Origin of the sequence: Curtobacterium sp. Leaf261, assembly GCF_001422205.1 — a bacterium.
Lineage (GTDB): Bacteria > Actinomycetota > Actinomycetes > Actinomycetales > Microbacteriaceae > Curtobacterium.
Genome location: NZ_LMMJ01000005.1, coordinates 1 through 41,019 on the forward strand (window position 1 = coordinate 1; position 41,019 = coordinate 41,019).

The following is a 41,019-nucleotide window of genomic DNA, read 5'->3' on the forward strand; positions in this document are numbered from 1 at the left end:
TGACCGCATCGTCGAGACCGTGGGGCCAGCAATACAATCCGTCCTCACTCCGCCCAGCCCCGTTGTCTGATGGTTCGTTGCCTGTCTCGATAGCCGATCGGTCAACGGTTCATTGCTGCCACATGATCGTTGACGTCGTCGGCGGTACTAGATGAGTCCGGACTCGTAGGCCGTGATGACGATCTGCACTCGGTCGCGCAGGTCTAGTTTGGCCAGCACCCGGCCCACATGGGTCTTCACCGTCGACTCACTGAGGGCCAACTTCTCGGCGATCTCGGGGTTGCTGAGCCCACGCGCCACGGCGATGAAGACCTCGCGTTCTCGGTCCGTGAGGGCGTCGAACGTCGGGGGCGTGCCCGCCCCGCCCCGCGGGAGGTGCGCGATGGCGAGCTCGAGCACGGCCCGCGTCGCGCGTGGCGACACCACGGCGTCCCCGGCGGCGACGGCCCGGATGGCACCCAGGAGCTCAGCCCGGGGCGCGGTCTTCACCAGGAACCCGCTCGCCCCGGCGCGCAGCCCTCCGAAGGCGTACTCGTCGAGGTCGAAAGTCGTGAGGATCAGTACCCGGCTCGGCGGATGCTGCCGCACGATCCGCCGCGTCGCCTCGATGCCGTCCGTCCCGGGCATGCGGACATCCATCACCACGACGTCCGGCGCGAGCTCCCCGGTGAGGTGGATCGCCTCATCGCCCGATGACGCTTCACCGGCGACGACGAGATCGTCGGTCGAGTCGATCATCATCGCGAGCCCGCGGCGAACGAGCTCCTGATCGTCGACCAGCAGCACCGAGATCGCGGTCACAGTCGTTCCTCCTCGACATCTGGCAGCACGGCGGCCACCCGCCACCCGCCGCCGAGTTGCGGACCTGCCTCGACCGAGCCGCCGTAGAGCCGAGCGCGCTCGCGCATGCCGACGAGGCCGCGGCACGAGCCTGACGGCGTCCCTCCCTCGGCCACTCCACGACCGTCGTCGGTGACCACGACCGAAACCGGCGGCCCGTACGCGATGGCGACCCGCGCCTCCTCCGGTCGGTCCGCGTAGCGGAGCGCGTTCGTGAGGGCTTCCTGCACGATGCGGTAGACAGCGGTCTGCACTCCCTCGGACCGCGGCGCGGTGCCGGACGCCTCGAGCGTGACCGGCAGCCCGGCCGAGCGGTACGACTCCACGAGGGCGGGGAGGCCGGCGACGGTGGGGGCGGGGCCGAGGTCGGTCGTCGACTCGTCGTCGAGGGCCCCGAGCAGCCGCCGCATGTCGGTCAGTGAGCGGCGGCCGACGTCGACGATGTCGCCGAGGGCGGCCCGTGACCGCGCCGGGTCCTTCTCGGCCAGCGCGTCCGCGCCGTCCGCCAGCGAGACCATCACCGAGATGCCGTGGGCGACGATGTCGTGCATCTCCCGGGTGATGCGGGCGCGCTCGGCGGCGGTCGCGAGACGCTCTCGCTGGTCCCGTTCGCGCTCGAGTCGCTCGGCCCGGTCGATCAGAGCCGCGACCCAGCGACGGCGACCGCCGACGGCGACGCCGATCAGCACAGCGACGAGGGTCACGAGGACGAAGACGGGACTCACGAGCCTCACGTCGCCGGCGCCGGCGCCGGAACGAGCGAGCGCGGCAGCTGGGACGACGGCGGCGCCCACGAGGACCGTGACGCCGAACCCGAGCCAGGCGCCGCGCGACGAGCGGTGCACGGCCAGGGCATAGAGGGCCAGCGAGACGCCGCCGGGGTCGAGCCCGCCGTCGGCGAACGCCGTGACGATCGTCGTGGCCAGGACCACGCCCCAGGTCAGGGCAGGGCGCCGCCGACGGGCGAGGAGCGCGACGGTCGCGACGACGAGGGCGATCGTCACCGCGACGTCGGCCGCGAGGGGGCGCCCGACGCCGGTCGCCAGGTACTCGCTGGCCAGGCCGAAGCCGGCGACGATGAAGTAGGCCGCGGCGACGGCGGCGTCCACGGCGCGCGGGTGGCGAGCCATCGACGCGCGGACGCGGCCGGGAGGTCGAGGGGGCGCCGAGTCGGCCGGCACGTCGGCGGGCACCTCGGCGGGGCGTCGGTCGGGCATTCTCCGACCCTACGCAGACGTGTCGGCCGTCGTGCGCCGACGCCGGACGGGCGCTCCTGCTCCGGCCCATCGTCCCGCCTCGAACGCCGAGGTCGCGCCGAAGACCATGAGCCACGAGATCGCGATCGACGTCGCGATCAGCTCGAGCCAGCCGCCGACATCCGTCGCCACGCCCGCGACGGACAGGAGACCACCGGTCGCGGCGATCCCTGCGACCGCAACGCCGCAGACGGACGAGAGGAGGCGCAGCGCACGGCGTCCCGACGCGCACGCCGCCTGCAGCATCGCCACGCACGCCGCACCGAACCCGACCACGGCCGCGGACGTGTGCACGGCGTCCTGCACGGTCGCCGCAGAACCCACCGGCAGGGGGCACCCTGCGGTGCACGGCACCTGCGAGGCCACGAGGAACAGAACAGACGCTGCCCCGATCGAGGTGGAGACCGACCAGGCCCGGAGCGCGGGAAGTGATGACCGGATGCCCCGCCCGGCCCACGCCACGCACGCGCCAGCGGCGACGACGAGCAGCAGGGCCACCTCGAACAGAGCCGCTGTGGGCTCGCCGTCGGCACCGAGCTCGCTGACGTAGACGGGCCGGTCGACGCGACTGCGGGCGAACCAGATGAGAGCGATGCCGAGCGCCGCAGCCCAGCAGCCGGTCAGAGCGAGAGAACGACGCAGCGGGTCGGTGCTTCGGGGGCTCGGGGTCATGTTCCGACGCTAGGAAGGCACCTCATGCGCCCGCGTCGGATCGTCGTACCGACATGCGAGCCGAGTGGTACCGCGGTACGACAGGCATGCCGTGGCACCCATCGGTCATCACGGCGCTCACGGCTGTGGGGTCTGTCTAGAAGATGTCAGGCGGGCATTGTTCCGGTGGTGCGGAGCGCGATGAGGGGGTTGTCGGTGCGCCAGTAGTCGTCGATGAGGCGGTCCTTGATGAGTGCTTCACGCTTCCGGGCGATCTCGCCGAGGAACTCGGCGTCCTGGAAGAACACGCGCTTGCGGATGACCTTGCCGTCCTCGAGGTCGACGAGTTCGATGACGGTCATCGACCACGGGGTGCCCTCGGTGTCTTCGCCGTGGTTGACGCCGATGCAGATGACGCGTCCGGGGCCATCGGCGATGTTCTCGTCCTGGGTGTGGTCACGGTGGGTGAAGCCACACAGTTCGTGCATGCGGTGTCGGCCGATGGCGATGTCGTCGGGACCGCGGAAGGTCCCGCCGACCGGGGCGGGGAGGTTGATCTCGACCTCTCGTTCGTTTTCGAAGAAGTCTTGGACGCGGGCGAGGTCGTCGGGGCTGAAGCCGCCGTTCTGCTCGGCGCGGGTCATCGCGCCGTAGAAGCCGGCGACGACGTCGCGGTCGCGGGCTGCGAGTTCGGTGTTCGTGGTCATGTTCATGTTCATGTTCATGTTCATGTTCATGATGAGTTTTCCTTCGTCGTGTCGTGTCGTGTCGTGTCGCGGATGGGTGCGGTTCAGAGGAGCATTTGCTGCAGTGCGCTGATCGCGGTGCGGCCGAGCTGGGCCTGGCCGGCGTCGCTGGGGTGGAGGTGGTCGCCGCTGTCGTACCGGTTCTCGAGCTCCAACGGGGAGGCGGGGTTGCGGAGAGACGCGTCGAAGTCGATGCAGTTCGCACCGAGGCCGCGGATCCAGTCGTTGACGGCGGTCCGGATCTGTTCCCGCTCGTCGTCGTAGTTGTCGGAACCATTCCGGGGTCCGATGGTTGCGACGCTCGCGCCGATGCCTGCAGCGACGGCGCCGTTGAGGATCGCGTCATATCCGGCGATCAGCTCTGCCGCTGTGGGGAGTTCGTCGAGGGGTTCGAACTCGCCAGGCAGGCCGAGGTCGTTGGTGCCGAGGGCGACGATCACGTAGGCGATGCCGGAGGTGCCGAGGACGTCGACCGGGAACCGGTTCAGCCCGGCCCGGCCGTTGGAGAGGTTCGTGGTGCCGGCGTCGAGCCGGAGCCGGTTGCCGGGGATGCCCCGATTGACGATCGAGATGCTGGAATCGGCTGGGAGGAGGCTCGCAGCTGCCTCGGGCCAGCCCATCGCGGTGATGGAGTCACCCAGGCACACGACGACGGCGCGCGGTGTGGCGGATGCGACGTCGACGCTGCGGAGGAACGGGCCACTCTCGTGCACGGAGATCTGCGCGTCATCCGGCATCGGGAACGGTGGCGCGGTGACGGCTGGGAAGTCAGTCGCGCCGACGTGATCGCCGCGCTCGGACATATCGCAGGTGAACTCGCTGCAGCTGCCGTAGAGCGGCGGAAACGCCGTCCTTTCCGGGAGATGGAAGTCGACGTTCACAACCGCGTGGTCCGGGACGTCCAGGTCGATCGCGTCTGTGAACGCCGCTTCGCCGACCGGGATGGTCACACCGTCCGCGCCGTCGAACCGGGCGAACGCCGTCCGGCCGTTCGTGGTGACCGCCGCGTGACCGATCACCAGGGGCTGATCGCCGTACTCGTTGCTGAACTCGAGGCGCACCTGCTCGCCACCGATGCCGACGCGCAGCGTCGAGCGCAGGCTGACGTCGGTGAATGTCTCACTGTCGGAGCGGACGTCGGGCAGCGCCTGCCCCCAGGTGGCTGCCCAGGCCGTCGTGTCGGAACCGAACGTGGTGCTCGTTGTCATGTCGTTCTCCTTCTTCATGGGTGCGCGGCGTCTCGGGACACGGAAAGTCCGTGTCGAGGGCGCGACGAGGAGCGCCGAGCCGGATAGCTGGCGTGAGATGCGCGAGGCGTGGTCAGGGCTGGTAGGCCGGGAGTGCCGCGTTGACCTTGTCGAGCAACGCCTCGAGCGTGTGCTGCTCGGCCGGGGTCAACGGAGCGAAGATGCCTTCGTCGACTTCAGCCACGGCCTCATTCAAACCGGCGATGAGTGCGATGCCGGTCGCAGTGGCGTAGACGCGCTTGCTCCGTTCGTCGCCGTTCTCCGTGCGCCGTTCGACCAGGCTGCGACCTTCGAGCACCTTGAGCATCAGCGAGATGTTCGCCGGCGTCGTCTTGCTCATGTCCGCGATGTCCCGCTGCTTCGCACCCGGGACCTGCTCGAGGTACCCGATCACGACCGCCTGCTCGAAGGTCAACCCGCGGGCACGGACCCACTCCTCTGCAGCCTTCCGCTGTGCTTGCATGATCGACCGGAACAGGTCGAAGCTGCGGATGCGGGGACTGCTCGTGTCGGCCATGACCTCACACTAAGACGTGAGTACTAAACAGTCAAGTGCAAAATGAATTCGTGAGTTGTCGGTTGGAACGGTGGCCCTGACGCTGTTCCGACAGCCGGTCGCTCCCCGGACACACCTGCGGCGTTGGGAGAGCGGATCAAGAACGCAGGCAACGCTTAGGTTCGTCAAGTCTCAACAGACTGTCCCGCGAAATTGCCCGGAGAGGGTAGGGCTGACAGTACAGTTGCCATCATGCTGATCGGATACGCCCGCGTCTCGACCTCCGGACAAGATCTCGCGGCGCAGCGCGATGGTCTGCATGCCCTCGGCGTTGAGGATCTGAACGTGCACGTCGACCACGGCATGTCGGGAACGTCGCGTGAACGTCCTGGCCTCCGCACCGCCCTCGCAGCGGTCCGCGCAGGTGACACTCTCGTGGTTACGAAACTCGACCGGCTTGCTCGTTCTCTCCGAGATGCAACCGACATCGCGGACGAGCTCACGAAGAAGGGCGTGGCGCTGAATCTCGGGGGAGCGGTCTACGACCCGACGGACCCCGTGGGCCGGCTCCTGTTCAACGTGCTTGGTATGGTCGCCGAGTTCGAGGCGGACCTCATCCGGGCACGAACCCGCGAGGGGATGGCGATCGCGAAGGCTGCCGGGAAGCTGCGCGGAGGCAAGCCCAAGCTCAACAAGGCGCAGGAAAAGCACCTGGTCCAGCTACACCGCGCTGGCAGTCACACCACCAGTGACCTCGCTGAGCTATTTGGAGTGGGCCGAGCGACGGTCTATCGGGCTGTCCACCGTGCGGAACCAAAATGAAAGAGGAATCCGTCTGTCGGCTGGCACAGGACGAACCGCTGCGCATGATGGCCGCTCACTGGCTGTACCCGGTCACTGGGACGGCTTTTGGGACTCCATCGCGAACGATGGAGACCGGTACGCCGCGGACGCTATGTCCGGGCAATGGGAGAATTATGGTGCACCCCCCACCTCGTCTCCCACCGTGGCAGACGCGTCGTACTTCTGCGCCTACCCAAACTGAGAGTCGCTGGTCCTCTCGGCGTTCAGCTGCTGAACGTCGAGAGGGCCACCCCGATAGGGAATGAGGCTGCGAGCAGTACGCCGATGAGCACAGCTGCCGAACGCGTGCGACTCCACCTGACACCAGTCCAGATCAGGATTGCAATCGCTGATGGAGTGCCCACAGCGACTAACGCAGCGCAAGGCAACGCCTGTGAGCAGCCTCACTCTGAGTCGTCGTTTTCGCTGCGATCGGTGTCCGGTCAGGTGGTGCCGATGACGAGGGTGCTGCGGGCGGCCTCGACGACGTCGTTGGTGATGACGTCGAGCTCGTTGATCTTCAGGACGCGTTGGATCTGAGGGAGGAGGCGCTCAAGGAGCCGGAAGTTGCCGCGGGTGATGCGTTCGACGGCGGCGATGGCTTGCGCGTCGGTGAAGTCGTCGGGGTCGAGCGTCTTGCCGAGCTTGCGCCATTGACGTTCGAGGACGAAGAGCAGCTCGTCGTGGCCGAGCGGACGGTACTGGTGGGCGAAACCGAGGCGGCTGTAGAGCTGCGGGTAATGGCTGAACTGCTTCTCGATGCCGGGCATGCCGATGAGGATCATCGCGATGCCGGTGCGGTCGTATTGGTCGCGGAGCCACTCGATCGCGTTGCCGGTGAGGCGTTCGGACTCGTCGATGATGATCAGCTCGAGCAGGGACGGGTTGGGGCCGTGTGCGTGGTCGAAGTGGCGACCCTGGTGCAGGAGGTGTTCCTCGATGCAGCGTTCGGTGCGGAGCATGTCGTGCCGGAGGTCGTCCTGCAGGGCGCGCATCGTGGCGGAGACCTCGGGCGTGTAGAAGACGGTGCGGGCTCGGTGGGCGGCGGCGTAGATCTTCGTGTCGTCTTCGCTGCGTGCGGCCCATCTGGCGATGAACGGGCCGATGCTGTCCCAGTGGGCGTAGCGGCGTGCGGAGAGGGTTTTGCCGACGCCAGCGGGGCCGAAGCAGACGCCGATGGTGTTCTGCTTCCGGACGGCGTCGGCGAACTCCGCGAAGCGACGGTGTTCCTTCGTGATTATGAACTGGCTCGTCATGACCGGTCCTCCTCGTAGGTCTTTAGTCGCGGTTGATCCGGTGCGGGTGCTGGTGGGGTGTGATCATCGGGTGTCGGGCGGACGATCGCGATGCGTTCGCGGATCTGCCCGCGCAGGGCTCTTCGTTGCGCGTTCCGGGCGGCCTGGATCTGCTTGAGACTGATGGTCTCGGTCTGATGCGCGGTACTGATCGCGGTGCACAGGAACGCGTCGCGGTGAAAGACACGGATCTCGGTGACGTCGCGGGGGTCGTACCGGACGCTGACGGTGCTGCCCACGAAGGGTGCGAGAGTGGTTGCGGTATAGCGGAGCCCTTCAAAGTGGATGCCGTCTCGTTGCACGACGCGCGTGGTCGGGACGGTGAGCAGGAACCCGTCGAGCTGCTCGAGGGAGTCCGGCATTCGTGGCAGCCACCCGTCTGCGATCCACGCTTCCAGTGGGCTCTTCCGGAGCTCGCGGTGGATGCGGGCGTTGTAGCGGCGGATGAACGTGTTGATGGCACTGTCGACACCGGCGAGATCCAGCGCCGGCGTCGGCGCCGAGGATCCGGGTGCGAGGTGGCCGGGGAGCGTTGGGAGCAGCTCGGTGTTGATGGTGCCGAAGAACCGCTCGATCTTCCCGCGGCCCTGGGGGCGAGCGACCTGCGAGTGGATGATGCGGAGGTGCAGCACGGCGGCGGTGTCGCCGATTCGGTGGCTGGTGAAGTCGGACCCGTGGTCTGTGTAGAGCACGTCTGGGATCCCGCAGACAGGCCAGTCCGGTTCCGGCTTGTGCCAGATCGCTTGCCGGAGCGCGAGCGCGGTGTTCGCGGCGGATGGGGCGCCGAGGAACACCATGTACCCGCAGACCGCGCGGGAGTAGTCGTCGAGGATCACCGTCAACCACGGCCGTTCGGGCTTGCCGTCGGGTCCGACGATGAGCAGGTCGAGCATCGTATGGTCCGCCTGCCAGATCGCGTTGGGGCGATCCGCACGACGTCGGAGCAGCAGTTCGTGCTTGTCCCGATATGACGCGGGCCCCTCAAGCGCGAGCGTCACCATCCCGGGATCAAGCCCGTTCACGATCGACCGCACAACGGAGTATGACGGCGCCGAGAGACCTCGTTTGGTGCAGTAATTGTCGACCTGGCGGTGAATCGTGGCGATCGAGGGTCGTGGCTTGGTGAGTGCGAGCCCCTCAATCAGGCGCACCAGTTCCGGTGCCGTCCGTCGGGCGCCGTGATCGGTGCGGGTGCCGTCGGCGAGAGCCGGGTATCCGCCGGTTCGGTAGCGGGCCAGCCAGCGTTGCAGGGTGCGCTCAGCGACGCCCGTGGTGCGGGCCAGGGTGGCGAGCGGGATGGCGTCCTCGACGTGCAGTCGAAGGATGCCCCACCGCTCGCTCGCGTCCATGGCCAGCTACATCGTTGGGGAAGGCTTGGTTCGTCGCGCCGCGACGGGCTCGGCGTGCTTCGCGAGTGCACGGTAGATGGTGGTGCGGCTAACGCCGAGCACGTCGCCGATCTGCGCGACGGTCATGTCCTGCTGTTCGTAGAGCCGGCGTGCGGTGCGCACCTGGTCCGCGGAGAGCCGAGATGGTCGGCCGCCGGTGCGGCCGCGGGCTCGAGCGGCGGCGAGGCCGGCGTTGGTGCGTTCCTTGATGAGGTCCCGTTCGAACTCCGCCAACGCGGCGAAGACGTGGAACACGAGCCGGCCGCCGGGCGAGGTGGTGTCGATGGTCTCCTGCAGGGACCGGAACCCGATGCTGCGCTCGGCGAGAGCGTGCAGCTGATCGATGAGGTGCCGGATGGACCGGCCGAGCCGGTCGAGTCGCCAGACGACAAGAGTGTCGCCGGGGCGGAGCTGGTCGAGGAGCTTGTCGAGCTCGGGCCGGTGTTGGAGCGACCCGGACATGGTGTCGACGAACACGCGGTAGCAGCCAGCGGCGTTGAGCGCGTCGATCTGCAGCGACGCGTCCTGGTCTGTGGTGGACACGCGCGCGTACCCGAGAAGGTGACCCATGAAGAGAACGTAGCGAAACTCGACCAGGAGGGGTAGTGGCGGCACGTAGATTCTGGGACTGGGTTCCGCTACAAGACACGGCGCCTCGCACCCTGACTGACCGCCGGTACGGATAGTTGTAGCGGAATCGTTCGTATTTGCTACGTCTGTTGCGCTCGCGCGGCGAGCCGGAGTGCTTGCACGGAACGGAAGTGTTGTTCCGAGCGGTGGCGGCCGTTGGCGGGAGACGGATGTGGTGCTGCGATGACCGGGAGGAGTCGGGGGTGCTCGTCCAGGGTGAGGTGTCGCATGACGCCGTCGAGGGCGACGGCCCCGTACGTGACGATCGCAGTGAGCGCGGGGAGGGCCGCGAGCAGTGTGGCAAGGGCATGCCGCCCCTCGTCGATGTCCGCGAGTCGCACGCGGTCGGGCAGTTCCCATGGGATGAGGTTCCAGCGGACGTACTCGCCGCGTGCGAGTCCGGACTCGATACGGGCTGCTCGGAACGCGGCCGCGGTCGGGCCCGGGTTGTCCTCGCTGCAGATAGCTGCGTGCGCTGCGGCGATGGTCTGGGGGCCGGGCGACTGCATCAGGACCAGGACGCGGCTGGACCTGCCGCCGGATCGTGGGTCGAAGCTCGGGACGAACCGTCGGCTGCCGTCGGGCGCGGTCCGCCACGTCTCCGCGAGACCGTTCAGCGATCGAACGTCAGCGAGTTCCTCGGGGGTACTCATGCCGGCTGTGGCGGTGCCAGCAGGGTGCCACGGATGACGGATCCGTGAAAGGTGCGAAGGGCAACGGTGATCCATGCGGCGACGAGGCCGGCGTAGTAGATGACGGCGAGGACGGCAACGACGGTCAGGCCTGAGTGCAGGGCGAGCCCGTTGAGTCCGGTGACGCAGGTGCCGACGGGGAACGTGAACGACCACCAGGTCAGGCTGAACGGCAGGTGTTCGCGGGCGGTCCGGACAGTCACGGCGAGGGCGATGACGGTCCACAGCAGCGCGAAGCCGAGCATCGCGAACCCGTACACCAGCGCCACGATCAGGAGCGCGTGGGCGGTGGATTCGTCGACGACGGTGGGGGCGTTCGAGGCGAGGAGGTTCACCGCCGTGATCGACTGTCCGACCGGTCCGAGGACGATCCACAGGGTCGGCACCATTCCGGCGGCACCGACCTTGTGGAGCGCGAGCCGGTTCCAGATCAACGTGATCACGACCAGCGACGTCACGAGACTGAGGCCGAAGAAGCCGTAGCAGGACCACAGCAGTGTCTCGCGCCACTGTCCGGCGGGGGCGTAGGGCAGGAGGAGCGCGCCGGTGGACGCGGACACCATCGGCGGGACGATCGGCATCAGCCAACCGCCGAACGCGGAGTCGGGCTTGTTCTCGTGGCGGGTGAACGCCAGGTACGGCACCAGGACTGCCGTGAGCAGTCCTCCGATGGTGCCGATGGTCCACAGGACCCAGTCGATGGTCACGGCGGCGGGCAGGCCGATCCAGTCCTTGCCGAGCAGGAGTGTCCCGGCGCCGACGGTGAGGAACGCCATCGGTGGTGCGCCGTAGAAGTGGGAGATGACCGGGTTGAGGTGGTGCCCGGCTGCGGTGCTCCGGTAGCGGATCCAGTGCAGCACCGTCGCGATCGTGAGGGCGACGAGGAGCACCGCGGCGATCGCCCACACGACCGTCGCCGCGAACCGGAGTCCCGGGAACTGCAGTGGGAGTGACGCAGCTGCGACGGCGACGATGCCCGTGCCCATGATCGACGCGAACCAGTTCGGTGTGAGATTCGACACGATCAGGCCCGGCCGCTCCAGATCGCGGAACAACGCCGTCTGCGGCCGTTGGGGCAGCTGGCTACCGTTCGCGGGTGCAGGGTCGGTGCGGAGCGTTGTCATGGGCCAAGCCTGCGCGAATCCTGCCTCTGGCGGTACCGGGAACCTCTTGGCGGGGCACAATCGTTGATTGTGACACTACGGCGACTCACGGACCGAACGCTCGACCTCGACACACTCGACGTGCTCGCACGCGTCGCCGAGACCGGCTCGCTCTCCGCTGCCGCTGGAGCGCTCGGCGTCACGCAACAGGCAGTGTCTGCTCGGATCCGGGTCGCCGAGCGCATGGTCGGTCACTTGTTGGTGCACCGCTCGACCACGGGGTCGGTGCTGACCGAGACCGGCCGGCTCGTCGTCGGGCTGGCCGGACCGGTCCTCGACGCGTCTCGCCACCTCGAGGCAGGAGTGGCTGTGCTGCGGGCTCCGACGGGTTCGCTCGTCGTCGCGGCGTCACAGACCATCGCGGAGCTGCTGCTGCCGGGCTGGCTGCTCGAATTCCGCCGCCGTGAACCCGACGTGCGGGTGCGTCTGATCGCGGGCAACTCCGCCGCGGTGGCGGATCTCGTGCAGTCGGGTGGCGCGGACCTCGGGTTCACGGAGACCCCGGTGGTGGCGGCAGGTGTGTCCGCGCAGGTGATCGCGGACGATGAGCTCGCGGTCGTCGTTGCGCCGGACCATCCCTGGGCTCGGTCGACCGGGATCACTGCGGAGGTCCTGGCGGCGACGGCTCTGCTCCTGCGGGAAGAAGGTTCCGGGACTCGCGCGACCCTCGCCGCATGGCTCAGGGAGGCCGGTTTGAGCATGTCGGTTCCGGCCGCGGTGCTGGAGACCACGAGCATCATCCGGGCGAACGCACAGGCCGGAATCGCACCGGCGGTGATGAGCCTTCGCACGGTCGCCGCCGACATCAACGACGGGTCGCTGGTGCGGGTCCCGCTCGCCGGGCCGCCACTTGCCCGGCCGTTGCGGGCGATCTGGTCGGGAGAGCCCCAGCCAGCTGGTTCTGCTTTCCTGCGCGTCGCCCACGAGGTGGCCGGTCGGGGTCAGCGCAGCCCGTAGGGCAGCTCCGGATTGTTCTCCGCGATCTCGGTGAGCCGGTTGTACTTCGCGACGCGTTCTCCGCGGGCGGGGGCGCCGGACTTGATCTGTCCGGTTCCGCTGCCGACGACGAGGTCCGCGATGAACGTGTCGGTGGTTTCCCCGGACCGGTGCGACACCATGCTCCGCATCCCGAGCGAGCGTGCGACGCCGATCGCGTCGAGGGTCTGGGAGACGGTGCCGATCTGGTTCGGCTTGATGAGCGCTGCATTCGAGAGCCCGTCCTTCCCGCCGTCGCGGATGCGCTGCGGATCGGTGACGTAGAGATCATCGCCGACGATCTGGAGCATGCCGCCGAGCGCGGACGACATCGCCTTCCAGCCGCCGTGGTCATCTTCGGAGAAGCCGTCTTCGATGCTCCGGATCGGATACCGGCTGATGAGGTCGCGGTAGTAGTCGACCATGCCTGCGCGGTCGAGCCGGCGGTCCACGACCCGGTAGCTACCGTCACCGAGCGCGAACTCGTTCGCCGCCGGGTCGAGTGCGATCGCGACGGTGTCGACGCCGGGCTCGTAGCCAGCGGCACTGATCGCGGCGACGAGGAGGTCGAGGGCCTCCTCGGGCGCGGCGATCGATGGCGCGAAGCCACCTTCGTCGCCGAGACCGAGACTGCCGAACCGTTCCCGGACCAGTGCCGCCAGTGCGTGGTAGACGTCTGACCCGATCCGAACCGCGTCGGTCATGGTGTCGGCGTTCACCGGGGCGATCATGAACTCCTGGAAGTCGAGCGCGTTCGCTGCGTGCGCTCCGCCGTTGAGGACGTTGAAGTGCGGGACGGGCAAGCGAGGCGTGCTGCCGGTGACGTCTGCGATCCAACGCCAGAGCGGCAGCTCCGCTGCGGCGGCGAGAGCGCGTGCCATCGCGATCGAGGTCGCGACGACACTGTTCGCGCCGAGCCGGCGGTAATTCGGGGTGCTGTCGAGGGCAGCGAGGGCGGCGTCGACCTGCCCGATTGAGGTCCACGACTGGCCGGTGATCATCGGTGCGACGTCCGCCGTGATGAGGTGCAGTGCCTGGCTCACGTCGCGGCCGCCGTAGCTGCTGCCGCCGTCGCGAAGCTCGACAGCCTCATGCGCGCCAGTGGATGCGCCTGCGGGGGCGTCGCCGGTGACGACGGTGCCGTCCTCGAGCTCGAGATGCACCTGGATCGTTGGGTAGCCGCGGGAGTCGAGGATCCGGGAGCCGTGCAGGCTGCTGATGGTGACGGGGCGGCTGGTGTGGGTCACGTACTCGCCCTGATGGTGGGTGGTGTGGTGGACGTTGCTGATGTAGTCGTTCATGGCGGTTGTCGCCTTTCGGGTTCGTCGTGCGGGTGTGGGCCGCGGGGAGGCGGAGGGACGACCTCCTGGCGATCACTGGGCGCCAGTTGCCTCCCCGCGGCGGTTCAGGGCGCGCACTGGATGGTGCGCGGGTGCGCGGGTGCGCGGGTGCCGGTCAGGGGTGCGGGGTGAACCGTTCCTGTGCGGCGCGGATGATGGCTTCGGCGTCGACACGGTTCGCCCACCCGTTGGTGGTGACGTGCTTGCCGTGCTCGATCTCCTTGTAGTGGGCGAAGAAGTGCTCGATTTCCACCAGGACCGGCTCGGCGACGTCGGTGATGTCCTGGACGTGGTCGAAGCGGACGTCTCCGGCGGGGACGGTGAGGATCTTGTCATCGCCGCCGTTCTCGTCGACCATGCGGAGCATCCCGACCGGGCGGACGTCGATGACGACGCCGGGGAACGTGGGCCGGGGCAGCAGCACGAGCGCGTCGAGGGGGTCGCCGTCATCGCCGAGAGTGTCGTCGATCGAGCCGTAGTCCTGCGGGAACACCATGCTGGTGAACACCGCCCGGTCCAGGCGGATCCGTCCGGTGGTGTGGTCGACCTCGTACTTGTTGCCGCTGCCGCGGGGGATCTCGATCGTGATGTCGAAGTGCATGAGCTGTTCTTCTCCGAGTCGGATGGTCAAGTGAGGGTGCCGAGGGTGACGCCCCCGGCGGCTGCGGCGACGGAGACGACGAGCATCCCAAGCCCGTTCACGGCAGCCGCGGTGGTGCGGCCGGTGCGTGCGAGGCGGACGGTCTCGAAGCTGGCGGTGCTGAACGTGGTGTAGCCACCCATGAGCCCTGTTCCGAGCACCGCGACGGGGGTAGCGCCGAGGTGACCGGCGGCGCCGGTGATCAAGCCCAGCAGGAACGAGCCGGTGATGTTGATCGTCAGCGTCCCGACCGGGAGCCGGAACTGCCGACCCCGGTTGATCGCACCATCCAGGAAGAACCGTGCGGCCGCGCCGACACCGCCAGCGACAGCGACGCTGAGGAAGGCCAGGGCGCTCATGATGTGGCTCCGTTCGGTCGGACCAAGCCCGCGATCGCGAGGCCGCCACCGGTGGCGATCGCGCCGGCGAGGACCGTCAGGAGCCCGTACCCGGTGCCGGCCAACCCTCGGCCGTCGAGGAATAACACCGCGGTGCTGGTCGCGAGGGTGCTGTAGGTGGTGAACCCGCCGAGGACACCAGTCCCCAGAAGCAGGCGCAGTGTCCGGCGGCGACCCTCGTCAGGTCCGCGATGCGCGAGGTGTTCCAGCAGCACACCGAGTAGGAGCGCGCCGGCGATGTTGATCCAGAAGATCGCCCAGGACACTCCGTGCTGAGCGGGGAACGCGGTGCTGAGTCCGTCGCGTGCGGCGGTACCGATGGCGCCGCCGAGTGCGACGACACCGAGGTACCGCCACCGCAGATGCACTGGCCGGGCGATACGTTCCGGGTCGTTGGCGTCGATGTCCGGGTCGGGCGGGAGCTGCCCATCGGGCAGGTCCGTGTCCGTTCGGGAGGTCATGTTCCACCTTCCGCAGCGACCGCTGCCGCTGCTGCTCGTGCTGCCGGGTGCAGGTACTTCCCACCCCGCGGACAGAACCCGCCGTCGCCGTCGAACCGGTAGATCAGGGGTTCGCCCGTGGGGAGGTTCAGGTCCGCGAGCTCACCGTCAGTCAGGCCGTCCATGCAGGCACACAGTGCCCGCAGTGAGTTGCCGTGCGCGACGACGAGCACTGTCTGCCCGTCGCGGAGTGCCGGGGTGATGCGGTCCGACAGGACGGGTTGGACCCGGCGGATGACGTCGGAGAGTGTCTCGGTTCGACGAACTGCCGCCCACGGCAGTCCACGAAGCGCCGTCGTCCGCCGGAGCGCCAGCCACGCGCGGATCGACATGCGTGGCGGCCGACCCGTGCGGGTCCGGCGAACAGCGAAGAACTGCTCCGCCCCCAACGCCGCTTGCGCATTCTGCTTGGACATGCCGGTGAGGGCGCCGTAGTTCCGCTCGTTCAACCGCCACGTCGACTCGATCGGCGCATCACGTCCGAGGACGTCGGTGACGAGCTCCGCCGTATGGAGCGCCCGCTCGAGCGTCGACGTGAGCACGAGGTCCGGTCGGATGCCCGCATGCAGAAGTAGCAACCCAGCCCGATTCGCTTCGGCGGTGCCCTGTTCGGTCAGCGCGACGTCTCGCAAGCCGGTGAAGGTGCCGGCAGCGTTCGCAGTGCTCTGTCCGTGGCGGAGCAGAACAAGCTGGCCGGTCACGGGGTGTCCCATGGCAATGGGGCATCGAACCCGACCGGATCAACGGGCACTACGAGCACTGAACGGTGCTGCTGATGGGTCAGCCGTGCCGCGACCGACCCCGTGAAGAACTCCGCGATTCGACCCGCTCCCGTCCTGGCCCCGACGACCAGCATCGCCGCGTCGCGGTCTTCGGCCACCTGCGACAGTGCCCGGCTCGGATCCCCGACACCCGGGACGAACGTGACGTCGACGCCGTAGGTCGTTGCGGCAGCACGTACTGCCGCCTCGTCACTGTCCGACAAGCCCTGCGGTGTCGCGTCAGCGGTGTCAGGGTCGATCGGTTCCACCATCACCGACCCGTCCGAGCGCGTACCGGCATCGATGAGCGATGCATCCACGCTGACGCACACCAGCGTCGTACCGAAGCGGCGCGCGATGGACGACGCAACCTCGATGACCCCCGGAGCGAGGCCGGGCAGGACGCCGACGACGACCGGTCCGGTACCGATTGGTGCTGTCATGACACTCCCTACCTCAGGCGCGCAGAAGCGCGACCAGCTGAGATAGGGACTGTTGTCGACAACTGTCGAGGTTGGGTCCGGCAAGCCCCACTACCGGGTCCGAAGACACCACCAGTATGCACCCGAACCCCAAGTCACGCGGGCCGTCTCGCGCACCCGCGACGTCCCGACACCGAAGGAAGCGATTCCGACGACACGGAGCGAAGCTGCCCACAATGGAAACGGCAGGGAAGTGAGACGATTCTCGTTTGGGGTACCCCTATCGATATGCCGGAGGGCAGAGCTCTCCTTCCCGAATGAGGGTTGGCGTTTTTTCGGCGGCTACTTCTTTCCGAGACGGGCTCGTCGCAGTTCTGCGACGATGTGTGCCCGCTCGGGGTCCTTGGCCAGCGTGCGGTCGTCGACGACGTCCACGATGTGCTTGACCAGCTCCACGACCTGCTTGCGCAGAAGGAAGCCGAGCACGGAGAGGACGACCGTGATGACGCCGGTCAGGATGGTGCCGCCGAAGGCCGTCAGCATGTCCACCGTGGTGTCGGTGATGGGCATGTTGCCTCCTTCGGGTTTGGCCGTATGGCCAGCCCGCCCGTCGTGGGCGGGGGTCTAGAGCGCCGGGAGCCGACGCGAGCGCCCGGTGGGCGCGTAGTACCCCTATGCGCGGAGCGAGTGGCCTGCTGCGTGCTCCGGCGTTGAGGGCATGGAAAAGGCCGGCCCTAACGGGACCGGCCTGTTTGTGGTGCTCGGGTGCTGCGCTGAAGGCAGAGTCGTCTCGAGCGGTTCCAGCCTACGGTTCGGGCTGGACATGAAGAAAGCCAGTCCGATGGACTGGCTTTTTGCGCGCACTAATGACGTGTGCCACAGCATAGCTCGTTTCGGGACATACCTGCAAGCATGCGGATTAGAGCCAGTTGGCCTTGTTCAGCCGCCGACGAGTGGGCTCCGCTGGGGCGGCTTCGTTCGGTGTCGTCGTTATTGGTGCGTTCGATGTCGGGTTGCGACCCGCGGATCTCGGTGGGTGGTTGTTCCGAGGAGCAGCGCACCGCCGCCGATCGCTGCCACCGCTGCGCAGAGCAGCGCGGTGGTCGTGGCGTCGGTCGCGTGGAGGAGGGCGGCGCCGACTGCTGGTGCGATCGCGGTGGCGATGGTCACGGGGGCGGCGAAGATCCCGGTGAGGTGTCCGGTGTTCGCTGTGCCCCACCGGTCGACCACGACTGATGCCTGGATCAACGTGAGGGAGCCGCGGGCTGCGCCGGCGAGGACGGCTAAGCCGATGGCCGCGGGGAGAGCGCCGGCCCCTGTGGCGAAGCCGGCCAGCGCGATCACCGCGACCGCCGCAACCGCGGTGACAGCTGGGACGGTCGTGGTGCCGCGTCCGAACGCGAAGAACGCGCGGCCGGCGACCTGTCCGACGCCGACGAGGCCGAAGGCGGTCGCAGCGGCCGCGGCGGCAAGTCCTGCGCTGGTCAGGAGGGGCACGAGATTGATGGTGAGGGCGTACAGCGCGAGCGCGAGGCCGGTGACGCCGACCTGCAGGAGCAGGAACGGTCTCGATCGTGCGATCCGGCGGACTCTGAACGGATCAGCGCGCGCGCCTGCCTCAGGTACGCCGTCGATGTGTGGCCACCGACGTGGGAGGAGGGTGGCGCGGATCGGGGCCACGGTGACGAGCAGGATGCCGGCGAGGATTAGGAAGCTTCCACGCCATCCGAGGGCGTGCGTGAGGGCGACGGCGATGGGCGCGAAGATCGTCGAGGCGAGCCCGGCGGCGAGAGTCACAACGGTCAGAGCAGTACCACGGCGGGCGCCGAACGTGGTGTTGATGACCGTGAACGCGGCCTGGTACAGGGTCGCGGACTGGCCGAGACCGACGACGCACCATGCGGAGATGAACAGCGGGAACGAGGGTGCGACGGCGACCGCCACGAGGCCGACTGCGCCGGCGACTGTCCCGACCGTCATCGCCAGGCGCGGTCCCGCCCGGTCCAGGAGCCGCCCGACCGGGATCCCCGCGGCGGCGGAGAGGATCAACCCGGCGGAGAACGCCGTGGTGATGAGGACCACGGACCATCCGGTGTCCCGCGCGATCGCGGTACTGGTGGCGGGGAGGGCGTAGTACAGGGTTCCCCAGGAGATCACCTGCGACACGGACAAGCCGATCAGCAGAAACGGGTGCCGGGGCTGGTCAGCCACGGAGTGCGCTGGGTGGTTCAGCTCCGACCTGTGCCGTCGTCACTGCTTGAGGAGCTCGTGCTGGATGCGGTCCGCGACGGCGTCGCGCAGAGGGCGGACGTCCTCGGGCGACCAGGAGGACGGGTCGGGGAAGGACCATTCTAGGACCGTGCCTCGCGGCGTGGCTGGCAGTTCCAGGCCGGGCTTCATTAGCACGACGATGTCGGCTGCCTTGATGAGTTCCGCGGTGACCTTCCGGGGTGTCCGGTCGGTGATGTCGAGGCCGAGTTCCCCGACGGTCGCGGCGATCGAGGGGTTCACTGCCTCGGCCGGCGTGACGCCGGCGGAGGTGGCTGTATACCGCTCGGGTGCGGCGAGTTCGAGGAGTGCTGCGCCGAGTTGGGAGCGGCCGGCGTTGTGCTTGCAGATGAACAGGACGGTCGGCTTGGTCGTCATGTGGGCGTTCCCGTCAGTTGGCGCAGCATGAGCTGCTGTCAGTGGTTGGGGTGGACTCGGGGGCTGCGCAGCACGACGCCACTTCCGGAGCTGTCATGTCCAGGCTCGGGGCAGCGGTGGTCGGGCTCTCGGCGCTGCTTGGGGTGGTGCAGCAGGAGGATCCACCGAGATCCGTGGAGCAGACACCGGTCTCGGGGAGGACGAGCTCGACCAGGCGCGCGGCGGCGTGGTCGCCAGCGAGCTCAGCGGCGATGGAGCGGACTTGCTCGTACCCGGTGAGGAGCAGGAAGGTGGGGGCTCGGCCGTAGGACTTCATGCCGGCGATGAAGAAGTTCGGTTCCGGGTGCGCGAGCTCGGCGACTCCGTGTGGGGGTACGGAGCCGCAGGAGTGCAGGTTCGGGTCGATCAGCGGTGCGAGGGCTCGGGGTGCTTCGACGATGTCGTCGAGGCCGAGGCGGATCTCGCGGAGCATGTCGAGGTCGGGTCGGAACCCGGTCGCGTTCACGATCACGTCGACCGTCACCGCGAACGGCGCTCCGGCGCGGCGGCCGGTGACGGTGACCTGGTCGCCGTCGGGTCGGACGTCGTCGATCTCGAGCGACGCGATCTGCTGCACGCGACCGGACTCGACGAGCCCGTGGACGGTGGACCCGAGCTGACCCCGGGCCGCGAGCCCGTCAGCTGCGTCGGCGCCGAGCCGGGCGGTGCCGGCGTTTCGGACAGCCCACAGCACGTCGGTACCCGGGGCCGTCTTGGCGAGGCTGGCGAGTTTGATGAGGGTGTTCGCCGCGGAGTGTCCGGCACCGACGACGAGGACCCGCTTCCCCGCCAACTTGGCACGGTCGGCGCCGAGGACGTCAGGCAGCGCGTGGACCACCCGGTCGCCGAGGTCCGCGGCGGGTGCGAGCCCAGCGGCAGTGAGCGGGTTCGGGGACGTGTAGGTGCCCGAGGTGTCGACGACCGCACGCGCAGTGACATCGTGCGCACCGTCGTCGGTGTGGAGGCGGAGCAGGAACGGGGTGTCGGCGCGGCCGGTAGAGCGGGTGCGGTCCATGCCCTGCCGTGACACCGCCTCCACGCGGGTGCCGTACTGGATCACCGGTGCGAGCTGCGGGGTCGCTGCCAGGGGGGCCAGGTACGTGTCGACGAGGTCGTGGCCGGTGGGCAGGGATGATGCCCGGGGTGATTCCCAGCCGGTGGGTTCGAGGAGCCGCTGGGCGGCGGGGTCGATGACGTACTGCCACGGGGAGAACAGGCGGGTGTGTCCCCACGCGCGGACGCTGGTCCCAACCGCCGTTCCCGCTTCGTAAATTACGACGGGGAGGCCGCGCTCGAGGAGGTGCGCGGCGGCGGCGAGGCCGACGGGGCCGGCACCGATGATCGCGACGGGGAGTCCGGTGAGGCGGTCCGCGTCGGCCCGGGGTGGGACGGTGAGGGTGAGCGTCATGATCCTGGTCCTGTCGGTTAGGCGGTTGCTTCGGCGGGCAGCAGCTCGGCGAGGAGCGTCTGGACGCGGTGCTTGATGTCGTCCCGGATGGGGCGAACGTCCTCGATGCCGCGGCCGGCGGGGTCGGTGAGGTCCCAGTCCTCGTACCGCTTCCCGGGGAAGATCGGGCACGCGTCACCGCAGCCCATGGTGATGACGGCGTCGGAGTCGCGGACGGCGTCGGTGGTGAGGATCTTCGGCTGGTTGCCGGCGATGTCGATGCCGTCTTCGGCCATCGCCTGGATGGCGATGGGGTTGATCTGGTCCTTCGGCTCGGAGCCGGCGGAGAGGACCTCGACGCGGTCGCCGCCGAGGGCCTGGGCGTAGCCGGCGGCCATCTGGGAGCGTCCGGCGTTGTGGACGCAGACGAACAGGATCGTGGGCTTGTCGCTCATGGGTGTGTGTCTTTTCGGGTTCAGTGGATGAGGGTGAGCCAGCCGGCGAGGGCGGCGAGGGTGATGGCGAGGACGGGGATGGTGAGGACGATGCCGGTGCGGAAGTACTGACCCCACCCGATGTGGATGCCCTTCTTCTCCAGCACGTGCAACCACAGCAGCGTTGCGAGGGAGCCGATGGGGGTGATCTTCGGGCCGAGGTCGGAGCCGATGACGTTGGCGTAGACCATCACCTCGTGCGTGAGCCCGGTCGCGCCGGCGCCGCCGATGGCGAGGGCGGCGATGAGGACGGTGGGCATGTTGTTCATCAGGGACGCGAGGATCGCGATGGTGAACCCGACGCCGAGCGCGGTGACGAGGACCCCGTGGTCGCCGAACACGTCGAACAGCGTCGCGAGGTGGTCGGTGAGGCCCTGGTTCTGGAGGCCGTAGACGACGAGGTACATGCCGATGGAGAACAGCACGATCTGCCACGGCGCCTCCCGGATCGTCTTCCACACCGGAATCACCCGCCCCGACGGCGTGCTCGGTCCGGCACCGCTACCGCCGACGCTGACGGTGGCAGTACCGCCGGTGGTGACGAGGACCGGCGCAGCCGCAGTGCGGGCGAAGAGGAACGCGGGCTGCCGGGCGGCGACGAGGACGATGATGACGGCTCCGACGCCGGCGACGGCCGCGAGGGGGACGCCGAGTGGGTCGGCGGCGAAGTAGCCGACCAGCAGCAGCGCGAGGACGACCCAGCCAGCGCGGAACGTCGCACGGTCCGTGATCGCGGCGGCGGGGCTGGTGAGGGCGAGGACGTCGTACCGCTTCGGGATGCTCCTGCCGAAGTACAGCAGCAGCATGCCGAGGGAGGCCAGGACGGAGACGATGCCGACGGGGATCATGACGGCGGCGTACTCGGCGAAGCCGAGGTGGAAGTAGTCGGCGGAGACGATGTTGACCAGGTTCGACACCACCAGCGGCAGACTGCCGGTGTCGGCGATGAACCCGGTGGCGAGGATGAACCCGAGCGCCGCTTTCTGCGGCATGTTCAACGCTCGGAGCATCCCGACGACGATCGGGGTGAGGATCAGCGCGGCCCCGTCGTTGGCGAACACCGCCGCGATGACCGCGCCGAGGCCCACGATCAGGACGAACAGCAGCCGTCCGTTGCCGCGGCCCCAGCGGGCGACGTGGAGGGCTGCCCACTCGAAGAACCCGGCCTCGTCGAGGATCAACGAGATCAGCACCACCGCGACGAAGGTCAGCGTCGCGTTCCACACGATCCCGACCACGGTCGGGACGTCGGAGAGGCCGACGACGGTGGTGGCGAGGGCGATGACAGCGCCGATGAGCGCGGTGTAGCCGATCGGGAACCCCTTGGGTTGCCAGATCACCACCACGAGCGTCGCGACGAAGATCGCCGCAGCGACCACAGCCATCACCATCAGGCGGTCGCCCCGGCCTGGTTCACTGTGGCCTGGTTCGCTGCGGCGGCGGCGCGTTCCCAGCCCTGCGCGGCGACCTGCACGGCGTCCCACGGGGACCCGAGCGGCGGCGTGTAGCTGAGGTCAAGATCGATGACGTCGTCCACGGTGAGTTCCGCGTGGAGGGCGGTGGCGAACGTGTCGATGCGCTTGCTGATCTCCGCGGTGCGCTGACCGACGATCTGCGCACCGAGAAGCCGACCGGTGGCCTGGTCGCCGGTGACGCTGATCGTCAGCGGGACGGCGCCCGGGTAGTACCGCTTGTGGTCATCCGCGACCGTCACCCGCGTCAGCGGCGACACGTCCAGATGGCCGGTCTCGTGCTGGCGGAGGCCGGTGCGGGCGGCGACGAGGTCGAACACCTTCACCACCTGCGTCCCCACCGAACCGGCGAACGTCTTCGAGCCGCCGAGCATGTTTTCCACAGCGACGCGACCCTGCTTGTGCGCTGTCGTCCCGAGCGGCAACCACGTGGTGCCGAGGAGGCGGTGGTGCGTCACGACGCAGTCGCCGGCCGCCCACACGTGCGGCACCCCGGTCCGCATGCTGGCGTCGACGACAATCGCTCCGCCCTGCCCCAGCCGCGCACCCGCGGCGACCGCGAGGTCCGTGACGGGACGGACCCCGACACAGACCACGACGAGCGCGAACGTGCCCTCCGCGTCACCGGAGGTGGAGCTGGTGGCGACACGCCACTGCCCATTGCCGCCCGGGGTGATGCCCGTGACGGTGGCACCGGTGAGGACCGTCGCGCCGTGGCGGCGCACCTCGGCGGTCACGAGAGACCCGAGCTCCGAGTCGAGGGTGGAGAGCACTTCCGCGCTGCGCTGGATGAGCGTCGTGTCGAACCCGCGCGCGACGAGGCCCTCGGTCATCTCCAGGCCGATGTAGCCGGCGCCGACGACCGCGACGCGGCTGCCCGCGGGCAAGAGCTCGAGGGCGTCGACGACCTGCTCGGCGTCGGTCATCGAGTGCAGCAGATGGATGCGCTGCTCCCCGAACGGCACCCCCGCGGGGCGCACCGGCTCAGCACCGGTCGCGATCAGCAGCTCGTCGTATGAGATCTCCTCCTCGCCGGCGGGACCGGTGACGGTCAGAAAGCGGCGGTCGACGTCGACGGCCGAGGCCCAGGTCGAGGAGCGGACCGCCATGCCAGCGGCTTCAAGGTCAGCACGGGTGCGGTGCGCGAGGGACGCTTCCGTGGCGACGTCACCGGACACCCAGTACGGGATGCCGCAGATGGAGAAGTTCGGGAACTCGTCCGCGAGCACCACCGTCACATCGGTGGTCGGGTCGAGTTCACGGGCACGGAGCGCCGCGGCAATGCCGGCGTCGCTGCCACCGACGGCGAGGAGATGAGTCATCAGGCTGGTCCTTCACGGATCGAGCGGGAGCCGAAACCCGGCGCGTACATCGAAGCACGTCAATATCGATGAATGCAAATATAGACGCGTGTCGAAGTGCGTGGGAGGATGAGCCCATGACGATCGAGCTGCTTCCCATCCAGGACGTCACCGCGTGCTGCTCGCCCGTGACGACGGAGGCGATGGATCAGGCGTCCGCAGAGGTCCTCGCGAAGTCGCTCAAGGCGATCGCGGACCCGGCGCGGCTCCGGCTGATCTCGATGGTCGCCGCGCACGACGGCGCCGAGGCGTGCGTGTGCGACCTGCAGGAACCGCTTGGCCTGTCGCAGCCGACCGTCTCGCACCACCTCAAGGTGCTCGTCGACGCCGGAATCCTGCACCGCGAGAAGCGTGGCACGTGGGCGTACTTCTCCCTCGTCCCCGGCGCCCTCGACACCCTCGCCGGCCTCATCGCCGTGCCGGCAAAGTAGGCCGAACCCGCGTAGCCGCGGATCTCCTCAGTGGTGGCCGTGAACGACGGCGTGACCGCGCCCGCGGCTGATCATCCATCGATTGACGGGGGTGGTGACGATGAATGCAACCAGGAGCGAGAACGCGAGGGAGCTCCAGAACAGCCAGTCGCTTAGCTGCGCGTCCATGGCGCCGGGGACAGCGACGATGACTGTGTTGTCGATGATCTCCATGATGGCGATCGACACGGTGTCGGCGGCGAGAGCGACTTTGAACGCGGCGGAGAACGTCAGTCCGGATCGGATGACGCCGCGCATCGTGAGGGCGTAGCCGAAGATGAACGCGAGCACGATCGACAGGATGATCGTCCCGGTGTTGTGCAGGCCGGTGGCGGTGCCGATGACCATGCCGAGCACTTCGCCGATCGCGCACCCGGTGAGGCAGTGCAGCGTCGCTTGCGCAGCCATCGACCAGGTCGTCGCCCCGTGACTGCCCTTTTGTTCGGCCATCTTGTGGTCCTCGTGCGCGTTCATGGTGCTCCTCGTCGGTCGCTGTCAACGTCTCGTTCTGGTACCCCCAGGGGGTACCCTAGACGTCTAACGCCGATTCCCGTGATGTGTTCCCAAGCTGATCCGTGTGGCCGTGAATCCGCTCCGCCGGTTGCTTCCGCTTGAGCTGCTGCCGCACCATGGATTCCGCACCCCTGACCCGTCGGACTCACGAAAGCCGCATGTTCCTCACCGCCAATGCTCCGCGTCGTCGCCTGCTGCTGCAGGTCATGGCGACGTTGGCGTTGCTGCTGTTGATCGGATTCACGGTGCTGATGCACAGCATGCTCGGCCACACCACCGGCTCCGAGCACGCGATGACCACGGCGTCGAGCGCCATGAGTGCGGAGCACGGCCACAGCGCTCCCACCGGCCACGCTGAGCACGCCGCTGTACCGGCAGGCACCGTGATGACGGGGTTGAGCGACGCCGGGTGTGACGGCGGGCTGTGTTCGCTGATGTGTTCGCTGATGGGGATGGCGTGCGCGCTGACAATCGCCCTGTTCGCGTGGGCGCTGCTGCGCGCCCGGAACGGCGGGGTCCTCTACGTCCTGGCGCGGCTACTCGCGCTGGTTGACCGGGTGGCGCGCCGCGTCGCGACAGCGAAACCGCCGTCATTGACGGCGTTGCAGGTCATTCGCATCTGATTCCTTCCCGCGGGATACACCCACCTCGGGAGGCTCCCGCATGCCCGGAAACCCCGGGTAGGCACACGCCTGCCCGGATCACCTGACGCATCCACGGGAACGGAAACTTCTCATGCACACCACCACGCGTGCCCTCGTGGTCGCCTCCGCATTCACCATCGGCCTCACCCTCGCCGGCTGCTCGACCAACAGCACCGGATCTTCCGACAACTCGTCCTCGTCGTCGACATCGGCGGCGTCGAAGCGCAACGACCAGGACGTGATGTTCACGCAGGAGATGCGCGCGCACCACCAGCAGGCGATCGAGATGAGCGACATGCTCCTGGAGAAGGGCTCCGACGTTGACGCCGACGTCGTCACCCTCGCCAAGCATATTAAGGCCGAGCAGACGCCGGAGATCAAGACCATGACCGGCTGGCTGAAGACCTGGGGTGAACCCACCGATACCTCGACCATGTCCGGGATGGATCACTCCGCGACGTCGGGCGGCATGATGTCCGACCCCGACATGGAGGCCCTCGACAAGGCGTCCGCTGCGGACGCGGGAAAGCTCTACCTCGAGCAGATGGTCGAGCACCACACCAGCGCCGTCGACATGGCGGGAGCCGAAATCGACAAGGGCAAAAACACCGGCGCGGTCGCCCTGGCGAAGTCGATCGTGTCGAGCCAGACCGAGCAGATCACCCAGATGAAGGACATACTCGCGTCGATGTGAGACCGGCGCGGGTCGCGGCGGTGCCTCCCTCACTGCCGCGGCCCGCGACCGATCCCACCTTCTTCTCTCACTCGACTGCGATCGAGTCCCTTTGTGGAGAATGTGCATGCCCCGCACCGACCCTAGACGCTCACCCCGTCCGGGCGGACCTTCGCCGTCAACCCAGTCGGCTTCGGCCGAGCACTCCTGCACCGCCAAGTCATGCCCGGCGGCAGCAACCCCGTCGATCCATCAGACGCCGGGTTTCCCCCTGACCGCCTGTCAGTCCTTGAGCCACGCGGCGACTACGAAAACAGAGCAAATCACCAATGAGAATGGAATCGAACGTGACCGACTCAATGACACGCCGCCCCGAGGCTGACGAGCGGACGGCCAGCTGATGGCATCCAAGAGCGAGCGCCGCGAGAGCGCGCGGCAGAAGGCAGCGGATCGCGCCGCAAACCAGCGAAGCGATCAGCGCCGTCGGCGGGTGCTGCTCGGCGCGGCCATCACTGTGACGCTTGCCGTCGGCGCAACGATCGGCGGGTTCGCCATCGCCGGGCAGAATCACGCTGATGCGTCGCGCGCAAACCAGGTGACAGGGAAGGAGGTCACGACCGCACCACCGTGGGCTGCGCCAACAGATCCGTCTGCTCGAGCACGTGCCGCCGGGTTGGAGGTGGCCGGCATGGAAGGCACAGCACTCCACACGCACCAGCATCTTTCCATCACCATCGACGGTGTGCCCGTGACCGTGCCAGCAAACATCGGCGTTGACACGCAAAGCGGAGGGATGTCTGCGCTCCACACGCATGACACTGCGGGCATCATCCACGTGGAATCAGCAAAGGCTGAGTCCTTCGTCCTCGGGCAGCTCTTCACCGAATGGGGCGTTGCGCTCGAGGACCGTCAGGTGGGTGGCTACGTCAACGGACGGGACGGCACCGTGGTTAGAGTGTTCGTGAATAATGAGCAGACGTCGACCCCGCTTCCGAAGCTCCGACTCGAGGACCGGGACGACATTGCGATCGTCATAACCACTGACGGAGCGACTCCAACTGCGCCGGCCCCCTTCGACTGGGCTGCTGCAGAGTAAGGCCCCTCTCGTCTTGGTAGGCGGTCGGCTACCAAGACGGGAGAACTTCGCCGCAAACGTCCGTCAGTGTGAGCGCAGTTGTTCGGCTCCTTGCCGTCGAAGCGGAGGTCAGTCACGAAGTTCGTCGCGGACGAGCGCAGAGAGCGTTCCAACACCGTCGATGGCTCCGAGTATTCGGGCGGCGACGCGGCCCTTCGTGTCGAGGACGATGGTGGTGGGAACGGCGTTGGGTGCCACCTGCCCGGAGAGCGCGAGCTGCATCCGGCCCTCGTTCGCATCAATGATGGACGGATAGCTGACCTTGAAGCGCCGTTCGAAAGCTTCCGCGGTGGAGCGCTGGTCGCGGACGTTGACGCCAATGAACTGCACGTCTTGGTTTTGGAAACGTTCGTTGACGGCGTTGAGGTGCTTCGCTTCGGCGCGGCATGGTGGGCAGCTGGCGTACCAGAAGTTGATGACGACGACGGTGCCGGCAAGAGCGTCGGAGTTGAAGCGGGTGCCGTCGCTGGCGGTCGCATCGAAGCTGATGGGGTCGGTCCGGCCGGCGGGCGGTACCTGGGTGACAGCGCCGTCGCCGGAGACGTAGTTCTGGGTTGTGCCGGACTTGTACTGTCCAGAAAGGCCGTCGTTGCTGCTGTCCGAACAGCCCGTGACGGCCAGCGCGACCAGGAGAGCGGCTGCGCTGGCCAGCGTGCCCCGGTAGCGGTTCGAGCGGGGACGGTGCGCCTGTCCGATGCGATTCGCCATCAGCCATCCTGCCGCTCGAGCGCAGTGGTGAGGGCTTGTTCGAGGTCGTCGTAGGTGCTGAGTTGCACGAGCTCGCCGTCAACAAAGAACGAAGGGGTGCTCTGCAGCCCGCGGGCGGCACCGTCAGTGACATCTCGTTGAATGCGGTCGCGGACGCTCTTGCTGGCGACGTCGCGGTCGTACTGGTCCAGGTCGAGGCGGAGGTCTTCGGCGTACCCGCGGAACCGGTCGGCTTGGGAGTCGGTTCCACGTTCACCCCACTCGGCTTGTGTGGTGAACATGCGCTGATACATGGGTTCGAGCCGGTCTTGCCGGGCAGCGGCTTCGACCGCGTTGGCGGCGTTGCGGGCGTTGCCATGGCCCGGGAGAGGGAAGTAGCGGAACGCGAAGGTCACTTCGCCGGCGTAGTCCTTCCGGAGCTGTTCGACGTAGGGGTAGAACGCGCCGCACGCTTCGCATTCGAAGTCCAGGAACTCGACGACGGTGACGCCGCTGGTGCCGGGCGTTCCGAGGATGTGAGTGTCGTCACGGACGAGCGGCGCGGCAGGCGCCGTGGTCGTGTCCCCGGCGGTCGGGGTGGCGGCGTTGGGTGTGCTGACGCGGATGATGACGGCGATCACGACGATGAGGACGACGAGGCCGGCGATGATGCCGGAGGTGATACCGATACGGGCACTACGTGTCATGGCGGGCTCCTAGGGTTTAGACGCCGCGGGCGTTGAGGAACGGTGTGGGCGAGATGGCGGCACCGTTTTGGCGGATCTCGAAGTGGAGGTGGCAGCCGGTGGAGAGGCCGGCGTTGCCGACGGCGGCGATGTTCTGCCCGGCGCTGATGCGTTGGCCGGCGCGGACGAGGATCCCTCCGGCGAACATGTGGGCGTAGTTGCTGGTGACGCCGTTGCCGTGGTCGATGGTGATGAGGTTCCCGTATCCGCCGTAGGGGCCGGCGTAGGTGACGGTGCCGGCGGATGCGGCGTAGAGGCCGGTGCCACACGGGGCGCCGAAGTCGTCGCCGGCGTGCATGCGGTAGTAGCCGAGCACGGGGTGCAGGCGGTTCCCGTACGACTGGTACGACCCGTATGAGGTGATCGGCATCGTCCACCCGGACGTCGACACTGCCCCCGGATTCGCGGCCGGCTGCGGGCGTGCTTGCGCGGCACGGGCGGCGGTGGCCGCTGCCGCGGCACGGGCCGCCGCAGCGCGTCGACGTTCCGCTTCCGTGTACGCCGCCTCGGTGCTGAGGGTCCGGTTACGGAGGACAGCGAGCTGATCGGTGAGTTCACGCTTCCGGGTGCGCTGCGTCGCTTCCGCGGCCGCCGCCTGGTCCGCAGCGGTGGTCGCCGTTTGGAAGGTCGCTGCAGCGTCGTCGCGGAGCCGGTCGCGGGTCATTCGTGCGGCGGCGGCTTGCCGTCCGAGCGCGGTCGCAGTGCCGGCACGGGTGGCAGCGTCCTCGAGGGCGGCGTTCATCGTGTCGGTGACTTTCGCTGCGGTGCCGAGCCGTTCGAGGAGGTTTCCGGTGTCGGTCCCGACACTGACGGACAGGTCACGTCCGGCGGAACGGGATAGGTAGCCCGACCAGGACGCGATCTGCTCTTCTGCGCCGGCGGCGTCTTCGCGGGCGCGGGCGGCCTGCTCGGTGAGCTTGTCGTAGCGGCCGGCAGCCTCATCGGCAGCGTCTTGGGCTTCCTGCAGCTCCTTGCCGCGCGCTTTGGCCGCTGCAGCCGCGGTAGCGGTCTCATCCTCGAGCGTGGCGATGAGTGCGGTCAGTTCGGCAGCTTTAGCCGTCGCGGCTGCTTCGTCGCCGCGGGCTGCGAGCACGTCGGCCCAGGTCGGTGCCGGTGCTGCGGCGGCAGTGGGTGCGGGAAGAACAGCGCCCACGATGGCGGCGGCGGTCACCGCGGCAATGATGCTGCGGCGGATCATTCGGTGCTCTTCGGTCGGCGTCGGGTGATGAGCAGCACGGCGATGATCGCGAGGATCAGCACCGCGGTCAGGCCTGCGAGTACCCACACCGCGGGCCCGGTGTCGCGCGCACTGTCTGCAGCGGCCGCAGGCGTGGCGGACGGTTCCGTGGCGGATGACGGCTCCGGGGCAGCTGATGCCGTCGGCGTGCTGGTGGGGGTGCTGGTTGGAACGGTGGATGTTCCGATGGAAGTGAACTGGTAGGTGCCGGAAATGGGGTGACCGTCGACGGAGACGCTGCGCCAGCCGAGGTTGTACGTGCCGGGCTTGGTGAGGTCGACGGGTTTCGTCAGGGTGCTGCCATCCACACGGACCGTGCCGGTGGAGGTTTCAGCACCATCGGGCCCGGTGACTTGAATGATCAGGCCCGATTCCAGACCGGCGAGTGGGGCTTCGGAGAACGTCAGGGTGACCTGGTCGAGATCGCCGGAAACGGTGCCGTTCACGGCCGGTGTCGCCGAGGCGAGCGCGTCGTGCGCAGCAGCCGGGGCGGCAGGTACGAGCAGCGCCGTGGCAAGAGCGATCGGGAGGAGGGTGAGGGCGCGCAGACGCACGGGAAAGCCTTTCGTCATGACATCGCGGCGGCGTTGGCGCGCAGCCAGGCAGCGGGGTCGATTGGGGTGGTGCCGTTGGCGTGGACCTCGAAGTGCAGATGGGCGCCCGTGCTGCGGCCGGAGGAACCGACCAGGCCCACCAGATCCCCGGCGGTGACTGGCTGACCGGCGGACAGCGGTGAGGAACCGATGACCATGTGTGCGTACAGGGTCGAGACCAGTCGGCCGTTGACGCGGTGGTCGATGACGGCGTACTGGCCGAACTCCGAGTGCCGGCCGGCGATCCGGACGACGCCATCGGCGACGACCTGGATCGGAGTGCCGGCGCCGGGCACGAGGTCGAGCCCCTGGTGGTTCGTTGAGCAGGTGGCGCACGGCGCCAGCCGGTAGCCGAAGCCCGAGCTCAACGGCGCGCCACCGGGGAACGGCCACTGCACCGCCCCTGGCTTCGACGCCCCCGGAGCCGGCGCCGAGCCTTGCTGCGCCACCGCCGCCGCGGCGCGGGTGGTGACCGTGAAGCCGTCTCGCTGCAGGGTCGGGTCGAGCGCCGATGCTGCGACGGTGAGGCTCTGGCCGTTCAGGGCCGGTGCGACCACAGCCTCCGGCGTAGCTGCTGCAGCGGTGTGCGCCGGGAGCGCCGCGGATGCGAAGAGCACCATCACAGCGGCAGCGCCGGTCGATGCCACCACGGAAGGCGCCGCCCGTCGGCGACGGATTCGGTCTGCGCGGTTCGGTGAGGTGCTGCGCGCGGGTCGACGTAGGCCGCGGGCTGCGGCGCGTTCGGCGTCGAGGGCGGCGCGGCGAGTGAGGTGAGTGGGCAGGAAAGGGGTGCGGATGGTGGTGGTCACGGTTCCGATCAAGCGATTCCGGGGCGAGTGCGGGCAGGGCACGGCTGACGACCCCGATGATCGGGGTCGCCCGGAAGACTGATCAGATGCGGGCGATGGCGAGCCCGGTCAGCGATACCGCAGACCACCGCTCAAACGTCCGCGGCGGTCGCACACGGGCGAGGACCCGGGACAGGGCGAACAACGGCCTCTGGCGCTGCCCGATGCGGCTTGCGAGGGCGAGGGTGATCGCCGTCGTGATGACGAGAGCGACGAGCCCAAGTAGGGCGCAGAAGATGCCGCCGACACCGTCGTGGGCATCGATGTGCACCGTCGGCGGTTCCACGTGCCCGACGTTCGCGGTGCTGGCCGTTGCTGCGGTGAGGGTCGTGACGGCGGTGTCAGTGTGAGCTGCGTTGTTCTGCAGGGTGACGGCGCCGAGTAGCAGCAGGACGGCAGCGACGACCGCGGTGACTGCGCGCAGCAGCCGGAGCGAGAGGTCACGAAGTGTCGTCATGGGAGTGGTGGCCATACCAATAGGCCGCATCCATTGTCACTAATGCTGTCAAGCTGCACAGTTCAGGTGTGCGGGGTGTGTTCGTGGTCCCGGTGGGTGGCGGGTTCGAGTTGGAAGGTGGAGTGCTCGACGCTGACGTCGAAGTGCTCCGCGACACACGCCTGCAGCTGGTCGAGGATCTCCGGGGCGTGGCCGTCGCGGAAGCAGTCACGGGTGATGGTGACGTGGGCGGTGAGGATGGGCAGCCCAGATGCGATCTGGGAAGCGTGCAGATCGTGTACCGCTTCGACGTGTTCGAGCGCCTCGAGGTGGGCGCGGACGTCGTCGAGGTCAAGACCGGCAGGGGTGGTTTCCAGCAGCACGTTGACTGCGTCCCGCAGCAGCACGAACGCGCGCGGCAGGATTAGCACGCCGATGAGGATCGCGGCGATCGCGTCGGCGCCGCCCCAGCCGGTGATGGCGATGACGATCGCGGCGATGATGACCCCGACCGAGCCGAGAGCGTCGTTGACGACCTCGAGGAACGCGGCCCGCAGGTTCAGGTTCGCTCCGCGCCCGGAGGCGAGGACGAGGATCGACACGAGGTTCCCGGCGAGGCCGATCACGCCGAAGATCAGCAGTCCCGCGGACGGGATCTCCGGCGGTGTGACCAGACGCTGGATGCCCTCGACGAGGACGAATAGGCCCACCGCGAGCAGGACCGCGGCCTGCGCGGTCGCGGCGAGGACTTCCGCTCGCGCGTATCCCCAGGTGCGGCGTGAGGTGGCGGGCCGCATCGCGAGGGTCGTGGCGAGGAGCGCGACACCGAGCCCGCCGGCGTCGGTGAGCATGTGGCCGGCGTCGACCAGCAGTGCCAGGGACCCCGTCCAGATCGCTCCGATCACTTCGGCGACGAGGACGGTGCTGGTGATTGCGAACGCGATCGCAAGCCGTTTCCGGTTGATGGTGCTGCCGTGAGCGTGAGCGTGAGCGTGAGCGTGGTCGTGTGTCATCCGATTCTCCGTCGGTTAGGCGGTGTCAGCAGCAGTGGTCGTGGTCGTCGTGGTTTTCGCGTTCCCCGGTGAGCACTGAGGCAGGAACGGCGCAGGCTTCACCGCGCCACGCTTCGAGGCCCTCGCGGACCGCGAAGACGACGATCACAAGTCCGGCGACTGCGTCTGCCCACGCCCACCCGAAGAGGGTGTTGAGCAGCAGTCCGATCAGGACTGCGGCGGAGAGGTAGGAGCAGATCAGCGTCTGCTTCGAGTCCGCGACGGCGGACGCGGACCCGATCTCCTTGCCGGTGCGGCGCTCGAACAGGCTCAGCCCGGGCATCACCGGTAGCGAGACTGCGGTCAGGATGATGCCGACGGTGGAGTGCTCTGGGGAGCGGACACCGGTCAAACTCAGGATCGCGTCGATGCTGACGTAGAGCGCGAGTCCGAAGAAGGACACCGCGATCACCTTCAGTGCGACCCGTTCTCGTGCCTCCGGATCTGGGCCGGCGAACTGCCACGCGACGGCTGCGGCGGAGAGCACCTCGACGATCGAATCGAGACCGAAGCCGATCAGCGCGGTCGACGAGGAAACTGTGCCGGCGGCGATCGCGATGATCGCTTCGATGACGTTGTAGGTGATCGTCGCAGCGACGATCCACCGGATGCGCCGCTGCAGGATCCGCTTCCGGTCCGGCTGCAGCGTCCCGACGGCGTTCGTGGCGGTCATGCGGAGACCTCGCAGCTCATCTCGACTTCGCAGTCGTCTTCAACACAGTCGGCACCGTCATCGACGGCGAGGACGACGTCGAGCAGGGCGTGCAAGGCTGCCCCGATGTTCGGGTCAGCGATCTCGTAGCGGGTCGAGCGCCCCTCCGGGACCGCGACGACGATTCCGCACCCACGCAGACACGTCAGATGATTCGACACGTTCGACCGCGTCAGGCCGAGCGTTTCTGCGAGGCGTCCCGGGTATCCGGGGCCACTGAGGAGTTCGAGCAGGATGCGGGATCGAGTTCGATCGGTCATCGCCCGGCCGAGGCGGTTCATGACGTCGACGCGCGAAGCACTGGTCAGCATGCAATGACAATACAGCAGGCACTGACCTGTTGAGGGGGTTGTTTAGAGGAGGGTGACGTACTGCCCGATCTGCGCTCCGATGGTGTACATCAGCGAGGACCAGAGGCCCGTGACCATGAGGACGCCGATCAGGATCAGTACCCCGCCACCGATCAGGTTCACCGTGCGCATGTGTCGCTTGATCCGGGTGACTGCGGTTGTGGCCCAGCTTGCGCCGAGGGCGAGGAACAGGAACGGGATCCCGAGTCCGAGGCAGTAGGCGATGCCGAGGAGGACGCCGTTCCACGTGCTCGCCGCCTGCAGGCTCAGCAGATTGATTGCGGTGAGTGTGGGGCCAAGGCATGGAGTCCACCCGAGCCCGAACACGATGCCGAGAAGGGGTGCGCCGGCGATGCCGGTGGCGGGTTTCCAGCGTGGTTTCAGGGTGCGCTGCAGGACGCCGAAACGGCCGATGAATACGAGCCCCATGATGATCACGAAGCCGCCGAGAATCTGGGTTAGGAGGTCGCGCCAGCGGATCAGCCAGAAGCCGAGCGCGCCGAACGCTGCGGCATAGGCGACGAAGATGACGGTGAAGCCAAGGATGAACAGGAGCACCCCGAGGATGAGTGTGCTGCGGCGGCGTTGCTCGGCGACACCGCCGATGAAGCCGAGGTATCCAGGGACGAGTGGGAGTACGCACGGCGACAGGAAGGACGCCAGGCCGGCGAGGAGCGCCACCGGGACGGCGACGAGCAGCTGCCCGCTGAGGATCGCTTCCGCGAAAGGGTTCCCGCTCACGCCGCCCCGTCCCTAGATGTGGGCTCATCGAAGTGTGGGTTCGGCAGGAGGAACCGAAGGGCGAATCCGGCGATGCCGAGGGTGGCGAAGATGTCGGCGACGTTGAAGATCGCGAACCAGTCGACATTGATGAAGTCGACGACTTCACCGGTGAGCGGACCGTTCTCGGCGCGGGTGACTCGGTCCCAGAGGTTGCCAGCTGCCCCGCCGACGGCGACGCTCATCAGCCCTGTTGCGATCATGTCGGCTCCGCGAACCGCGCGGACGACTGCCCATGTCGTCAGGCACAGCGTAAGCACGATGATGCCGACCGCGAGCGGCGGACCCATGTTCCGTCCGAGGCTGAAAGCGACGCCCGGGTTGAAGACGAGCTGGAAGGTCATACCCGGCGCCAGCTCGATCACTCGCGACGGACCGAGCCCAGTGAGCGCCCACGCCTTCGAGAGCTGGTCGATGGTGAGCGCGGCGGCGGCGATCAGCAGCACCACAGCGACACGGCTGGTCGCTCTCATGACAGGACGTCGATGAGGCGCGCGATCACGCCGGATTCGATGAGGATGTAGAGGCCCAGGCCGATGAAGACGGCCGGCACGAGCCAGTGCTCGATCTTCTCGAGGGCTTCCGTGACGGTCTTGTTCGTGCCAACGAAGCGAGCGACGAGACACCACACCGCAACGAGGACGAGGAACACCGCGATCGTGACCACCGTGTCGGGGATCGGTGCTGTGCGGAATACGGGCGTGTACAGGGAGATGTTGTCGGCGCCGTTGGCGATGGTGATGCCGGCGACCCCGAGAAGCCCGCCCGCGCGCACCGCCGCGTCATCGTCGTCGTCATCTTCGCCACGTCGGCGCAGTGCACGGATCAACCCGACCAGGCCGATCCCGAGGGGAATGAGTCCGAGGAAGCCGACCCACTGATCGGGAACGATGGTGAGTCCAGCGGCAGCGAGGACGCTGATCGCGACGAGCGCAATGAAGCCGGCGTACTGGCCAATGACAACTTTCCACCCCGGCAGCGTGCCGCGCGTTGACGCGAGGAACAGCACCGTCAGGACCACGATGTCATCGATGTTGGTGGCAGCAAAGAGGCCTACCGCTCCTGCGATGGTGCCGATCATCGGGCATCGCGCCCGTAGGTCGAGCACAGGTCAACCTTGTGTCCGGTCGCTTCGAGCAGCAGCTCGGCAGTTTCGAGAACGTCGATGACCTCGGGGGTGCTCACCGAGTAGAAGTTCTGCCGTCCGTCTGCACGGGCAACAATGAGCCCGCAGTCCCGAAGGCACGCAACGTGCTCTGAAACTGTCGACTGGGCCAGGCCTAGCTCGTCCGTGAGATCCCGCACGCGCGCCTCGCTTCGGCTGAGTCGGCGCAGGATGATCAAGCGGTTCGGCTCAGCGAGCGAGTGGAATAGGGAGACGGCGGCGGTCATGTCTGCGGTCATCGGCATCGGCATCGGCCGATCATATCGGAAACCACCGATCATGGAGACCCGTTCTCGATCTCGTGCCAGAAACCTCCGATTCCGCTACAACGAGCCAGGCCCGAAGGGAAGTGATGCCCGGAACGGCGTGTCTTGTAGCGAAACTCAGTCCCGGAATCTACGTCCCGCTACTACCCTCGCCAGTCGAGTTTCGCTACGTTCTTCCCATGGGTCACCTCCTCGGGTACGCGCGCGTGTCCACCACCGACCAGGACGCGTCACTGCAGATCGACGCGCTCAACGCCGCCGGCTGCTACCGCGTGTTCGTCGACACCATGTCCGGCTCGCTCCAACACCGGCCCGAGCTCGACAAGCTCCTCGACCAGCTCCGCCCCGGCGACACGCTCGTCGTCTGGCGACTCGACCGGCTCGGTCGATCCATCCGGCACCTCATCGACCAGCTGCAGGGCCTCGCCGAGCGCGGGATCGGATTTCGGTCTTTGCAGGAGACCATCGACACCACCTCACCCGGTGGCCGCCTCGTGTTTCACGTCTTCGCCGCGCTGGCGGAGTTCGAACGGGACCTCATCAAGGAACGCACCAACGCCGGCCTCGCCGCCGCCCGCGCCCGTGGCCGGACCGGTGGCCGGCCGCCCCGCCTCTCGGCGGACCAGGTGCGCACCGCGCGCCGGCTGTACGAGCAGCAGGACATGACGGTCGCGCAGATCGGTGACGTCCTCGGCGTCAGCCGCACCACCATCTACCGGGCCATCGCCCGCCACACTGAACCGGTCGCAGCGCGTCGGCCGAAGCCCTCACCGACGATGTAGCCAGTCATGGACGCGAGCGAGCGGTGGCGGATCCTTCGACTGCACGTCGACGACGCCATCCCGCTCGCCGCCCTCGCCCGCAGCACGGGCATCACCGAGCGCACCCTGCAACGCTGGCTCGCCCGCTACCGAACCGGCGGGTACGTAGCCCTGGCCGACGGCACCCGGACCGATCATGGCGTCCGACGGACGGCACCGGAAGTCGTCCGCCTGGTCGAAGGGCTTGCGCTCACCAGGCCGAGACCGTCGATCGCCACTATTCACCGTCAGCTCGGCGTCCACTGCGCTGAACGGGGACTGCCGGCGCCGTCGTACTCCGTCGTGCGGTCGATCGTGAGCGCGCTCGACCCCGGGATGGTGACGCTCGCGCTCGAGGGGCCGACCTCGTACCGAGACAAGCACGAGCTGCTGCTCCGGCGTCGCGCTGACCGTCCGAACGCGATCGAGCGCCTGCTCCCACAGATCCAACGCGTCCTGAGGATCAACGAGCTCGACGTCATCACCAACGACGTCGTGGAAGCCGCCCGCAGCACCCTCGTCATCGGCACCACTTGACCCGACACCGATCGCAGCGAAAACGACGACACCGAGCGAGGCTGCTCACAGCAACGCCACCGCTGAATTACGCAGAGGGCTCAATGTGAGCGGGAGCGCAATAATGTCATTCAGCGTCAGCAGCACAGCCGCCGACAACAGAAAGATAGCTCCCGTCGAGACGGGGCGGGGTGACGCCCGTTCACCTCGGTCCGGACCAGCCGAGATCTGCGGGTATCGCGGCCGAAACTGGTCGGTCCAACCTGTGCCGTCCCAGTATCGAAGCGAATGAGAGCTTTCGCCTTCGTACCAACCCGGAGGATGCATCATCGCTCCAGCGTAGTCAGCCGCTAGCTGTTGTGGGTCATGACGTTGTTGACGCCGTTGTGGGAGCGAGGAAGCGGCCCCGTTGCTGGAATATGGGAGTTTCAACCGCGCTGCCGAAGGCTTCACGGCAAAAGAACAGCGCCAGCTTGCCGGCTCCCGGGCGGCTCCCGGCCCCCGGCCGGAAGCTCCTGACCCCTCAGCGTGAGCAGCCACACATGCGACGAATCAATTAGGACGAGGGCCGTCCCGATAGCCAATCGGCTACTGAGACGGCTTCGATGGTGGCTGTGCCGTGCTCAGGACGAGGTGTACCGCCTGTCTTGCTTCGTCAGGAACGAGACGTTCCTCGTCGAGTGATGTTGCCGCGACCCAGTTTGGGTCGTACCTGTTGCTTTCTGACGCACGCTGCAGCTCGGGCCCGCCGAGCGACACCTCAGCAGAGGTCACTTGCACCGCGAAGTACGCGACCGGCACGTCGCGGTCCACAGCGACGTCGACCAGATCGCCCACCTCGCCATCGAGCCCGGTCTCTTCGAGAAGTTCACGGCGGCAGGCCTCGCGCAAGTTCTCGCCCTCTTCGACGCCGCCTCCGGGGAGCACGCAATAGCTCCGACCGTCCTTGAATCTCTTGATCACGAGCACCTGCTCGTCGAGCACGACGACTGCCGCTGATCGGATACGCACAGTCTCAGTTCACCATGCGCGGCCTCAGTCCGTGAGGCGTCCCGATAGCCGATCGGCTACCGGGAAGGCCAAGCGTGGCGAATCTGAGCTACCGTACGGCTCATGTCGAACCGAGCTCCTAGGCGATCTGGGCGTCTGAACACAGCGGTCGGCGGCACGCTTCTCCTCATCTCCGGAGTCGGCCTCGCGGTCGTCGGCTTTTCTGATTCGGTGGTGTGGATTGGAGTGAGCGGATGCATCGAAGCTGTGGTGGGGTTGATAGCGGTCCTCGCTGGCATAAGAAACCGGTCCGTCCGGTAGCGGATCGGCTGTCGGTCGCATGCACGGGACTCGCGGAGGCCGCACCTTCAAGCCCAACGATCAGTGTCCGATTGCTCAACGGCCGAGCGGGACCACGCCGCAACCGCTCTGGCGGTCTCGCGTGCGTCGTGGCGAGCGGTGTCGTACGTCGCGAACTCGTGCGGCGGAGCGACCATGACGGTTTGCAGATCACGGTTGACAGCCACATGCCTCTCGGGGTGCCGCCAAGCCTCACCGTAGCCGCGCTCGACGACCCGTCGGCGGACGAACTCGGGTGGACAGACCAGCGCAAGCATGTTCACACGGAACCCGGCGGACTCCGCTGCCGGCAGGACCTGTGAGGGCAGACCAATGCCGCAGATCACCGGGACGAGGCCATTGCGCAGCACATCTCCGCACACGCGCATCGTGAACTCCCAGTACTCGTCGTAGTCCCAGGGTCGACGAGCCGATGCGAGCGTGTCGCCGTCGATGAAGCACGTCCCCGGCACCGTTCCGGCAACCGCGAGGAACGCAGTGGACTTCCCCGCACCTGCGGCCCCGGTCAAGACGAGGACCTCCGCCGAACTCACCCGCCTATCGAAGCACAGAGGGCTCCCATCGTGAATTCGCACTCCTGGAGTGAGCTTCACCGGGCGGCATCGAGCTCGATCGGTGCGTCGCAGACGCGATCAGCCATTGGACTGCTCGGAGCGCTGGACCAAGGGGTACCCGTTCAGTTGCTGCGGGTGGTCCGTACACTGCCGAGCATGAGCAGGAGGGGGATGCAGGTGCTGGCGGCGCTGGGGAGGTTCAGCGACGAGCACCCGTGGTCACACAATGACGTGTACGCGCCGTTCGTGCTCTGGCATGCTCGGAGAGCCGGCAGAGGGGCCGCGGTCCTGGACGTGGGATGCGGGACCGGCACGTTGCTGCGGCGACTTGCACGGATCGGAAGTGCCGTCGTCGGCCTCGAGCCAGATGCCCGAACGGCGGCCCTCGCGCGTGCGAACGTGACGGGCGTCCGGAACGTCGCGGTACGAGAGGAGCCCTTCGACCTCGCCGTGCGCGGTGAGCCGTGCTATGACGTGGTGACCTTTGTGGCCTCTCTTCATCACCTGCCGCTTGCGCAGGCGCTTGAAGCGGCCAGGTCGTTGCTGCGGCCTAGCGGGCGGCTCGTCATCGTCGGTATCGCCCGAGAGGAGCCGAGGGATCTCGCTTGGTCAATCGCGTCGGTCATCTTGAACGCCGGCATCGGGGTCGTCCGTCACCCTCGTCGCGCCGTAGCGCCGCCCCAGAGCATGACCGCGCCGACGGCTACGCCTCTGCTCACATTCTCAGAGGTCCACGGCGTCGCGAGGCGAGCCCTTCCGGGGATCAAGATGCAACGCTCACTCTTCTGGAGATACGTCGCAGTGTGGGTAGCCCCGCCTGCCCAGTAGCCGATCCTCTACCGGCCGCCGTCATGCCCATGTATCTCTGCCCGTTGGGGATGCATACCACTCAGCGAAGTTTGGTTCACTCCTGACATATAGTTCAGCCCGGGGGGCAACGGTGACTCAGACGATCTCGACGACCGGGCGGCAGCGACGAGCGAAGGGCACGGTGCGGTTTCTCCGCGACCTGCTCGTCATCGTGTTGGTGGCCCTGCTGGTGTCGTTTCTGGTGAAGGCGTACGTCATCCGGTCGTTCTGGATCCCATCGGGATCGATGATGAACACGCTCCAGGTTCAGGACCACGTGATCGTCGACGAGCTTGTCCCCACCATGATCAAGCCGCGTCACGGTGATGTCGTTGTCTTCAAGGATCCGGGCGGCTGGCTCCGACCGGTCGGGTCGCCAGCACCGAGCGGCACCGGACGTACCACGGTGGGCACGGTGATCGGGGCGGCCCTCGGCAGCAGCGACAAGGACGACCACCTCGTGAAACGGGTGATCGGGCTCCCCGGAGACCACGTGGCGTGCTGCAACGACTTCGGGCAGATGACCATCAACGGAATCCCCGTCAAGGAGCCCTACCTCGACCTCCCGCCCGGCGAATCCGCCGCCTCGAAGGTCCCGTTCTCCGTGACGGTGCCAGCACACAGTCTCTGGGTGATGGGAGACAACCGCGACAACTCCGAAGACTCCCGTTTTCACCAGAACCTCCCCAGCCACGGCTTCGTGCCGTACGCGGACGTCACCGGCAGAGCCGTGGTCATCTCCTGGCCCCTTGGACGATGGCAATGGCTCGACGACTACCAGCAGGTTTTCGCCGACGTCGAACAGCGCCAGCACGACGCCTGACGGACCCGTGAGGGTCCGAACAACAAGCGCCCGGTAGCGGATCCTTGGGTTCAGCTGGTCGTTGCAACACCACCGTGATTTGGAGTGTTGCAGATGGGATCGAGGCTGGAGCAGCGTGCCCGGGAGGCGCGATTCTGG

General features: G+C 67.8%; 50 protein-coding genes and 2 pseudogenes. 11 read left to right on the plus strand and 41 right to left on the minus strand.

Annotated elements, in window-relative coordinates; translation table 11 throughout:
- Nucleotides 1-147: 147 nt before the first annotated feature.
- From ASF23_RS05070 to ASF23_RS05095, 6 genes are all read right to left on the minus strand, one after another.
- On the minus strand, nt 148-741 hold the full coding sequence (locus ASF23_RS05070; protein ID WP_082473858.1) for a response regulator transcription factor: 594 nt from the start codon (nt 739-741) through the stop codon (nt 148-150).
- A 56-nt stretch (nt 742-797) separates the two neighbouring features.
- Nucleotides 798-2,057, minus strand: coding sequence for a sensor histidine kinase (locus ASF23_RS05075; RefSeq protein WP_156364255.1), 1,260 nt, complete (start codon nt 2,055-2,057; stop codon nt 798-800).
- A gap of 9 nt (nt 2,058-2,066) precedes the next feature.
- Nucleotides 2,067-2,768 carry a DUF998 domain-containing protein gene (locus tag ASF23_RS05080; RefSeq protein ID WP_055950096.1) on the minus strand — a complete coding sequence of 234 codons (702 nt, stop codon included), beginning with the start codon at nt 2,766-2,768 and terminating at the stop codon, nt 2,067-2,069.
- A 146-nt stretch (nt 2,769-2,914) separates the two neighbouring features.
- On the minus strand, nt 2,915-3,484 hold the full coding sequence (locus tag ASF23_RS05085) for a hypothetical protein (protein ID WP_055950098.1): 570 nt from the start codon (nt 3,482-3,484) through the stop codon (nt 2,915-2,917).
- 53 nt (nt 3,485-3,537) lie between these two features.
- Nucleotides 3,538-4,701: a GDSL-type esterase/lipase family protein gene (locus tag ASF23_RS05090; RefSeq protein ID WP_055950227.1), complete on the minus strand. Its 1,164-nt coding sequence runs from the start codon at nt 4,699-4,701 to the stop codon at nt 3,538-3,540.
- A 112-nt stretch (nt 4,702-4,813) separates the two neighbouring features.
- A complete protein-coding gene (locus tag ASF23_RS05095; RefSeq protein WP_055950103.1) occupies nt 4,814-5,257 on the minus strand; it encodes a MarR family winged helix-turn-helix transcriptional regulator in 444 nt (147 codons plus the stop codon).
- 231 nt (nt 5,258-5,488) lie between these two features.
- On the opposite strand from ASF23_RS05095, the gene ASF23_RS05100 reads away from it, so the two are divergent.
- Entirely contained in the window at nt 5,489-6,058 is a 570-nt protein-coding gene (locus ASF23_RS05100; RefSeq protein WP_055950107.1) for a recombinase family protein, read from the plus strand.
- A 464-nt stretch (nt 6,059-6,522) separates the two neighbouring features.
- Here the strand turns inward: ASF23_RS05100 and ASF23_RS05105 are convergent, their stop codons facing one another.
- The 5 genes from ASF23_RS05105 to ASF23_RS05125 all read right to left on the minus strand — a co-directional run bounded on the left by ASF23_RS05105 (nt 6,523) and on the right by ASF23_RS05125 (nt 11,208).
- Nucleotides 6,523-7,335 (minus strand): AAA family ATPase, encoded by an 813-nt coding sequence (locus ASF23_RS05105; protein WP_055950112.1) that lies wholly within the window; start codon nt 7,333-7,335, stop codon nt 6,523-6,525.
- On the minus strand, nt 7,332-8,723 hold the full coding sequence (locus ASF23_RS05110) for a Mu transposase C-terminal domain-containing protein (RefSeq protein WP_082473848.1): 1,392 nt from the start codon (nt 8,721-8,723) through the stop codon (nt 7,332-7,334). Before ASF23_RS05110 ends, ASF23_RS05105 begins: the two co-directional genes overlap by 4 nt.
- Before the next feature lie 6 nt (nt 8,724-8,729).
- Entirely contained in the window at nt 8,730-9,332 is a 603-nt protein-coding gene (locus tag ASF23_RS05115) for a recombinase family protein (protein WP_055950115.1), read from the minus strand.
- A 140-nt stretch (nt 9,333-9,472) separates the two neighbouring features.
- Nucleotides 9,473-10,045, minus strand: coding sequence for a uracil-DNA glycosylase family protein (locus ASF23_RS05120; protein ID WP_055950118.1), 573 nt, complete (start codon nt 10,043-10,045; stop codon nt 9,473-9,475).
- Nucleotides 10,042-11,208: a TDT family transporter gene (locus tag ASF23_RS05125; protein ID WP_055950121.1), complete on the minus strand. Its 1,167-nt coding sequence runs from the start codon at nt 11,206-11,208 to the stop codon at nt 10,042-10,044. The genes ASF23_RS05120 and ASF23_RS05125 overlap by 4 nt, the downstream gene beginning before the upstream one ends.
- 69 nt (nt 11,209-11,277) lie before the next feature.
- On the opposite strand from ASF23_RS05125, the gene ASF23_RS05130 reads away from it, so the two are divergent.
- Entirely contained in the window at nt 11,278-12,204 is a 927-nt protein-coding gene (locus tag ASF23_RS05130; RefSeq protein WP_055950124.1) for a LysR family transcriptional regulator, read from the plus strand.
- Here the strand turns inward: ASF23_RS05130 and eno are convergent.
- From eno to ASF23_RS05195, 13 genes are all read right to left on the minus strand, one after another.
- On the minus strand, nt 12,189-13,523 hold the full coding sequence (gene eno / locus ASF23_RS05135; RefSeq protein ID WP_082473849.1) for a phosphopyruvate hydratase: 1,335 nt from the start codon (nt 13,521-13,523) through the stop codon (nt 12,189-12,191). The two genes, ASF23_RS05130 and eno, sit on opposite strands and share 16 nt — an antisense overlap.
- Before the next feature lie 154 nt (nt 13,524-13,677).
- Nucleotides 13,678-14,193 (minus strand): inorganic diphosphatase, encoded by a 516-nt coding sequence (locus tag ASF23_RS05140; RefSeq protein ID WP_435081088.1) that lies wholly within the window; start codon nt 14,191-14,193, stop codon nt 13,678-13,680.
- Nucleotides 14,190-14,561 (minus strand): fluoride efflux transporter FluC, encoded by a 372-nt coding sequence (locus tag ASF23_RS05145; RefSeq protein WP_055950129.1) that lies wholly within the window; start codon nt 14,559-14,561, stop codon nt 14,190-14,192. The genes ASF23_RS05140 and ASF23_RS05145 overlap by 4 nt, the downstream gene beginning before the upstream one ends.
- Nucleotides 14,558-15,061, minus strand: a complete 504-nt coding sequence (locus ASF23_RS05150; RefSeq protein WP_228504370.1) for a fluoride efflux transporter FluC — start codon at nt 15,059-15,061, stop codon at nt 14,558-14,560. Before ASF23_RS05150 ends, ASF23_RS05145 begins: the two co-directional genes overlap by 4 nt.
- Nucleotides 15,058-15,801, minus strand: a complete 744-nt coding sequence (locus ASF23_RS05155; protein WP_055950238.1) for a 2,3-bisphosphoglycerate-dependent phosphoglycerate mutase — start codon at nt 15,799-15,801, stop codon at nt 15,058-15,060. The genes ASF23_RS05150 and ASF23_RS05155 overlap by 4 nt, the downstream gene beginning before the upstream one ends.
- Entirely contained in the window at nt 15,798-16,304 is a 507-nt protein-coding gene (locus ASF23_RS05160; protein WP_055950132.1) for a universal stress protein, read from the minus strand. The genes ASF23_RS05155 and ASF23_RS05160 overlap by 4 nt, the downstream gene beginning before the upstream one ends.
- A gap of 321 nt (nt 16,305-16,625) precedes the next feature.
- Entirely contained in the window at nt 16,626-16,853 is a 228-nt protein-coding gene (locus tag ASF23_RS05165; protein ID WP_055950134.1) for a hypothetical protein, read from the minus strand.
- A 420-nt stretch (nt 16,854-17,273) separates the two neighbouring features.
- The gene (locus tag ASF23_RS05170; RefSeq protein ID WP_055950138.1) at nt 17,274-18,449 is read right to left on the minus strand and encodes an MFS transporter; all 1,176 of its coding nucleotides are present in this window, start codon (nt 18,447-18,449) and stop codon (nt 17,274-17,276) included.
- Between the two features lie 84 nt (nt 18,450-18,533).
- The gene (locus ASF23_RS05175) at nt 18,534-18,929 is read right to left on the minus strand and encodes an arsenate-mycothiol transferase ArsC (protein WP_055950142.1); all 396 of its coding nucleotides are present in this window, start codon (nt 18,927-18,929) and stop codon (nt 18,534-18,536) included.
- Nucleotides 18,930-18,942: 13 nt separating this feature from the next.
- Nucleotides 18,943-20,376 (minus strand): FAD-dependent oxidoreductase, encoded by a 1,434-nt coding sequence (locus ASF23_RS05180; protein ID WP_055950145.1) that lies wholly within the window; start codon nt 20,374-20,376, stop codon nt 18,943-18,945.
- A 17-nt stretch (nt 20,377-20,393) separates the two neighbouring features.
- The gene (locus tag ASF23_RS05185; protein WP_055950150.1) at nt 20,394-20,810 is read right to left on the minus strand and encodes an arsenate reductase ArsC; all 417 of its coding nucleotides are present in this window, start codon (nt 20,808-20,810) and stop codon (nt 20,394-20,396) included.
- Nucleotides 20,811-20,830: 20 nt separating this feature from the next.
- Nucleotides 20,831-22,234 (minus strand): arsenic transporter, encoded by a 1,404-nt coding sequence (locus ASF23_RS05190; protein ID WP_055950241.1) that lies wholly within the window; start codon nt 22,232-22,234, stop codon nt 20,831-20,833.
- A 5-nt stretch (nt 22,235-22,239) separates the two neighbouring features.
- On the minus strand, nt 22,240-23,643 hold the full coding sequence (locus ASF23_RS05195; RefSeq protein ID WP_055950153.1) for an FAD-dependent oxidoreductase: 1,404 nt from the start codon (nt 23,641-23,643) through the stop codon (nt 22,240-22,242).
- A 116-nt stretch (nt 23,644-23,759) separates the two neighbouring features.
- On the opposite strand from ASF23_RS05195, the gene ASF23_RS05200 reads away from it, so the two are divergent.
- Entirely contained in the window at nt 23,760-24,113 is a 354-nt protein-coding gene (locus tag ASF23_RS05200) for an ArsR/SmtB family transcription factor (RefSeq protein ID WP_055950155.1), read from the plus strand.
- Nucleotides 24,114-24,140: 27 nt separating this feature from the next.
- Here ASF23_RS05200 and ASF23_RS05205 read toward each other — a convergent pair whose 3' ends face one another.
- A complete protein-coding gene (locus tag ASF23_RS05205; RefSeq protein ID WP_200919307.1) occupies nt 24,141-24,626 on the minus strand; it encodes a DUF4396 domain-containing protein in 486 nt (161 codons plus the stop codon).
- A 197-nt stretch (nt 24,627-24,823) separates the two neighbouring features.
- Between ASF23_RS05205 and ASF23_RS05210 the strand changes: the two genes are divergently transcribed.
- The 3 genes from ASF23_RS05210 to ASF23_RS18210 all read left to right on the plus strand — a co-directional run bounded on the left by ASF23_RS05210 (nt 24,824) and on the right by ASF23_RS18210 (nt 27,078).
- Nucleotides 24,824-25,288 (plus strand): hypothetical protein, encoded by a 465-nt coding sequence (locus tag ASF23_RS05210; protein ID WP_055950158.1) that lies wholly within the window; start codon nt 24,824-24,826, stop codon nt 25,286-25,288.
- A 112-nt stretch (nt 25,289-25,400) separates the two neighbouring features.
- Nucleotides 25,401-26,003 carry a DUF305 domain-containing protein gene (locus ASF23_RS05215; protein WP_082473852.1) on the plus strand — a complete coding sequence of 201 codons (603 nt, stop codon included), beginning with the start codon at nt 25,401-25,403 and terminating at the stop codon, nt 26,001-26,003.
- 379 nt (nt 26,004-26,382) lie between these two features.
- Nucleotides 26,383-27,078: a hypothetical protein gene (locus tag ASF23_RS18210; RefSeq protein WP_146245334.1), complete on the plus strand. Its 696-nt coding sequence runs from the start codon at nt 26,383-26,385 to the stop codon at nt 27,076-27,078.
- Nucleotides 27,079-27,186: 108 nt separating this feature from the next.
- Here ASF23_RS18210 and ASF23_RS05225 read toward each other — a convergent pair whose 3' ends face one another.
- From ASF23_RS05225 to ASF23_RS05285, 13 genes are all read right to left on the minus strand, one after another.
- A complete protein-coding gene (locus ASF23_RS05225) occupies nt 27,187-27,825 on the minus strand; it encodes a TlpA family protein disulfide reductase (protein WP_055950167.1) in 639 nt (212 codons plus the stop codon).
- Nucleotides 27,825-28,511: a DsbA family protein gene (locus ASF23_RS05230; protein ID WP_055950170.1), complete on the minus strand. Its 687-nt coding sequence runs from the start codon at nt 28,509-28,511 to the stop codon at nt 27,825-27,827. The genes ASF23_RS05225 and ASF23_RS05230 overlap by 1 nt, the downstream gene beginning before the upstream one ends.
- Before the next feature lie 16 nt (nt 28,512-28,527).
- Nucleotides 28,528-29,748, minus strand: a complete 1,221-nt coding sequence (locus ASF23_RS05235; RefSeq protein WP_055950173.1) for a M23 family metallopeptidase — start codon at nt 29,746-29,748, stop codon at nt 28,528-28,530.
- Entirely contained in the window at nt 29,745-30,341 is a 597-nt protein-coding gene (locus ASF23_RS05240) for a copper resistance CopC family protein (RefSeq protein ID WP_055950176.1), read from the minus strand. The genes ASF23_RS05235 and ASF23_RS05240 overlap by 4 nt, the downstream gene beginning before the upstream one ends.
- A gap of 14 nt (nt 30,342-30,355) precedes the next feature.
- Nucleotides 30,356-31,189: a M23 family metallopeptidase gene (locus ASF23_RS05245; protein ID WP_156364257.1), complete on the minus strand. Its 834-nt coding sequence runs from the start codon at nt 31,187-31,189 to the stop codon at nt 30,356-30,358.
- 82 nt (nt 31,190-31,271) lie between these two features.
- On the minus strand, nt 31,272-31,685 hold the full coding sequence (locus ASF23_RS05250; RefSeq protein WP_055950183.1) for a hypothetical protein: 414 nt from the start codon (nt 31,683-31,685) through the stop codon (nt 31,272-31,274).
- Nucleotides 31,686-31,747: 62 nt separating this feature from the next.
- A complete protein-coding gene (locus ASF23_RS05255; protein WP_055950186.1) occupies nt 31,748-32,677 on the minus strand; it encodes a cation diffusion facilitator family transporter in 930 nt (309 codons plus the stop codon).
- 25 nt (nt 32,678-32,702) lie between these two features.
- Nucleotides 32,703-33,389 carry a cation diffusion facilitator family transporter gene (locus ASF23_RS05260; protein ID WP_055950189.1) on the minus strand — a complete coding sequence of 229 codons (687 nt, stop codon included), beginning with the start codon at nt 33,387-33,389 and terminating at the stop codon, nt 32,703-32,705.
- The gene (gene cmtR / locus ASF23_RS05265; RefSeq protein ID WP_055950191.1) at nt 33,386-33,739 is read right to left on the minus strand and encodes a Cd(II)/Pb(II)-sensing metalloregulatory transcriptional regulator CmtR; all 354 of its coding nucleotides are present in this window, start codon (nt 33,737-33,739) and stop codon (nt 33,386-33,388) included. Before cmtR ends, ASF23_RS05260 begins: the two co-directional genes overlap by 4 nt.
- A gap of 42 nt (nt 33,740-33,781) precedes the next feature.
- The gene (locus tag ASF23_RS05270) at nt 33,782-34,519 is read right to left on the minus strand and encodes a cytochrome c biogenesis CcdA family protein (protein WP_055950195.1); all 738 of its coding nucleotides are present in this window, start codon (nt 34,517-34,519) and stop codon (nt 33,782-33,784) included.
- On the minus strand, nt 34,516-35,007 hold the full coding sequence (locus ASF23_RS05275; protein ID WP_055950198.1) for a signal peptidase II: 492 nt from the start codon (nt 35,005-35,007) through the stop codon (nt 34,516-34,518). Before ASF23_RS05275 ends, ASF23_RS05270 begins: the two co-directional genes overlap by 4 nt.
- A gap of 20 nt (nt 35,008-35,027) precedes the next feature.
- Nucleotides 35,028-35,639, minus strand: a complete 612-nt coding sequence (locus tag ASF23_RS05280) for a cadmium resistance transporter (RefSeq protein WP_055950201.1) — start codon at nt 35,637-35,639, stop codon at nt 35,028-35,030.
- Nucleotides 35,636-35,974 carry an ArsR/SmtB family transcription factor gene (locus tag ASF23_RS05285; protein ID WP_200919308.1) on the minus strand — a complete coding sequence of 113 codons (339 nt, stop codon included), beginning with the start codon at nt 35,972-35,974 and terminating at the stop codon, nt 35,636-35,638. The genes ASF23_RS05280 and ASF23_RS05285 overlap by 4 nt, the downstream gene beginning before the upstream one ends.
- Before the next feature lie 194 nt (nt 35,975-36,168).
- On the opposite strand from ASF23_RS05285, the gene ASF23_RS05290 reads away from it, so the two are divergent.
- The 3 genes and pseudogenes from ASF23_RS05290 to ASF23_RS18645 form a co-directional block, all read left to right on the plus strand.
- Nucleotides 36,169-36,771, plus strand: a complete 603-nt coding sequence (locus tag ASF23_RS05290; protein ID WP_055950209.1) for a recombinase family protein — start codon at nt 36,169-36,171, stop codon at nt 36,769-36,771.
- Nucleotides 36,772-36,777: 6 nt separating this feature from the next.
- Nucleotides 36,778-36,960 (plus strand): annotated as a pseudogene (locus ASF23_RS18785) (helix-turn-helix domain-containing protein); the annotation flags it as partial.
- A 249-nt stretch (nt 36,961-37,209) separates the two neighbouring features.
- Nucleotides 37,210-37,326: pseudogene (locus tag ASF23_RS18645) on the plus strand (AAA family ATPase); the annotation flags it as partial.
- 45 nt (nt 37,327-37,371) lie between these two features.
- On the opposite strand, the gene ASF23_RS19075 reads toward ASF23_RS18645, so the two are convergent.
- The 3 genes from ASF23_RS19075 to ASF23_RS05305 form a co-directional block, all read right to left on the minus strand.
- On the minus strand, nt 37,372-37,635 hold the full coding sequence (locus ASF23_RS19075) for a DUF2510 domain-containing protein (RefSeq protein WP_082473855.1): 264 nt from the start codon (nt 37,633-37,635) through the stop codon (nt 37,372-37,374).
- A gap of 258 nt (nt 37,636-37,893) precedes the next feature.
- On the minus strand, nt 37,894-38,316 hold the full coding sequence (locus ASF23_RS17760; protein WP_082473856.1) for an NUDIX domain-containing protein: 423 nt from the start codon (nt 38,314-38,316) through the stop codon (nt 37,894-37,896).
- 347 nt (nt 38,317-38,663) lie between these two features.
- The gene (locus tag ASF23_RS05305) at nt 38,664-39,188 is read right to left on the minus strand and encodes a hypothetical protein (RefSeq protein ID WP_055950218.1); all 525 of its coding nucleotides are present in this window, start codon (nt 39,186-39,188) and stop codon (nt 38,664-38,666) included.
- A 177-nt stretch (nt 39,189-39,365) separates the two neighbouring features.
- Here ASF23_RS05305 and ASF23_RS05310 point away from each other — a divergent pair, with 177 nt between their 5' ends.
- Both ASF23_RS05310 and lepB read left to right on the plus strand, forming a co-directional pair.
- On the plus strand, nt 39,366-40,037 hold the full coding sequence (locus tag ASF23_RS05310; RefSeq protein ID WP_156364259.1) for a class I SAM-dependent methyltransferase: 672 nt from the start codon (nt 39,366-39,368) through the stop codon (nt 40,035-40,037).
- Between the two features lie 112 nt (nt 40,038-40,149).
- The gene (gene lepB, locus ASF23_RS05315; RefSeq protein ID WP_055950224.1) at nt 40,150-40,881 is read left to right on the plus strand and encodes a signal peptidase I; all 732 of its coding nucleotides are present in this window, start codon (nt 40,150-40,152) and stop codon (nt 40,879-40,881) included.
- Nucleotides 40,882-41,019: the final 138 nt, after the last annotated feature.

Coding starts and splice junctions, on each gene's coding strand:
- ASF23_RS05195 (WP_055950153.1), bottom strand. CDS start 23,643: ATGACTCATCTCCTCGCCGTCGGTGGCAGCGACGCCGGCATTGCCGCG.
- ASF23_RS05175 (WP_055950142.1), bottom strand. CDS start 18,929: ATGACGACCAAGCCGACCGTCCTGTTCATCTGCAAGCACAACGCCGGC.
- ASF23_RS05255 (WP_055950186.1), bottom strand. CDS start 32,677: ATGACACACGACCACGCTCACGCTCACGCTCACGCTCACGGCAGCACC.
- ASF23_RS05145 (WP_055950129.1), bottom strand. CDS start 14,561: ATGAGCGCCCTGGCCTTCCTCAGCGTCGCTGTCGCTGGCGGTGTCGGC.
- ASF23_RS05250 (WP_055950183.1), bottom strand. CDS start 31,685: ATGACGACACTTCGTGACCTCTCGCTCCGGCTGCTGCGCGCAGTCACC.
- ASF23_RS05235 (WP_055950173.1), bottom strand. CDS start 29,748: ATGATCCGCCGCAGCATCATTGCCGCGGTGACCGCCGCCGCCATCGTG.
- eno (WP_082473849.1), bottom strand. CDS start 13,523: ATGAACGACTACATCAGCAACGTCCACCACACCACCCACCATCAGGGC.
- ASF23_RS05125 (WP_055950121.1), bottom strand. CDS start 11,208: ATGACAACGCTCCGCACCGACCCTGCACCCGCGAACGGTAGCCAGCTG.
- ASF23_RS05090 (WP_055950227.1), bottom strand. CDS start 4,701: ATGACAACGAGCACCACGTTCGGTTCCGACACGACGGCCTGGGCAGCC.
- ASF23_RS05310 (WP_156364259.1), top strand. CDS start 39,366: ATGAGCAGGAGGGGGATGCAGGTGCTGGCGGCGCTGGGGAGGTTCAGC.
- ASF23_RS05280 (WP_055950201.1), bottom strand. CDS start 35,639: ATGATCGGCACCATCGCAGGAGCGGTAGGCCTCTTTGCTGCCACCAAC.
- ASF23_RS05285 (WP_200919308.1), bottom strand. CDS start 35,974: ATGCCGATGCCGATGACCGCAGACATGACCGCCGCCGTCTCCCTATTC.
- ASF23_RS05210 (WP_055950158.1), top strand. CDS start 24,824: ATGTTCCTCACCGCCAATGCTCCGCGTCGTCGCCTGCTGCTGCAGGTC.
- ASF23_RS05160 (WP_055950132.1), bottom strand. CDS start 16,304: ATGACAGCACCAATCGGTACCGGACCGGTCGTCGTCGGCGTCCTGCCC.
- cmtR (WP_055950191.1), bottom strand. CDS start 33,739: ATGCTGACCAGTGCTTCGCGCGTCGACGTCATGAACCGCCTCGGCCGG.
- ASF23_RS05260 (WP_055950189.1), bottom strand. CDS start 33,389: ATGACCGCCACGAACGCCGTCGGGACGCTGCAGCCGGACCGGAAGCGG.
- ASF23_RS05080 (WP_055950096.1), bottom strand. CDS start 2,768: ATGACCCCGAGCCCCCGAAGCACCGACCCGCTGCGTCGTTCTCTCGCT.
- ASF23_RS18210 (WP_146245334.1), top strand. CDS start 26,383: ATGGCATCCAAGAGCGAGCGCCGCGAGAGCGCGCGGCAGAAGGCAGCG.
- ASF23_RS05085 (WP_055950098.1), bottom strand. CDS start 3,484: ATGAACATGAACATGAACATGAACATGAACATGACCACGAACACCGAA.
- ASF23_RS05190 (WP_055950241.1), bottom strand. CDS start 22,234: ATGGCTGTGGTCGCTGCGGCGATCTTCGTCGCGACGCTCGTGGTGGTG.
- ASF23_RS05095 (WP_055950103.1), bottom strand. CDS start 5,257: ATGGCCGACACGAGCAGTCCCCGCATCCGCAGCTTCGACCTGTTCCGG.
- ASF23_RS05100 (WP_055950107.1), top strand. CDS start 5,489: ATGCTGATCGGATACGCCCGCGTCTCGACCTCCGGACAAGATCTCGCG.
- ASF23_RS05180 (WP_055950145.1), bottom strand. CDS start 20,376: ATGACGCTCACCCTCACCGTCCCACCCCGGGCCGACGCGGACCGCCTC.
- ASF23_RS05105 (WP_055950112.1), bottom strand. CDS start 7,335: ATGACGAGCCAGTTCATAATCACGAAGGAACACCGTCGCTTCGCGGAG.
- ASF23_RS05225 (WP_055950167.1), bottom strand. CDS start 27,825: ATGGCGAATCGCATCGGACAGGCGCACCGTCCCCGCTCGAACCGCTAC.
- ASF23_RS05205 (WP_200919307.1), bottom strand. CDS start 24,626: ATGAACGCGCACGAGGACCACAAGATGGCCGAACAAAAGGGCAGTCAC.
- ASF23_RS05150 (WP_228504370.1), bottom strand. CDS start 15,061: ATGACCTCCCGAACGGACACGGACCTGCCCGATGGGCAGCTCCCGCCC.
- ASF23_RS05110 (WP_082473848.1), bottom strand. CDS start 8,723: ATGGACGCGAGCGAGCGGTGGGGCATCCTTCGACTGCACGTCGAGGAC.
- ASF23_RS05185 (WP_055950150.1), bottom strand. CDS start 20,810: ATGAGCGACAAGCCCACGATCCTGTTCGTCTGCGTCCACAACGCCGGA.
- ASF23_RS19075 (WP_082473855.1), bottom strand. CDS start 37,635: ATGATGCATCCTCCGGGTTGGTACGAAGGCGAAAGCTCTCATTCGCTT.
- ASF23_RS05290 (WP_055950209.1), top strand. CDS start 36,169: ATGGGTCACCTCCTCGGGTACGCGCGCGTGTCCACCACCGACCAGGAC.
- ASF23_RS05120 (WP_055950118.1), bottom strand. CDS start 10,045: ATGAGTACCCCCGAGGAACTCGCTGACGTTCGATCGCTGAACGGTCTC.
- ASF23_RS05165 (WP_055950134.1), bottom strand. CDS start 16,853: ATGCCCATCACCGACACCACGGTGGACATGCTGACGGCCTTCGGCGGC.
- ASF23_RS05215 (WP_082473852.1), top strand. CDS start 25,401: ATGCACACCACCACGCGTGCCCTCGTGGTCGCCTCCGCATTCACCATC.
- ASF23_RS05230 (WP_055950170.1), bottom strand. CDS start 28,511: ATGACACGTAGTGCCCGTATCGGTATCACCTCCGGCATCATCGCCGGC.
- ASF23_RS05200 (WP_055950155.1), top strand. CDS start 23,760: ATGACGATCGAGCTGCTTCCCATCCAGGACGTCACCGCGTGCTGCTCG.
- ASF23_RS05075 (WP_156364255.1), bottom strand. CDS start 2,057: ATGCCCGACCGACGCCCCGCCGAGGTGCCCGCCGACGTGCCGGCCGAC.
- ASF23_RS05070 (WP_082473858.1), bottom strand. CDS start 741: ATGATGATCGACTCGACCGACGATCTCGTCGTCGCCGGTGAAGCGTCA.
- ASF23_RS05115 (WP_055950115.1), bottom strand. CDS start 9,332: ATGGGTCACCTTCTCGGGTACGCGCGCGTGTCCACCACAGACCAGGAC.